The organism is Microbacterium marinilacus, from assembly GCF_019753765.1.
In the GTDB taxonomy this organism is placed as follows: Bacteria; Actinomycetota; Actinomycetes; order Actinomycetales; family Microbacteriaceae; genus Microbacterium; species Microbacterium marinilacus.
On sequence record NZ_JAIJZW010000009.1, the window covers coordinates 1 to 55,650 of the forward strand.

Genomic DNA, 55,650 nt, shown 5'->3' on the forward strand with positions numbered 1-55,650 from the left:
CACTCGCGCGTCGAGCCTGAGTGCCCTCTGGCACTCGGGCGGGAGGGTGCCGCGCCTCCCGGGTGGACGCAGGCGGGCGGGTTAGGCTCAGACTCCGACTTCCCGGCGCCTCGCTTCCCATCAGGGGCGGGATGCCGCGCCGCCACGAACAGCACTGCGAGGCCGAACGTGACCACTCCGTCTCCCGCCGACGCCCCCCTCCCCGATGAGGAGGCGCGCCGGGCCGCTCCCCTCCGGATCCTGATCGGCGCCGACACGTTCGCGCCGGACATCAACGGAGCCGCGCGCTTCGCCGAGCGGCTCGCCGCCGGTCTCGTGCAGCGCGGCCACGAGGTGCACGTCGCCGCGCCGAACACCCGCTACGTCGACGAGCCGAACCGCTCGGAGACGATCGAGGGCGAGCGGATGACCGTGCACCGGCTGCCGTCGGTGCCGCTGTGGTGGCACGAGTGGCTGCGCTTCGTGTGGCCGTGGCGGTCGAAGCACCACGCGCGCCGCGTGCTCGACCGGGTGAAGCCGGACGTCGTCCACATCCAGTCGCACATCGTGATCGGCCGCGGCCTGGCCCGGGAGGCGCGCAAGCGGGGCATCCGGATCATCGCGACGAACCACGTCATGCCGGAGAATATCCTCGACCACACGACGCTGCCCGACTGGGCGAACCGGATCCTCGTGAAGCTCGCGTGGGACGACGCCAAGCGCACCTTCGGCCTGGCGGCGGCGGTGACGACGCCGACCCGGCGGGCGGCGGACTTCCTCGAGCGGCAGATCGACATCTCCGGCGTCGTGCCCATCAGCTGCGGCATCGACCGCACGCAGTACACGGCCGATCTCGAGCCGCGCTCCGAGAACCGCATCGTCTTCGTCGGTCGTCTCACGGCCGAGAAGCAGGTCGACGTCATCCTGCGCGCGCTCGCCCAGCTCGACCCGGGTCTCGACGCGAAGCTGGACCTCGTCGGGCAGGGTGACCAGGAGCCCGCCCTGCGCACGCTGGTCGCGGAGCTGGGGATCGACGACCGCGTGACCTTCCACGGTCGCTCCTCGGACGAGCACCTGCGGGCGACGCTGACGGGCGGCGCGGTCTTCGCGATCGCGTCGATCGCCGAGCTGCAGTCGATCGCGACCATGGAGGCGATGGCCTCGGGGCTGCCGGTCGTCGCGGCGGACGCCGTGGCGCTGCCGCACCTCGTGCATGACGGCGAGAACGGCTACCTGTTCACGCCCGGCGACGTCGACGACCTGGCCGAGAAGCTGACCCGTGTGCTCACGGCGTCGCCGGAGGAGCGCCTGCGCCTGCAGCGGGCCTCGCTGGACGGCGTGATGGTGCATGACATCAATCGCACGCTCGACACGTTCGAGGGGCTCTATCGGGGCGCCGCGGAGCGCGCCGATCATGGGGACCGCCGAGGCGCGGAGCGCGCCGATGATGGGGACCGCCGCGGCGGCCTGCCGGCGTAGGCGCGACACCCGGATCCACAGGAGCCCGCCGTGCATGTCGTGATGTTCGCGGATCAGCACGCCGAGACCCTCGGCGGGGCGCAGGTCTCGACGCGCCTGCAGCGGCGGTACCTCGAGCGGGCGGGGCACACGGTGACGGTGGTGGCCCCGGAGCGTCATGGCTCGCTCGCACGCTCGGGTGCGGCCGACCCGTCGTACCTCGACATCCCGTCGATCCCCGTGACGCCCGACCGGGAGTACTCGTTCAGCTGGCCGGGGCGCCGCGCCGATCGTGCGATCGACGCGGGCTTCGCCGGCCGTCCGGCGCCGGACCTGGTGCACGTGCAGGCCGACTTCTGGGGGGCGTTCCTCGGCTACCGCTTCGCCGCGCGGCACGGCCTGCCGGTGGTCCACACGATGCACAACCGCGTGGACGTCGGCATCCGGGCGACCGTGCCGCTGCCGGGGGTCGTGCTGTGGCTGCTGAACGGCTGGCGGCGCCTGGCGCTGCGCGGCCTCCCGGGCGGCGCGCGCACGGGAGCGGACGGCTGGGCGTATCTGCGCGGGCTCGCTGCCGGCGCCCGTGCGGTGACGGCGCCTTCCGCGCACTTCGCCCGCCGGCTGGAGGCGCACGGCGTGCGCGCCGAGGTGGACGTGGTGTGGAACGGCATCGACGACGACGTGCTCGACCGCGTCATCGCCGCGGCGCCCGAGGAGCGCGCTGCGGGCAGGCCGCGGTTCGTGTGGCTGGGGCGGATGAGCCCGGAGAAGCGGCTGCTGCCGTTCCTCGAGGCGCTCGCCCTCTCCGGGGTCGACTGCGAGGTCGACCTGATCGGCGGCGGGGCGCAGTCCGGGGCGGCGCGCCGCCTGATCGCTCGCCACGGGATCGAGGACCGCGTGCGCTTCGCGGGTCGGCTGACGTACGACGAGACCCTGCGCCGCATCGCCGCGGCCGACGCCCTGGTGCAGACGTCCATCGGCTTCGAGACGCAGGGGATGACGCCGTTCGAGGCGGCGTCGCTCGGCACGCCGGCGGTGGTCAGCGACCCGGACATCGCCGCGGAGGTCGGTGGCGGGGTGTGGGCGGTGGAGCCTCGCGACGACGAGCCGGGTCGGGTGGTGGCGCTGGCGCGGACGCTGCGCCGCGCCGCGGCGGACATCGCCGGGGGAACGGCGCCCGTGCCCGATCCGCGTATGCCGGGGCGGTTCCGTCAGTCGTCGCGCACGGCCGCGATGATCGCGGTGTACGAGCGGACGCTGCGTTCAGCCACGGTGTGACACGCGCGTGGCGTCGGTGCGGGACGGGCCGTACCCGTCGGTCCACACGCCGCGTACCGTCGCCGCGATGCCCACGACGGACAGGGCCGCCACCAGAATCAGGATGATCATGGCAGTCATCCTTCGCTTGCGTGGATCCTGCCAACAGTGGCAGACTCGACGCAATCCGCAGGAAAACTGCCAACAGGAGGCGCGCATGAGGACCGTCGCATGCATCGTGCAGGAGGGCTTCGCGCCGTTCGAGTTCGGCGTCGCCTGCGAGGCCTTCGGTCTCGACAGGTCGGAGGACGGCATCGAGCCGTTCGACTTCCGCATCGTCACGGCCGAGCCGGGCCCGGTCGCCTCCAACCTCGGCTTCTCGGTGAACGTCGAGCACGACCTGAGCTTCGCCGAGACGGCGGACATCGTCGTGGTGTCCACGCAGCCGAAGTCGGCGTGGCGCCGGGTGGACACCCGCGTCGCCCGCGTCATCCGGGATGCCGCCGAGCGCGGCGCCTGGCTGCTGAGCGTCTGCAGCGGCGCGTTCGTGCTCGCCGCGTCCGGCGTGCTCGACGGGCGCCGTGCCACGACGCACTGGCTGTACGCCGACACGATGGCGCGCATGTATCCGCAGATCGACGTCGACCCCGACGTGCTCTACGTGCAGGACGGCCGCATCATCACGAGCGCCGGCACCGCCGCCGGCCTCGACGCCTGCCTGCACCTGCTGCGCCAAGAGCTCGGCGCCGAGGCCGCCAACCGCATCGCGCGTCGCATGGTCGTCGCGCCGCAGCGCGAGGGAGGGCAGGCGCAGTTCATCCTGAAGCCCCTGCCCGAGTCGGCCGGCCTGTCGCTGGCGCCGGTCGCCGACTGGGCGCTCGAGAACCTGCACCGGGACCTCACCGTCGAGCTGCTCGCCGGTCGCGCCCACATGTCCCCGCGCACCTTCGCGCGCCGCTTCAAGGCCGACTACGGCACGACGCCCGCCGCATGGCTCGGGCGGCAGCGGATCATCCAGGCGCAGCGCCTGCTCGAGCGCACCGAATGGGGCCTCGACCGCATCGCCGACGAGTGCGGGTTCGGCTCGGCGGCGGTGCTGAGGCAGAACTTCGCCCGGGTGCTCGGCACCACGCCGACCGCGTACCGCGCCCGCTTCGCGTGCCGCGACGAGCCCTCCCCCGCGACGACCGCCGCATAGGCCGGCGGGCGGGCACCGGCAACCCGCGGCCACAGCCCGCTCCCGGACGGATGGTCGGATGCGGCGGACGTTCGGTCGGGCACGCGGGCGCGGGGTCGCCCAGGATCGAATCATGACCTCCACCGCGTCGATCCCCGTCGCCCTCCCGAAGGACGCGCCCCTCAGGTACGGCGCCCTCGTCGTGATGATGCTGCAGGGCTTCGTCCTCGTCACGGCCGAGTTCCTGCCGAACGGCGTTCTCACCGAGATGGCCGCGGGCCTGGGCGTCACCCCTGGGCAGGCGGGCCAGACGGTGACGATCACCGCGGTCGCCGGCCTCCTCGTCGCGCCGACGATCGGCCTGCTCGTGCCCCGCCTCGACCGTCGCGCACTGCTCGTCTGGGCCGCCGCCGCGGCATCCGTGTCGAGCCTGGTGGTCGCCGTGTCGCCCCACCTCGTCACGATCCTCGTGGCCCGGTTCTTCCTCGGCGCCGCGATCAGCGCGTTCTGGTCGATGTCGATCACGGTCGCCGCGCGGCTCACGGGCCCGGACCGCATCGGACGCGGCCTCATGTTCACCTCCGCCGGGGTGTCGCTCGCCACGGTCGCGGGTGTGCCGCTGGGCGTCCTCCTGAGCGAACTGCTCGACTGGCGCATCGCGTTCGTCGTGGTGGGCGCGGTCACGGCTCTCATCGCGGTCGCGGTGCGGCTGGCGCTGCCACGGGTGCCGGCCGCCGCGGCCTCGAGCCTGCGGCTGCTCGTCGACTCGTTCCGCCGGCCGGGCGTCGCGGCCGGCATGGTCGGTCACGTATTCGTGGTGCTCGGCCACTTCCTCGCCTACACCTACATCCGCCTCGCGCTCGAGCGGATGCCGGATGTCCCGCCCGAGACGATCGTGCTGCTGCTCGCGGCCTTCGGCGTCGGAGGGCTCATCGGCAACCTCGCTATCGGCCTCCTCGTCGACCGCGCGTTCCGCGCCCTCGCCGTCGCAGCTCCCCTCGTGATCGCGGCATCGATCGGCGTGGTCGTGCTGCTGCCCGGCTCCATCGCCGCCGTGGCGCTCGCCGTGTTCGCGTGGGGCTTCTTCTTCGCGTCGTGGCTGATTATCGTCAACACGTGGGTCGGCCACCGCATGCCGGACCGTCTCGAGTCGGGCGGCGTGCTCACGGTCATGGGCTTCCAGCTCGCCATCACCCTCGCCGCGGGCGTCGGCGGGGTGCTCATCGACCTGACGGGAGTCGTGACGGCGGACGCCGCCGCGGTCGTGCTGCTGGTCGTGGGCGCCCTGCTGTTCGGGCGCTCGGTCCGCGATCACGCCGCACGTCGCGCGCGCGGCTGAGGGCATCGCCGCCCGGCGCGGTCAGATCATCGAGGGGGCCTCGACGCGGGCGCGCCAGAGCGACGGCGCCGTGCCGGTGTGGCGCCGGAAGGCTCGGCTGAAGCCCTCGTCGGAGCCGTAGCCGAGCGCTCGCGCCGTCTCCGACACCGAGGCGCCGGACTCGAGCATCGTCCTGGCATGCCGCATCCGGATCTCGGCGACGTACCCGGCGGGCGATCGCCCGTAGGCGCACCGGAAGCGGGCGGCGAACACCGTGCGCGACATCGCGCCGAGGCTCGCGAGCTGGTCGATGGTCCAATCGCGTCCGGGGTCGTCCGCGACGGCCGCGGCGACGCGGGCGAGGAACGGGTCGGCCGCGGGACCGGGCCATGACGGATCGTGGGCGTCGCGAGAGGCCCACGCGCGGATGGCCGACAGCACCACGGTCGTGACCATCATCCGGCAGATCCTGTCGTCGCCCGAGCGGTCGCCGACCGGTTCCGCGCCCAGGTGCGCGGCGAGGGCCGCGGCTGCGGGCTCGAGACCGACGAAGCCGTCGATGAAGACGAAGGGCGGGAGCGGCGTCACGTCGGCGACCGACAGCTCGGCGGGCACCACGGTGAGCTCGGCGCCGGACTGCGATGTCAGGGCGATCGGTCGGCAGCCCAGGCTGAGGAAGGCGTCGCCGGCGAGCAGGGTGCGCGGGCCGGTGGCCGCGGCGGCGTCGCCCGACGGGCCGTCGACCCGGCAGCTCGTGCCCGGGGACGGCGCGCCGGTGAGCTCGCCGGAGCGCACGTACACCAGCGTCGCGCCGTCGACTCCGAGGCGCAGCGACGACGTCGGCGCGAGCTGCGAGCGATGGACCGTGCCGGGCCGGATGTCGAGGGACGACAGGGCGTGCTCGAGCATGGTCGACCGGGTCATGTCGCCCTCAACGCGCGTCGGCGCGCGCTCATTCCTGCGCGTCGGCTCAGCCGAGCAGGGAGGGCAGCAGGATCGGCAGCACGCCGCTCCAGCGACGAGCGCGGCGTGACTCAGTGGTCGAGCAGCAGAACGTCGTCGGGGAATGCCGAGGCGAGCGGCCCGTCGAACGTCGCCAGGCGCGCGCTGTGCTCTCGTGCGAGGGCCACGAGGTAGACGTCGGTGACCTGGCGATGGCCGCGGACCGACGACAGCGGTGCGTGGCGATAGGAGATCGAGTCGGACCAGAACTCCACCAATGGGTGCGCGTGGACCCCGTTCAGCAACGCCGTGATCGAATCGGGATGCTCACCGAGCCTCACGAGCGTGCGCACCAGTGCCCCTTCCACGGCCGGGCAGACGGCGACCGACGAGACTTCGGCGATCCACGCGTTCGACCCCTCGTGGAACACATGGTCGGTGAGCGTCGAGGCGATCAGGACGTTCGCATCGAGGAGGAACGGTGCCGTCACTCGTCGTCGTCCAGAAGCGCTGCGACATCGTCCGCCGTGACGGTGCGCCCGATGCTCACGCGAGGGAATCCGCTCACCGGATGGTGATCGATCGACGCCGGCACATCCATGGATGCGAGGCCCCGCGCCGCCAGGTCGGCGAGCACCGTCGACAGCGATTCATGCCGGCTCGCCGCGATCTCGCGGGCGCGACGATGCAGCGCCGGCGGCAGATCGACGGTTGTGCGCATACCTGCATCATATCTGCATCACACATGATGCGGGGCGATCGTCGGTACCCCGAGGACGGCCGCCGCGTTCCGTCGCCGCGTTGCCCTCGGCTCAGCCGAGCAGGGAGGGCAGCAGGATCGGCAGCACGCCGCTCCAGAGCGCGAACGAGATCAGCGCCATCACGGCGAAGCCCAGCGCGATCGCCGGAAGCGCCTTGCGCGGGTGGCGCAGGCCGATGATCGCGAGGATCGCCGCCGAGAGGTTGACGATCAGCTGCGCGACCCCGGTCACGCCCAGCGCAGCGGGCAGGAGCGCGGTGGTGCGGACCAGGGCGGGGACCACCGTCTGGACGAGGGAGAGCGCCACGCCGAGCCCGACCAGGACGATCGCGACGATGCCGACGGTGTTGCGCGGCGCGAGCGGCGCGCCGTAGGGGTGCTGCGGGGCGCCGTAGGGCGGTTGCGGTGCGCCGTAGGGGGAAGCGGGAGCGGTCATCCGTGTCCTCCTAGAGGCCCGTCAGGGCGGCCTGGACGATCCAGCGCACCAGCCCCACGATCTGCGTGCCGCCGACGCCGACGGCGACGCCGGCCAGGACGACGCCGTTGCGCGAGGCGATGCCGGCGATTCCGAAGCCGATGGCGCCGAGACCGAGCGCGGCGCCGATCAGCGAGAACACCGCGCTGACGGAGGAGAGCCCGGCGATGTCGCCGCCGGCGAGCAGGCCGGCGTAGACGCCGAAGTCGGCCAGCAGCAGCAGGACGATCGCCGCCGCGAAGCCGATGGCGATCGTCGCGGGGATGCGACTGCCGTGCGGAGCAGCGGCCGCGGGGATGCCGCCGGGGTACGGCGGAGGCGCATAGGCCGATGCCGCCGCGTAGGGCGGCAGGCGGGGAGGCTCGCCGGTAGGACTGCTCACGCGGCCAGGCTAGCGGGCCGGATCGCGCGGCGCTCGCCCCTACCCGTCGCGGAACGATCCTGCTAAAGTTGAGCGTAAGCGACTCAAGTTTGTCGCGAGGTCTTTCAGGAGGCGGCAGATGGCTCAGGGACAGCAGGCGGAGCAGGATCAGCGCAGCGCGCTGGAGCAGTTCGGGATCGATCTCACCGAGCGGGCCCGTCAGGGCAAGCTCGACCCGGTGATCGGACGCGACGGCGAGATCCGTCGCGTCAGCCAGGTGCTCACACGACGCACGAAGAACAACCCCGTGCTGATCGGCGAGCCCGGCGTCGGCAAGACCGCCGTCGTGGAGGGCCTCGCCCAGCGGATCGTGGCGGGAGACGTCGCCGAGAGCCTGAAGGACAAGAGGCTGATCAGCCTCGACATGTCCGCCCTCGTCGCCGGCGCCATGTATCGCGGGCAGTTCGAGGAACGCCTCAAGAACGTGCTGCAGGAGATCACCGAGTCCGACGGCCAGGTCATCACGTTCATCGACGAGCTGCACGTGCTGATGGGCGCCGGAGGAGGCGAGGGGTCGGTCGCCGCCTCGAACATGCTGAAGCCCATGCTCGCGCGCGGCGAGCTGCGCCTCATCGGCGCCACCACGCTCAACGAGTACCGCGAGTTCATCGAGAAGGATGCCGCGCTCGAGCGCCGCTTCCAGCAGGTGTACGTCGGCGAGCCGAGCGTCGAGGACACGGTGGCGATCCTGCGCGGCCTCAAGGGCCGGTACGAGGCGCACCACGGCGTCACCATCACCGACAGCGCGCTGGTCGCCGCCGCGGCGCTGTCGAACCGGTACATCCCGAGCCGGCAGCTGCCGGACAAGGCGATCGACCTGATCGACGAGGCGATGAGCCGGCTCAAGATGGAGATCGACTCGTCGCCCGTGGAGATCGACCAGCTCAAGCGTCAGGTGGACCGCATGCGCCTCGAGGAGCTCGCTCTCAAGAAGGAGAAGGACGCCGGCTCGAAGGAGCGGCTCGCGAAGCTGCGCGAGCAGATGGCGGGCGCCGAGGCCGAGCTGACGGTGCTCGAACAGCGCTGGGCCAGGGAGCGCGGCGGCCTGAACCGCGTCGGAGATCTGAAAAAGCGCCTCGACGAGGCCGTCACCGAGCGCGACCGCGCCCTGCGCGAGGCCGACTACGCCCGGGCGTCGAAGCTGCAGTACGAGACCATCAAGCAGCTCGAGGCCGACGTCGCCGAGGCGGAACGGCAGGCCGACGCGGCGAGCGACGAGCCGCGCATGGTGAACGAGCAGGTGACCGACGACGACATCGCCCAGGTGATCGCTGCCTGGACCGGCATCCCCGTCGGGCGTCTGCTGCAGGGCGAGACGGAGCGGCTGCTGCACCTCGAGCGGGAGCTCGGACGCCGCCTCATCGGACAGAAGGAGGCCGTGAAGGCCGTCTCGGACGCCGTGCGGCGCTCGCGGGCGGGCATCAGCGACCCGAACCGCCCGACCGGCTCGTTCCTGTTCCTCGGCCCCACGGGCGTCGGCAAGACCGAGCTGGCGAAGGCTCTCGCCGAGTTCCTGTTCGACGACGAGCACGCGATGGTGCGCATCGACATGTCGGAGTACGGCGAGAAGCACTCGGTCTCGCGCCTCGTCGGCGCCCCTCCCGGGTACGTCGGCTACGAGCAGGGCGGTCAGCTCACCGAGGCCGTGCGGCGCCGTCCCTACGGCGTGGTGCTGCTCGACGAGGTCGAGAAGGCGCACCCGGAGGTGTTCGACGTGCTGCTCCAGGTGATGGACGACGGCCGCCTGACCGACGGCCAGGGGCGCACCGTCGACTTCAAGAACGTGATCCTGATCCTGACGTCGAACCTCGGCTCGCCGGTCCTCATCGACCCGACCATCTCGGCGGAGGTCAAGCGCGAGCAGGTGCTGCAGCTGGTGCGACAGGCGTTCAAGCCCGAGTTCGTGAACCGCCTCGACGACATCGTGATGTTCCAGGCGCTGACCCACGACGACCTGGCTCAGATCGTCGAGCTGCAGGTCGACCTGCTGCAGCGTCGCCTGGCCGACCGGCGACTCACGCTCGCCGTCACGCCGGACGCCCGCTCCTGGCTCGCCGAGCGCGGCTACGACCCGCTGTTCGGCGCGCGTCCGCTGCGCCGGCTGATCCAGACCGAGATCCAGGACCGTCTCGCGATGGCCATCCTCTCGGGCGGCGTGCGCGACGGCGACACCGTCCGCGTGGACGTGGCGCCGGAGGGCGGCCGGCTGGCCCTCACGAGCGAGGGCCAGCCGGAGGCTTCCGGGGATGGGGACGAGGACGTCATCGACGCGGAGATCGTCGAGGACTGAGCCCCGGGCGAGCTCACCGAGCGGTCAGTCGCGCAGGTGCTCGCGCAGCGTGGCGCCCGCGTAGCGCGTGCGGTACAGGCCCCGACGCTGCAGCTCGGGAACGAGCCCGTTGACCACGTCCTCGAAGGACGAGTGGTACAGCGCCGGCATCACGATGAAGCCGTCCGCGGCGCCCGACCGGAACAGGTGCTCGAGCTCGTCGGCGACGGTCTGCGGCGCGCCGACGGGCTGCGGATGCAGCTGGTTCAGCGCCTGCTCGATCGCGAGATCGGCGACGGTGAAGCCGCGGCGCGCGCTCAGCGAGGCGAGCATGTCCTCGAAGCCGACGCTGCCGGTCGCGCCGCGATGCGCCGCCAGCGCCTCTGTCGCCGGGGCCGCCGGATCCAGGTCGTGCGCGTGCAGCAGGCGCTCCAGCTTCACGAGCGCGTCGGGCAGCTCGATCTGCGCGCGCAGCGCCGAGAGCTTGGCCGTCGCCTCGCCGTCCGTCCAGCCGAGGACGGGCTGGACGCCCTGCAGCACGAGCAGGTCGTCGGGATCGCGGCCGTGGTCGAGGCGAGCGCGACCCCGCAGCTCCTCGCGCAGCGCGCGCATCCCGTCCTCGGTGTCGCCGATCGCGAAGACCACCTCGGCCCAGCGGGCGGCGAAGGCGCGTCCGCGCGGCGACGACCCCGCCTGCATCAGCACCGGATGCCGCTGCGGGCTCGGCGGGATCGTCAGCGGGCCGCGGGCGAGCGGCGGCAGCCCGTCGCGTCTGGGCACGCGGCGCACCCCCGCCGGGTCGGCGAACCGCCGCGCGTCGCGGTCGAGCAGCAGCGCATCCGGATCCCAGCTGCGCCAGAGGTCCGTCACGGTCTGCACCACGCGGTCTGCGGCCTCGTAGCGCTCGCCGGGCGGGGCGATCGCGTCGCGGCCGTGATTGCGCGCCTCGGCGTCGGTGGTCGACGTGACGATGTTCCATGCCGCGCGGCCGCCGGAGAGCTGGTCGACGGTGAGCAGCTGGCGGGCGATCGTGTAGGCCGGGGCGAAGCCCGTGGAGACCGTCGCGCCGAGCCCGATCCGCGAGGTCGCCCCGGCGATCAGGGAGACGATCGCGATCGGGTCCTGGTAGATGCTGCCCTTGCCGCCGGTCTCGAGCGTCGTGGCGTACTCGCCGTCGGCGTCCTCCGGCACCGCGAGGGCGTCGGCGAGGAAGATCATGTCGAACAGCCCTCGTTCGAGCGTGCGGCCGAGGTCGGCGTAGAAGCCGCCGCGCAGCCAGTCGGACCGGCCGAGCGGATTGCGCCAGTTCTCGGCGTACTGGCTGGTCGGCGGGTTCACCATGCCGACCAGATGGATACGGCGGCCGGTCATGCGGGCGCTCCGCTCACGCCGTCGCTCAGCGGCCGGCGCCGGCCGCTGGCGGGCCGCTCAGCGTCGGCCTGATCGATGTCGGGCTGTTCAGCGAGATCGTCAGGTGCGTGGTGACGTGCTGCACGGTGCGACCGACGGCGATCCAGGCGTTCGCCGCGGTCTCGAGCACGGCCGACAGGTCGCCGTCGAGGCGCGTGGCGTAGTGGTCGGACCCGTCGTAGACGCCCGTCTCGCGGGCGTGGTCGATCGCCCGCCCGATGGCCGCCATGTGGTCCGCCTCGCCGCCGCTCTCCCCGCCGTGATCCGTGCCGTGGTCAGCGTCGAGCAGCGGATACAGCGACCAGTGCGCCCGGGCCCGCACACCCGACGGCGCAAGGGACACGTCGTCGGCGCCGAGGGCCGTCGTTCCGGCGGGCAGCTCGCACTGCAGCTCGCCCGGGCACCCGCGCGAGAGCAGCACGCTCGCGCTGACGTGCGCCCCGGAGGCCGCCGCCGCGGCGATGACCTCGCGCACGTACCCCACGATGCGGCGCTCGGGCCCGCCGACGAACGTCGAGATGTCGCCCGTGTCGATGTCGAGGCCGGTCGCGTCGGCCGACTCGAGCGCGTCGAGGATGATCCGGACGTAGTCGGAGTCGTACACGGAGAGCGTCAGGCGCGCCCCGACGCCGTACTGCTGGGGCGTCAGGGGGGCGGCGTCGGCAGGGGTCGCGGTCGTCACGGCGTCCACCTTAGGCCTGATGCGGGTGCACCCTGGGCGCGATACGGCCGCGGCCCCGGCCCCGGCCCGCGCTACGATGGCTGCGAAACACGGGAGTCCGGTAGGCCGGGCTGAGAGGAAGGTCCTCAACCTTCGACCGTCGAACCTGATCTGGGTCATGCCAGCGCAGGGAGGCAGCTCTTCACACCCGTGCCCCGACACCGATCGAAAGGGCACGCTCGATGCGCATCGACCGTTCCGTCCGCGCGCGCTCCGCCGCGGCATCCGTCCTGCTGTCCGTCCTCGTCCTCGGCGGCTGCGCCGGTGACCCCGGCCCCGCCTCGTCGGCCCCCGACGGGCCGTCGACCGTCACCTTCGCGCTCGACTGGGCGCCGAACACCAACCACGTCGGCGTGTACGTCGCGGACGCGCTCGGGTACTTCGAGGAGGAGGGGATCGACCTCGAGATCCTGCCCTACGGGTCGACGTCCGTCGCCGAGCTCGTCTCCGCCGGATCTGCCGACTTCGGCATGGTCGGTCAGGCGAGCGTGCTGCTCGGGCGCACCGCGGGCCGCGACATCGTGTCGGTCTACAGCGTGACCACCAGGGACACCGGCCGGCTCGTGTACCTCGCAGACCGCGACGACATCTCCCGCCCCGCCGACCTTGACGGCCTCGTCTTCGGCGGCTTCGGATCGCCCCTGTACGCCGCCTACGTCGACACCGTGATCCGCGGCGACGGCGGCGAGGGCGACTTCGACGAGGTCGTGCTCGACACGGGCGCCTACGAGGCGCTGAGCCAGGGCCGGATCGACTTCACGCTGTCGGTCGCCACGTGGGAGAACCTCCAGGCGGAGATCGACGGGCACCCCTACGCCGAGTTCCGCTATCAGGACTACGGGCTGCCGGAGCAGCAGTCGACCGGGATCGTCTCGAGCGACGCGTACCTGGCGACGCACGAGGACGAGGCGGAGGGGTTCGTCGCCGCCGTGCAGCGCGGCTACGCCTACGCCGCCGAGCACCCCGACGAGGCCGCCGACATCCTCGTCGCCGCCGAGCCCGACACCCTCGGCACCGCGGAGGAGCTCGTGCGACGCAGCACCGACCTGCTCGCCTCGGGCGGCTACCTCGTGCCGGAGGAGGGCGCTCCGGGCGCGGCCGACCCGCAGGTCTGGGCGGAGTTCGGGCGGTTCCTCGTCGAGCAGGGCTTCCTCACCGACGCCGCCGGCGAGGCCGTGACGGACGAGCCCGAGTGGTCGGCGTACTACACGAACGAGTACCTGCCCTGACGATGTCCGCACCGAGCATGCAGGAGCAGGGCAGGAACGAGGGAGGGGCCGCGACCGCCGCACGGGCCTCGGCGGCGCTCGCCGCCGTGCTCCCGCCCGTCGTCGCCGCGGCGATCGTCCTGCTCGTCTGGCAGGCGGTCGGCGCGGCCGGCCTGCTGCCACCGGCGGTCCTGCCGTCGCCGGCCCGCATCGCCGAGCAGGGAGTGGTCGAGCGCGAGGCCCTGCTCGGTCACGCCCTCCCCACGCTGCGCGCCACACTGCTCGGATTCGGGCTGTCCGTGGCGGTCGCGTTCGCGGTCGCCACCCTGCTCGACTTCTCGCGACTGCTGCGACGAGCCGTCCTGCCGCTGCTCGTCGTCAGCCAGACGCTGCCGATGATCGCCCTGGCGCCTGTCGTCGTGCTCTGGTTCGGCTTCGACCTGCTGCCGAAGGTGCTGCTCGTGGCGTTCGTGACCTTCTTCCCGCTCGTGATCGGGCTGCTGCGAGGCTTCGAGTCCGCCGACCCCGACGCGGAGCACCTGCTGCGCTCGATGGGCGCGCGGCGCACGACGGTGTTCCGGCTCCTCCGGCTGCCGGGAGCCATGCCCTCGTTCTTCTCGGCGCTGCGGGTCTCGATCACCTACGCGGTGGTGGGCGCGATCTTCGCCGAGTACGCGGGAGCCGTCTCGGGGCTCGGCGTGTACATGCAGTCGGCCAAGCACGTCTTCCGCACCGACCTCGTGCTGGCGGCCGTCGTCGTCAGCTCCCTCCTCACGCTGACGCTGTACGCCCTCGTCGTGACGGTCGAGCGCGTCGTCCTGCCCTGGCGCCGCATCGAGCTGGGCGGCACGCGATGAGCGACCACTCCCCCGCGCTCGAGCTCGACGGCGTGGGCAAGGCGTTCGGCGGGACGCCCGTGCTCGACGGCGTCTCGCTGAGGCTCGGGGCCGGGGAGGTCGTGTCGATCGTGGGCCCGAGCGGCAGCGGCAAGTCGACGCTGCTGTCGCTGCTGACGGGCGCGCTCGCGGCGGACGAGGGACGGATCCGCGCCGGCGGTGCGCCCGTCTCGCGCGACAACCGTCCCTTCGCCTTCATGCCGCAGCGCGACGTGCTGCTGCCCTGGCGGCGCGTGATCGACAACGCCGCCGTCGGGCTCGAGGTCGCGGGAGTCCGCCGGGCGGAGGCGCGGCGCCGCGTCTCCCGGCTGCTGCCGGCGTTCGGTCTCGAGGGCACGGAGCGCCTGTACCCGCGCCAGCTGTCCGGCGGCATGCGACAGCGGGTGTCGTTCGTGCGCGCCGTGGTGCAGGAGCGCCCGCTGCTGCTGCTGGACGAGCCCTTCGGCGCCCTCGACGCCATGACGCGCGAGGAGCTGCAGCGCTGGCTGCTGGACGTCTGGGCCGTGCACCGCTGGAGCGTGCTGCTCATCACCCACGACATCCGCGAGGCCATCCGGCTGTCCGACCGGGTGCTGGTGTTCTCGCCGCGACCCGGGAGGGTGGTCGGAGAGGTCGCCGTCCCGCGGGTCATCCCCCGCGGCGACGGCTTCGTCCTGCGGCCCGAGGTGCCCGTCATCGAGGACCGCGTGCGGCGTCTCCTGGCGCGCGGGCCGGTGTGACCGCGACCGCGAGCGGGGCAGACATCCCCCGCGAGGCGGATGTCCCGGGCCCGCGGGGACCGTAGCGTGACGGGTATGCACGATGATCCTGGAACCGGCGACGCCGGCGCGGCCGTGGAGCCGCCCGTCCTCGCGCTGCGAAGCCTGCGCAAGCAGTTCGGCCCGAAGGTCGCCGTCGACGACCTGTCGCTCGACGTGCCCGCGGGCGCGATGCTGGGCCTGCTCGGACCGAACGGCGCCGGCAAGACCACGACCCTGTCCATGGCCACCGGCGTCCTGCGGCCGGACGCCGGCACCGCGTTCGTGCTCGGCGCCGACGTGTGGCGCGACCCCGCCGCCGCCAAGGCGCGCATGGGCGTGCTGCCCGACGGCGTGCGCATGTTCGACCGGCTCACCGGAGCCGAGCTGCTGCGCTACACGGGGCTGCTGCACGGCATGGACGACGCCGACGTCACCACCCGCTCGGGCGAGCTGCTCGACGCGCTCGGCCTCGCGGAGGACGGCCGCACGCTCGTCGTCGACTACTCCGCCGGCATGCGCAAGAAGATCGGCCTCGCCTGCGCGCTCATCCACGCGCCCCGGCTCCTCGTGCTCGATGAGCCGTTGGAGGCCGTCGACCCCGTCTCCGGCGAGACCATCCGTCAGATCCTGCGCGCGTTCGTCGCGGGCGGCGGCACGGTGATCCTCTCGAGCCACGTCATGGAGCTCGTCGAGTCGCTGTGCGACCGCGTCGCGATCGTCGCCGAGGGGCGCCTCCTCGCCCACGGCTCGCTCGACGAGGTGCGCGCGGGAGCCTCGCTGCAGCAGCGCTTCCTGGACCTGGTGGGACGACACGAGCTCGGCTCGGAGACGCTGGCATGGTTGCGCTCCTCGTAGGGCTGCGGTGGCGCCAGCTCGGCCACCAGCTGTCGCGCAACGTCTGGATGATCGTCTCGCTCGTGGTGCTCGGCCTCATGGCGATCGGACTGCTGTCGCTGCTCGCGTTCGGGCTGTCGGCGCTGCGCGTGTTCGTGCCCGACGCCGTGAGCGTCGCGCTGATCCTCGCCGGATCCGTCATCACGCTCGGCTGGTGGCTGGGGTCGATCCTGGTCAGCGCCGACGAGCTGCTCGCGCCGGAACGGTTCTCGCTGCTGCCCGTGCGTGCAGATCGGCTGCTGCCGGGGCTCGTCGTGGCCGGTGCGCTCGGGATCGGCGGGATCGGCACGTCGCTCGCCCTGCTGCTGATGCTGCTCGGATGGTCGGTGCAGCCGATCGCGCTCGTCGCCGCCGTCCTGCTCGCTCCCGTGGCGCTGGCCATCTGCGTGCTGGGCGCCCGCGTCGTCAGCGGTCTGCTGGCGAAGTGGCTCGCCGGGCGCCGCACCCGCGACCTGGTCGTGGTGGTCGGCACCCTGCTGCTGGCGTCCTCCGGCATCCTCGTGAACGTCGTCCTCATGGCCGTCGTGCAGGCCGAGGACGCCGGAGGGGCGATGGACGCCGTCGCCGACGTGCTGGCATGGACGCCCGTGGGCGCGGCCTTCGGAGTGCCGGCCGCGCTGGTCGACGGCGAGTGGGCCGTGGCGGGGCTGCGACTCGTGATCGCGCTCGCGACCGTCGCCGTGCTGTGGCTCGTCGCGCGGGCGATGCTCGCCGCCCGGCTGGTCGCGCCGATCATCAGCCGCGGAGGCGGACAGGTGCGCGGGGGCAAGATGCTCGATCGGCTGCTGCCGGCGACCCCGGCGGGTGCGATCGCCGCGCGGTCGCTGCGCTACCGGCGGCGCGACCCGCGGCACATCCTGAACACGGTGCTGCTGGTGCTGCTGCCGTTCCTCATCATGGCCCCGCAGGCGATGTCGCTGATGGGCGGCGGGATGGCGCTCGGCGGCGGCGTGATCCTGGTGCCGGCCATCTGCGCCCTGATGGTCTGCACCATCGTGCAGATGGACGTCGCCTACGACCACGACGCGGTCGCGCTGCACCTGCTCGCGGGCGTGCGCGGCGTCGACGACCGCGCCGGACGCGTGCTGGCCGTCGTCGTCATCGCCGTGCCCGTCGTGGTGGTGCTGAGCGTGCTGGCCTGCCTCGTCGTGGGCGACTGGGCGCTGCTCCCCGCCTCGCTCGGCGCGTCGCTCGGACTGGTGCTCGCAGCCGCCGGGGCGGGTGCGCTCGTCGGCTCGTGGCTGCCGGGTCGCGCGCCCGCGCCGGAGGCGAACCCCCTCGGCCGCGGCTCGTCGGGCGGGGTTCAGTCGTTCGCCGCGCTCGCGATCATGGTGCCGGCGATCCTCGTCGTCGGGGCGCCGGCCTTCGGCTTCGCGATCGCCGCGCTGTGGAACCCGGCCCTCGGCTGGATCAGCCTCGCGAGCGGGCTGATCCTCGGTGCCGCGGCGGCGTGGGGCGGCATCGTCCTCGGCGGCCGGATCCTCGACCGACGCTGGCCCGAGGTGCTGATCGCCGTGAGCAGCGAGGCATAGGCGGCCCGCCCGATCCGGATCCGATCCGGACGGCGAGAGGGGCCGGTGGGATCACCCCACCGGCCCCTCTCGCGTGTCGTCGGTCGCTCAGGCGTTCGCCGCGAGGGACTCCGCGATCGGGCGGCGCGTGCGGGGCGCGGTCTCGCGCTCGCGCAGCGGCTCGGGCAGGGCCTCGAGGTCGCCGAACTCGCCGAGGGCGGTGACGGTGAACGGGCGCTCGTTCGCGGCGAGACCGAAGTGCTGGGCGACCGCGGCCGGGTCGAAGCCGGCCATCTGGTGCACGACGAGACCGTCGTGGTGCGCCTGCACGGACAGGTGCGCCATCGCCTGGCCGAGGTCGTACAGGGCGGTCGGGATCTCGTTGCCGGCGTCGTCGTGGGTGACGGCGATCGCGACGATCAGCACGCCCGCCGCGGGGGCCCAGGCCTGGTTGAAGCCCAGCAGCGCCTCGCTGACGGCGGCGTGCTCCGCCGTGCCCCGGCGGGCGACGATGAACTTCCACGGCTGCAGGTTCATGGCCGAGGGCGCCCAGCGGGCGGCCTCGAGCGCGCTCGCGAGCTTGGCCTCGTCGATGGGGGTCTCCGCGTCGTACGCGCGGGGGCTCCAGCGCCCGGCGAGCACGTCCAGCACGGGGTGGTCGGTGGTCGCGATGCGGTCGAGGGTGGCAGCGCCCATGTTCTCTCCTCAGGATCTCGGAATCGTTCACGGGGCGCCGTTGCCCTCCGCGGGAGTGAACCCCCCGCCCGCCGGATTCTATTCCCGTGCATCGAGAGGACTCCCGGACCGCGTCCGTCCGCGAACGCCGAAGGCGCGCCCCGCGGACGGGGCGCGCCTTCGATCGGACCGGTCAGGACCGCAGGGCGTCGGACAGCTTGACCCTGGCTCCCATCCGCAGCAGCGAGTTCTCGTAGATCCGCGCCCCGATGCCGATCACCAGCAGGCACGACGCGAGCAGGATCGCCAGCGACAGCAGCGGCTCCCACCACTGCGCCTCGCCGAAGAACAGCCGCACGGGCATGCCCACGGGCGCCGAGAACGGCACGTACGACATGATCGTCATCACCAGCGGGTTGTCGTTGAACAGGATGACGAGGATGTACGGCGCCATCACGAGGTAGGTCACCGGGCCCGTCGTCGATCCGATGTCCTCCTGACGCGAGACCATCGCGCCGGTGGCGGCGAACATCGCCGCGGTCAGGATGAAGCCGAACAGGAAGAACACGGCGAACCACACGACCGGTGCGCCGAGCCCCTGCAGCAGCTCGGTCTGGCCCGTCACCACCAGGGCGAGCACCACGGCCGCCGCCAGCAGCAGGATCTGCCCCATCGCGAGGATCGTGTTGCCGATGACCTTGCCCGCGAGCAGCACGCGGGTGGGGATCGCGGAGATCAGGATCTCGACGACGCGCGTCTGCTTCTCCTCGACGACGCTCGCGGCGATCGTCGCGCCGAACGTCAACGCGGCCATGAAGAAGACGACCCCGAACCCGAGCGCGACGAAGTAGCGCAGCAGCGGGTTGAGCGCATCGGGATCGAGCAGCACGACGTCCGCCTTGACCGCGAGCGCCTGCTCGAGCCCGGACGGGGTGTCGCTGTCGGCGATGATCGTGAGGCCCACGGGCGACTCCGCGTCGACGACGACGGCGGCCTCGACCTCGCCGTCGCGCACCAGCGCCTCGGCCGCCGCGCGATCGGTGGTCTCGACGACCTCGAGGCCCGGGGTGTCCGCCAGCAGGGCGCCGGCGTCCGCGGGAGCCGCGATCTTGATCGAGCTGTCCTGACCGGCGGTGAAGCCGCCCCAGAGCACGCTGCCGAGGGCGATCAGCACGAGGATCACCGATGAGATCACGAACGACTTGCTGCGCAGCTTCGAGCCGATCTCCCGCTCGGCCACCAGCCAGGTCGCCTGCGCGGAGGACAGCTCGGTCGGGGTGCGGCGGGCCGGCACGGCGGCGCGGGGGGTGACGGTGGCGCTCATCGGATGACCTCCTTGAAGATCTGGGCGAGAGAGGGATGCTGCGGGGCGAAGCTGGTGACGTCGCCGCCCTCGACCGCGCGCCGCAGCGCGGCCTGCGCCGACTCGTCGCTGTCGGCGTCGAAGACGGCGTAGCCGCCGTCGAACTCGACCACGTCGACGCCGGGCTGCTCGCGCAGCCAGCCCGCGTCGCCGGACGAGATCAGCTCGAAGCGGCGCGACGAGTGGGCGGCGCGCAGCTGCTCGCGCGACCCCTGCGCGCGGATCTCGCCGCCCGCGATGATCACGAGGTCGTCGCACAAGCGCTCGACGACGTCGAGCTGGTGCGACGAGAACAGCACGGCCGTGCCCTGCGCGGCCCGCTCCTGCAGGACGCCGGCGACGACGTCGACGGCCAGGGGGTCGAGGCCCGAGAACGGCTCGTCGAGGATCAGCACCTGCGGCTCGTGCACCAGCGCCGCGGCGATCTGGGCGCGCTGCTGGTTTCCGAGCGACAGCGCCTCGACGTTGTCGCCGAGCCTCTCCCCCAGCCCGAGCTGCTCGAGCAGCGCCGTCGCGCTGTCGGTCGCGTCCTGCTTCGAGAAGCCGTGCAGGCGAGCGAGGTACACGATCTGCTCGAGCACCTTCATCTTGGGGTACAGCCCGCGCTCCTCCGGCATGTAGCCGAAGTCGCGGCGGGCGGCCGGCGTCAGCGCCTGGCCTCCCAGGGAGACCTCCCCCGCCTCGTGCGCCAGCAGGCCGAGCACGATCCGCATGGTGGTGGTCTTGCCCGCACCGTTGCCGCCCACGAAGCCCGTGAGCCGGCCCGGTGCGACGTCGAACGACACGTCGTCGAGCACTCGACGGTCGCCGTAGCTCTTGACGATCCCGCGCAGCTTCAGCATCCGCGATCCCTTTCTGTCCGGTGATCCCACGCTACGAAGCCGGTGGTGCCGGGCGGATCCCCCGCGTGGCGGATCTTGCGCTCCACCGCGCGCCGGAGCGGCGAGCCGCGGCGTCGCGTCGGCGTGGATCGGTGCGAGAGCGCCCTTATCGGCGCTCAGAAGGGCGCATTCGCACCGGTTCGAGGCGTCTTCGAGCCCGATGCGCCTGCGAGGGAGGCGTCAGGCGAGGCCGTGGCGGTGGGCGTAGACGACCGCGGCGACGCGGTCGCGGGCCCCGAGCTTGGCCAGCACGTTCGACACGTGGGTCTTGACCGTGGCCTCGCCGATGAACAGGCGCGTCGCGATCTCGCTGTTGCTGAGCGCCTGCGCCAGCAGCCGCAGGACCTCGCGCTCGCGCTCGGTCAGCCCGGGATCGACGTCCGGCCCCGTCGGCCGCGCGAACCGCTCGATGACGCGTCGCGTCACCTCCGGGGCGAGCAGCGCGTCGCCGGCGGCGACGACGCGCACGGCCGACACCAGCTCCTCGGGGCCGGCGTTCTTGAGCAGGAACCCGCTCGCGCCCGCGTCGAGCGCCTCGAAGAGGTAGTCGTCGCGGTCGAAGGTCGTCACGATCACCACGCGCGGCGGGTGGTCCCCGGCTGCCGCGAGGATGCGCCGCGTCGCCTCGATGCCGTCGAGGTCGGGCATCTGCACGTCCATGCAGATCACGTCGGGCCGGAGCGAGGCCGCCGCGTCGACGGCCTCGGCGCCGGTGGCGGCCTCGCCGACCACCGTCAGGCCCGACGCCTCGAGGATGGTGCGGAACCCCATCCGCATCGTCGCGTGGTCGTCGACGATCAGCACCCGCGCGGTCACGACACGGCCTCCCCCACCAGGGCCTCGGACCTCAGCGGGATGCGCACGCGGACGAGATAGCCGCCGCGCTCGCGCGGGCCGAACTCGAGCGATCCCCCGGACGCGGTGGCGCGCTCACGCATGCCGAGCTGACCGACCCCCGGTCGTGCCGAGGCGCGGACGCGGCCTGAGTTGGCGATCTCGAGCTCGACGGCGTCGGGCGTGTACCGCAGCCGCACGTCGGCCGAGACGTCCGGCCCGCCGTGGCGACGGGCGTTCGTCAGGGCCTCCTGCGCGATCCGGTACAGGTTGACGTTGGCGACCTCGGGCACGTCGATCGGCTCGCCGATGACGGTGAACGTGGTCGGCGTGCCGATGGCGGTGGTCTGCCTCGCCAGCGTCTCCAGGGCGTCCAGCCGCAGCGTCGAGGGGGCGTCAGCGTCCTGTCCCGGGTCGCGCAGGGTCGACAGCAGCTGGTGCAGCTCGCTGATCGCCGCCCGGGCCGACCGCTCGACCGACTCGAGTATGCCCTTCGCGGAATCCGGGTCGCGCTCGAGCACCGTGCGCGCCGCGCCGGCCTGCACGCCCATCGCCGACACGTGGTGGGCGACCACGTCGTGCAGCTCGCGCGCGATGCGGATGCGGTCCAGCTCGACCGCCTGAGCGGCGGACGTCTCCCGCTCCTCCTCGAGCTCGCGGGTGCGGCGGCGCAGGTCGTCGCGGGCCAGCGCGGCGGCATATGCCCGATCCCCCATGTAGTAGGCGCCGCCGAAGTACGCCGCGTTGATGACCCACTGGATCAGCATGAACGCGAGATACGGCGAGAAGGCGCCGGCGTACTGCTCGGCGTCGCCGGTGGGCTCGACCGCGCCGAGGTACGTCGAGACGATCAGCCACACGAGCATGCCGACGATGATCAGCGACCGGCTCCACACCGCGCGACGCCGGTCGGCGCACCACGCGCCCACCGTGTAGAACGCGATGAACATCGTCACCTGGCTGACGTACAGCTCCATCGACTCGACGGTGGCGCCGACGAAGTACGACGTGCAGACGATCAGCGCGACGGTGATCGGAAGCCGCCGGCGCAGCGCCAGCGGCAGCGTCGTGAGGGCGCTGAAGACCACGGCCCAGACGTCGGCGCCGTCCTGGAACGTGAACACCTGCGCGACCGCCGACAACGCGACGCTCAGCAGGGACGCGATGAACAGGGCCCCGGCGAGGCCGGCGTCGAGCCGCAGCTCGCGCGGCCCGATCGGCGGGCGGGACCAGGCGGCGTCGGGGCGGGACGTCGGGACGGGCATGCCACCACGGTACGGGGCCGGGGCGCGCCCGTCCTCCCCCGCGCGAGGGACATCGCCGCCCGTGAGCATCACGCTCCGTTACGCCGGGCGGGCGCAGCCTCGCACCGGCTCGCGACAATGGAGCGCATGACCCGCCCGCTGATCGGCATCTCCGCGCCGTTGCGCCGCCTCGACACCGAGCACGGCGCCGACCTGCCGTACGCCGCGCTGGGCACCGACTACATCGAGGCCGTCGAGGCCGCCGGCTGCATCCCCGTCGTGCTCCCGCCCCTCGGCGACCCGAGGCAGCTGGCCGCGCGGCTCGACGGACTCGTGCTCTCGGGCGGCGGCGACGTCGACCCGTCCCGCTACGGAGGCCGTCCCGAGCCCGGCGTGGAGTACAGCGCGCAGCGCGACGCGTTCGAGCTGGGCCTGGCGCTCACCGCCCGGGAGCGGCGCCTGCCGACGCTCGGGATCTGCCGTGGCCACCAGGTCGTGAACGTCGCCCTCGGGGGCACCCTGACCGTCGATCTCGGCACCACCGCGGTGCACGCGCCGCTGCTGGACGCCGAGCGGCAGTTCCGTCTGCGGCACGATGTCGAGCTCGACCCGCTCAGCCGCCTCGCCGGTGTGTACGGCGTCACCCGCCGTGCGGTGGGCACCCTGCACCACCAGGCGCTCGACCGCGTGGCGGACGGACTCCGGGTCGTCGCGCGCGCCGCCGACGGCGTCGTCGAGGCCGTCGAGGCGGTCGACGGATGGGACTACCTCGGCGTGCAGTGGCACCCCGAGAAGCTCTCGGCGCCGGACGAGTGGGCGTTCGAGCTGGCGCTGTTCGAGCGGCTCACGGAGGCCGCGGGGGGCGCCGCCGGCGAGGCCCGCACGGCCGACGTCGTGCTGACCGCCTGAGCCGCCGCACTCCGCGGCGCCGCCGATCTGGGCGATCGGACGAATCCGCCGCGTAGGAGGAATCCACCGCATAGGAGCCGACCGCTCGCATTGCTCCTACAGCATGGATTCTTCCTACGATGCAGCGGGTGTGATGGCTCTTCGCGGCCGGAGCGGAGGGCGACGTCTAGCGAGCTCGGGACCGAACGGATCAGCCGAAGATCATCGGGACGTCGTCCTCGTCCTCGTCGTCGCGGAAGTCGAGGTCGACGACCACCGGGACGTGGTCGCTCGGGGCGTCGCCCTTGCGCTCGTCGCGGTGGATCGACGCTCCCGTGACGGCGTCGGCCAGGGCGCGGGACCCCAGGATGAAGTCGATGCGCAGACCCTGATCGCGCGGGAACTTCAGCGCCTTGTAGTCCCAGTACGTGAAGCCAGCAGGCACGAGCGGCCGGACGACGTCGCTGAGGCCCGCGGCCTCGAGCGCGGCGAAGGCGTCGCGCTCCGCGGGCGACACGTGCGTCGTTGCTCCCTCGACGATCTGCGGATCGCCGACGTCGGCGTCCGTGGGGGCGATGTTGAAGTCGCCGACCAGCGCGAGGGGCAGATCCGGATCTGCCGCCAACGCGGCGCGGGTGTGGGCCTCGAGGGCCTTCAGCCAGTGCAGCTTGTAGACGTAGTGCGGGTCGTCGAGCGATCGTCCGTTGGGCACATACAGGCTCCACACCCGCACCCCGCCCACCGTCGCGCCGATCGCGCGGGCCTCGAGAGGCGCGTCCGGGCCGTCATGTCCCTTGAGGAATCCAGGCATTCCGTCGAAGGAATACTCCACGTCCTCGAGTGGCTCGCGGCTCGCGATCGCCACGCCGTTCCACTGGTTCAGACCGTGCGCCTCCACGTGATAGCCCGCGGCCTCGAACTCGGCGTAGGGGAACTGCTCAGGCTTGCACTTGATCTCCTGCATCGCCAGCACATCGATGTGCTCGCGCTCGGCGAAGGCGACGATCCGCCCGACACGGGCGCGGATCGAGTTCACGTTCCAGGTGGCGAGACGCATGGAACCAGCCTAGGACGGCCCGCATGCATGTGCGCCGATCCCCCGCCTCCTAGAATCGGACGCATGGCCGCATCCACGCCCGAACTCGAAGCCGACCGTCAGGCGCTCATCCGCCTCGTCCAGGACGAGGCCGTGTTCCACGGCGACTTCACCCTGTCGAGCGGCAAGAAGGCCACGTACTACGTGGACATGCGCAAGCTCACCCTGGACCATCGCGCCGCCCCCGCGATCGGCCGCATCATGCTCGACCTGATCGCCGACATCCCCGACATCGTGGCGGTGGGCGGGCTGACGCTGGGAGCCGATCCCATCGCCAACGCCGTCATGCACGAGTCGGCACGCACGGCGCACCCGCTCGACGCCTTCGTCGTGCGCAAGGAGCCGAAGGACCACGGCCGCGGCCGCCAGATCGAGGGCGCCGACGTGAGGGGCCGGCGGGTCGTCGTGGTGGAGGACACGTCCACCACCGGACAGTCGGCGCTCAAGGCCGTCGAGGCGCTGCGCCGCGAGGGCGCGGAGGTCGTCGCGGTCGCGGTGATCGTCGACCGCTCCACCGGCGCACAGGTGGCGATCGAGGCCGAGGGGCTCGAGTGGCGCTCCGCGATCGGTCTGGCCGACCTCGGCCTCGACCCCCAGTAGTGGCCACCAGAATCCGGCAGTCCGGAGAGCCGGACGAGCCGGGGGAGAAGGACGCCGTGCCCACCCGCATCGCGCTGGCCCTCGACCTCGGGGGCACCAAGCTGGACGCCGCGCTCGTCGACGCGGACGGGTCTGTGCTGACGGCCAGCCGCAACCGGCGCGCGACGGGACGCGCGGCCACACCCGCCGACCTGGACGCCGCGATCGAGCACACCGTCGCCCACGCGCTCTCGCACCTGCCGCGCGACGCCGAGTTCGCCGGCGTCGGCATCGGCAGCGCGGGACCCATCGATCTGGCCGCCGGCGCGATCCACCCCGTCAACATGCCGGGCCTGCACGGCTACGGCCTGGCCGACGCCGCCCACCGGTCGGCCGCCCGCGCGCTCCGCCACGATGACTTCCCGACGCGGCTCCGCCACGACGACTTCCCGACGCGGCTCCGCCACGATGGCGGCTGTCTGGCGCTCGCGGAGTCGTGGATCGGCGCCGCGGCAGGATCCCGCGCCTCCCTGTCGATCGTGGTGTCCACCGGAGTGGGCGGCGGGATCGTCGTCGACGGCGAGCCGATCGGCGGCGCCTCCGGCAACGCGGGCCACCTCGGCCAGACGGTGATCGGCGATCTCACCCTCGAGGAGATCGCGTCGGGCCCCGCCAGCGTCGCCTGGGCGCGCTCGCAGGGCTGGAACGGCGAGACGGGGGAGGACATCGCCCGCGACGCCGCGTCGGGCGACGTGGTCGCACGCGCCGCGATCGAGCGGTCGGCGGCCACCGTGGGGCTCGGCCTCGCGAACGCGTCGACCCTGCTCGACCTCGACGTGATCGCGATCAGCGGCGGCTTCTCGCGGGTCGCCCCCGACTACGTCGACCTGGTCTCGGCCGCCCTCGTCCGCACCGCGGTGCTGCCCTACGCCCGCGCGACCCGCGTGGTCCGCAGCGCGCTCGGCGACGAGGGCCCGCTGGTGGGCGCCGCGGCGCTCGTGCTGCGCTGACCCTCCGTCGGCCGAGCCCGCGCCGGAGACGTCAGAGGAGCGCCGACGTGCGACGCCCCAGCCCCATGGCGGCGGCGGCCCGCAGCTGATCGACGGTGTCGACGTCGCGCCGGAGCGTCGAGGCGGGCGGCACGTCCAGCACCGCGAGGCCTGCCTCCTCGTGACGCGCCCGCGAGGCGGCGCCGAAGGCCGGCTGGAGCCGCTGACCCGCCCGCGCGGTGACGAGCGTCGTGCCCGTGCCCTCGGCATCGGGCACGACGCCGAGGGGCACCTCGGCGGCCAGCTGCAGGGCCGAGTCCAGGTCGCGGGGGCTCAGCGCCGGGAGGTCGCCGAGCAGCGCGGCGCGGGGGAGCGACGATGGTGCCGCGGCCAGGCCGGCCGAGACCGCCGGGTTCAGCCCGGAGCCCGGGTCGGGGACGATCAGGGCTCGTCCCTGCAGCGCCGCGACGATGTCCGCATCGGAGGTGACGACGATCACCGTCGACACATGCGTGGCGCGGAATACAGCGTCGAGCGTGTCGAGGGCGATCGCGCGCGCGAGCTCGCCGCGTCGCCGACCCGCCGCGGCGGGCAGCTCGAGGCGGGACTTGCCCGAAGCGCCCTTCACCGGGACGACGACGGCCCACCCGGTGACGCCGGCCGGCGGCCGGGGGAGAGGCCCCGCGCCGTCCAGCGCCGCGTCCTCAGGCAACGTCTCGTCCGACGAGGCCTCGTCAGGCAAGGCCTCGTCAGGCAAAGCGCTCGTGCAGGCGCGGCAGCACGCGCTCGCCGTACAGGCGCAGGAACGCCTCCTGGTCATGACCGGGGTCGTGGAAGACGAGGTGTCGGAATCCGAGCTCCACGTACGTCGCGATCGCCTCGATGTGCTCGTCGACGTCGTCCGAGACGATGAAGCGCGAGGCGGCACGGTCGAGGGGCAGCTCCTCCGCGCGCCGCTGCATCTCGATCGGATCGTGGATGCCCGTCTTCTCCTCCGGCTTCAGGGCGAGCGGCGCCCAGAACCGCGTGTTCTCGCGGGCGGCGTCGAGGTCGGGGCGGAACGACACCTTCACCTCGATCATCGTGTCCACCGCGTCGCGCGAGCGATGCCCCTTCTCGATGCCCTCGTCGAAGGCCGGCAGCAGCTTGTCCGTGTACAGCGACGGATCCTTGCCGCTCGTGGTGATCCAGCCGTCCGCCATCCGTCCGGCCAGGCGCGTCGCGGCGGGGCCCGAGGCGCCGATGTAGATCGGCACGAGCGTCTCGGGGCGGTCGTAGATCGTCGCGTTGTGCGTCTGGTAGTAGGTGCCCTCGAACGTCACGCGCTCCTCGGTCCAGAGCGTGCGGATGAGCGTGATCGCCTCCTTCATGCGCTGGAACCGCTCGGGCGACTCGGGCCAGTCGAGCCCCAGGGTCACCTCGTTGAGCGCCTCGCCCGTGCCGACGCCGAGGATCATGCGGCCCGGGTGCATCGCCCCGAGCGTGCCGAACGCCTGCGCGACGACCCCGGGGTGGTAGCGGAACGTGGGGGTCAGCACCGAGGTGCCGAGCAGCACGCGGCTCGTGCGCTCGCCGACCGCTCCCAGCCAGGGGAGGGCGGCCGGGGCGTGCCCGCCGTCGTGCATCCACGGCTGCATGTGGTCGGAGAGGAAGACCGAGTCGAAGCCCACCTCCTCGGCGAGCACCGCATAGTCGAGCAGCTCGCGCGGCCCGAACTGCTCGGACGAGGCCTTATAGCCGAAGCGCATCGGGATGGTCATGTCGTGGCTCCTTCTCTCTTCTCCATGTCTCAGTGTGGCCGGGAATCCCCGCCCATGCCCGGCCGAAGCGGGACATCGGTCAGGGGATGAGGGAGGGGGCGAGGATCGCGTCGCGTGCGCGGGCGAGCTGCTCCCCGAAGTCGGCGACCGTGCCGGGCCAGAGCAGGGTGAGGCGCCCGGATCGCGGATCCGTATACCAGTTGCGGCATCCGCCCTCGATCCACGGGGTGCCGGCCGCGCGCGCGGCGATCTCGGCGGTGTACTCCGCCTCCGCCTCCGCCGTCACGCGGACCGTCCGTCCGCCCGCCACGAGCGCCGCGGAGAAGGCCGCCTGCTGCTCCATGATGAGCACGGCCGAGTTGTGGCCCAACGAGGCGTTCGGGCCGTTGAGCACATGCAGATTGGGGAATCCGTGGACGAGCGTCGACGCCACCGAGGTCATGCCCGTGCTCCAGTGCTCGTCGAGCGTGAGGCCGTGCTCGCCCGTCACGAGGCGCGCGTAGGGCTGCCGCGCCGCCTCGAACCCGGTGGCGAGCACGATCACGTCGGCCTGGTGTCGGGCGCCGCTCGCGGCGATCAGCCAGTTGTCGTCGACGGCGGCGAGAGCCGACGCCTCGAGCCGCACCGATCCGTCCGCGATGGTCGGGTAGAAGTCGTCGCTGAGCAAGACCCGCTTGCAGCCGAACGCGTAGTCGGGCGTGAGGGCCGAACGCAGCCCGGGGTCCGGCACCTGCCGGGCGAGGTGGCCGAGCGCGGCCTCACGGGCGCTCTCGGACGCTGCGGGATCGCCCGATCGCGAGGCGAAGCGCGCCTCGCCCTCCGCGTACAGCTCGTCGCGCAACGCCGCGAGCGAGGCCGGATCGGCCGCCCATGCGTCGCGCTCGGCGCGGGCGTACGCCCGGTCCCGGCGGGGCACGATCCATGCCGGCGTCCGCTGGAACAGCGTGACGTCCGCGCCCTGGCGCGCGAGCTGCGGGACGAGCTGTACGGCGCTCGCGCCCGTGCCGACGACCGCGATGCGCGCGCCCTGTATCCGGATCCGCTCGTCCCAGCGCGCCGAGTGGAAGACCGGACCGGGGAAGCCGTCGAGGCCCGGGACGTCCGGGATCACCGGCTCGGTGAGCCGACCGCACGCGAGGATCAGGTGGTCGGCGTGGAGCACCCGATCGCCGGCCTCCGCGGCCGACGGCGATGAGACGGTCGAGACGACCCAGCCGTCGTCGACCCAGCGGGCGTCCGTGAGGGCCGTGCCGAGGCGCAGGCGGCTGTCGAGCCCCTCGGCGTGCACGACGTGCTCCAGGTACGAGCGGATCTCGGCCCCCGGGGCGAACGTGCGCGACCAGCCCGGCCAGGGATGGGCCGAGAGCCCGTAGAGGTGGGCGGGAACGTCGCACGCGACGCCGGGGTAGACGTTCTCCCGCCACGTGCCGCCCACGCCGGAGGCGCGCTCGAGGATGACGAAGTCGGACACGCCCTCCGCCCGCAGGGCCATGGCGGCGGCGATCCCGGCGAAGCCCGCCCCGACGATGACCGTGCCGACGCGATCGGCCGGCCGGCCGGCGTCCCCGGTGCGCGGCGTCGTCATCCGCGTGCCTTCCGGCTCGCCTGGCGGGCCGCGCGAGCCGACGGGGTCTCGCGCACGATGCTGACGTCGCCGTAGGTGGTCGAGCGCTGCCGGAAGGGGCGGAAGAGCCCGCGGGCGATGTCGCGCGCGGCCTCGAGCGGCAGCTGGAGCCCCTGTTCGACACCAGCGCCCGGCAGCACGCGCCCGTCCATCAGGGTGCCGCCCAGATCGTCGCCGCCCGCCTGCAGCAGCTCGATCGACGCGGGCACGCCGTGGCGGGTCCAGGGGATCTGGATGTGCGGGATGGTGCCGCTCAGGAAGAGCCGGGACACCGCGACCATCGCGCGGTGCTCGTCGAGCGGCGCACGGGAGGCGACGAGCGGCGTGCCGCCGCCGAGCGGCTCGGGAAGGGGGATCGGCACGAACTCGGTGAAGCCGCCGCCGCTTCCGGAATCGGCGGCGGCGCGCTGGATCGCGGCGAGCTCGCGCAGGTGGGCGACGCGCTCCGCCGCGGTCTCGGCGTGTCCGTAGAACATCACGGAGGTGGAGCGGAAGCCGGCGCGATGCGCCGCGGAGACGCCCTCGCGCCAGCGCTCGATCGGCAGGTCGCCCGGCGCGATCAGCTCACGGACGCGCTCGCTGAGCACCTTGACCCCGGTGCCGGGGACCGTGTCCACGCCGGCCTCGCGCATCGCCCGCAGCGCGCCGTCCAGCCCGAGGCCCGAGCGGTCGGCGAGGTCGGCGACGTCCTGGGGACGGAAGGCGTGCAGGTGTATTCCCGGCGCGGCATGGGAGATCGTGCGCGCGATGTCCAGGTAGGACTCCGCATCCTGGCCCGGCGCGACCAGGCCCTGGACGCAGATCTCGGTGAGCCTCAGATCGTCCGCGTCGCGCGCGATCTCCGCCAGCCCGTCGAGGTCGTACGTGTCGGGCTCGCCGGTCGGCCGGCGCCGGAAGGCGGTGGAGGCGACGTTGCGGTTCGCGACGATGCTCAGGGCCTCGCCCACGGTGTAGCGACGCACGTCGTCGGCGGTGGCGGCGAGGCGGTCGAGGTCGCGGCCCTCCGCGCGCAGCAGGGCCTCCCATCCCGCGTCGTCGATCGAGCCGGGGGCCGCCGCGGCCTCGTCGAGGAGGCGGGCGATGCCCCCTCGGCTCGGCCGGGCGCGTGTCGTCTCCCCGCCCGTGTCCGCCGCCCGCCGCCGCTCGTCGTGACCGGAGCCGGCCGGATCGGTCGCTGACGCCCCCTCCGGCCGCAGCACCACGCCGGCCGCGCCCGTACGAGCAAGGCCGCTCACCGGGTCGGCGAGGGCGTACGTCACGTCGCGGATCTCCGGGTCGAGCCACGCGTCGTCGACGTAGGGAGGATGCGCGGTGAGGCGCTCGCGGAGCGCGAACCCGGCATCGGCGGTCGCCGCGGCGAGGTCGTCGAGGTGCGGCCAGGGCCGCTCGGGGTTCACGTGGTCGGCGGTCAGCGGGGACACGCCGCCCCAGTCGTCGGCACCCGCGCGCACGAGCAACGCGAACTCCTGCGGGTCGGAGAGGTTGGGCGGCACCTGGATCCGCATCCCGGGACCCATGACGAGGCGCGCGACCGCGACGGCGGCCACGTACTCCAGGAGGTCGGCGTCCGGCTGGTCCTGCATGGCGGTGCGCGGCTTCGCCCGGAAGTTCTGCACGATCACCTCCTGCAGGTGGCCGTGCCGTGCGTGCGCGTCCCGCAGCGCGATGAGCGACTCGGCCCGGTCGCGGAGCGTCTCGCCGATGCCCACCAGGATGCCGGTGGTGAAAGGGATGCGCGCCGTGCCCGCGTCGTCGAGCAGGCGCAGCCGCACGTCCGGGTCCTTGTCGGGCGACCCGTAGTGCACCTGTCCGGGCTCTTCGTACAGCCGCCGCGAGGTGGTCTCGAGCATGACCCCCATCGAGGGCGCGACGGGGCGCAGCATCTCGAGCTCCTCGGGCGTCATGATCCCGGGGTTGAGGTGGGGGAGCAGCCCGGTCTCGGCCGTGATGGCCCGGGCCATGTCGGCGACGTACTCGAGGGTCGACGCGTAGCCGTGGCGGTCGAGCCACGCCCGCGCCTCCGGCCAGCGGTCCTCGGGGCGGTCGCCGAGGGTGAGCAGCGCCTCCTTGCAGCCGAGCGCCTGACCCTGGCGGGCGACGGCGAGCACCTGGGCGCGCGACATGTACTCGGGCTTGTGCTGCTTGAGCAGCTGGCCCGGGGTGTCCACGAAGATGCAGTAGTGGCAGCGGTCGCGGCAGAGCGTCGTGAGCGGGATGAACACCTTGCGCGAGTACGTCATCACGCGGGGCCGGCCGATCCCCTCCAGGCCGGCGTCGCGCACGCGGGCGGCGGCGTCGAGCAGGCGGTCCAGCTGCGCTCCGGTCGCGGACAGCAGGGCCTCGGCCTCGTCGGCGGCGATGGTCTCGCCCGCCTCGGCACGGGCCAGCGCGGCCTCGAGCGTGGAGACATCGGGATCCAGCAGCGTCACCGTCTCAGTCTCCCACCGTGCGGGCGCGCCCGGGCCGGGCGATCGTCGCCGTCCTGTGACCGTTCCGCCCGACGGCGTCCGCGAGCGCCTGGCAGGATGGATCGCATGGTGACCCTGCTGCTCGATCAGACGCAGCTGGAGATCGTGCTCACGCGCACGGAGCGCGTGCTCGCCGCCCAGCGCGACAACATCCGAGTCGACCGTGCGTCGATCGCGCGTCTGCAGCTCACGGACGAACCCGTGACGTGGCTGCGCGGGGTGCGAGCCCCGGGAACGCACCTGCCGCGCCTGGTGTCGCTGGGCCGGTGGCGCTCGGCGCAGGGCGACGACTTCGTGGCGATCCGTCACGGCCGCCCGGGTGTGGTGATCGACCTCACGGGCGACGAGCGCTTCGCGCGCCTGGTGCTGTCGACGCGTCATGGGCTCGCACTCGCGAACGCGCTGCAACTGGATGCCGAAGGCGCCGAGGCCTGACGCGAAGGCCTCCGCGGAGAGCGGAGGCCTTCGATCTGTGCGATCTGGTCGTCGGCCGGCGGGCCGTCGACGCGCTCAGGCGCGGGGGTCGCCGTCGCGTCGTTCCAGCTCGGCGGCCTCGTCGAACGTCGCGAACAGGCGTCCGAAGCCGTCCTGCGGCGCCGGCGCATCGGTCTGCGGCGCCGGCGTCTCCCGCTTGGCGAAGCGGGCGAAGCCCGGCCAGCCGCGCGAGGACGCCGGCTGCTCGTCGTCGGTGGTGGCGCCGAACGACGCGCCGCGCGGGCGCGGCGGAGCCTGCGGGATGAAGTTGGTCACCGGCTCGAAGGCGAGCGGGTCGACCGACGACGCCGGTCGCGGGGGAGCGACCCCGGCTCCCTGGTCGTCCTGATCGGCGTCCCCGTCCCGTCCGTCGCCGTGGTCGGCCTCGCCGACCTCGACCACCTCGTCCGGGGCCTCGAGCGGATCCGGGGTGTCGGCGTCGTCGGACCGGGAGGGATCGACGTCGCCCGCGTGCCGGCCGTCGTGGTCGTCCTCGTGCCGCTCGTCAGAGGCGGGCCGGCCGTCGCCCTCGGGCTCGTCGTGCGCGTCCTCGACCGTCGCGTCCTGGCCGTCCACGTCCTCCTGCGCGTCGACGTCGTCCTGGCCGTCGACGTCGTCCGCCGCGTCGACGTCGTCCTGCGCGTCGGCGTGGGCCGTGACCTCTCCGTCAGCGTCGGCCTCCGAGCCGGGCAGGTCGACGACCGAGTCGGCGGTCTCGAGCGAGTCGGGGTCGTCCGCATCCTCCTCGGCGGGTGACGGGACCGCCTCCGGAGCCGGCACCCATCCCGGCGTGGGCTGCTCGCCCACCGGGGACGCCGCGATCAGCGCGGTCTCCCCGGCGATCACCTCGCGCTCCACCTCGGACAGGGGGCGGCTGAGGAATGCCAGCGGGTCGCGCCCGCCGTCAGCGGCGGGACGGTCCTCGGCCGGCGTCTCCTCGGCCGGCGTCTCCTCGGCCGAGGGGGCCACCTCTTCGGCCGAGCGCATGCCGGTGCGCGGCTCCGCGTCGACCCCGTCGGTGCCGTTGACGTCGTCCAGGGCGTCCTGCGCGGTCTGCGCCGGGCTCGGCTCCTCCGTCCCGTCGGACGCCGGTTGCCCGGTCGCGCCGCCGCCCGCCGCACCCGTCGTCGGCGCGGCGGACTCGTCGGACTCGGCGTCGCCCTCCGCTCCCGCCCCGTCCTCCGTCTGCACGTCAGCGGTCCCCTCCTGCGCGTCGGCCTTCGCCTCTTCGGGCGCGTCCGCCTCCGCGGGGGCCTCCTCGGGCGCGTCCGCCTCCGCCTCCGCGGGGGCCGGGACCGGCGCCGTCCACGCGCCGCCGACGATCTTCAGGAAGACGTCCTCGAGGCTCTGCTGGCGCAGCTGCAGCGACGACAGCGGCACGCCTGCCGCAGCCGCCAGCTCGCCGATCTCGGCCGTGGTGCTGCCCGGCACGTTGAAGCCGGAGCGCAGCAGCTCGAACTCCACGCCGCGCTCCCGCAGGGCGTCGCGCAGCGCGGCCCGGTTCGGGGAGTCGACCGCGACCACCGCGTCGACGTCGGCCAGGTGCTCGATGCCGCCGCTGAACAGCAGCCGCCCGTTCGAGATGATGAGGATGTCGTCGGCGACCTGCTGCACCTCGCTCAGCACGTGGGACGACATCAGCACGGTGCGGCCCTCGTCCGCCAGCCGTCGCATCAGCAGGCGCATCCAGCGGATGCCCTCCGGGTCGAGGCCGTTGGCGGGCTCGTCGAAGACGAGGACTCCCGGGTCGCCCAGCAGCGCCTCCGCGACGCCGAGCCGCTGGCGCATGCCCAGCGAGAAGCCGCCGATGCGCATGTCTCCGACCGCGCCGAGGCCGACGACCTCGAGCACCTCGGCGACGCGGGTCGCGGGCACGCCGATCGACCGGGCGACCGACATCAGGTGTCGCTCGGCCGTGCGCCGGGGCCGGTACGACGGGTTCTCGAGCAGGGATCCCACCTCGCGCCGCGGCTTGTCCAGCCGCGCGTAGGGGACGCCGCCGATCAGCGCGCTGCCCTCGGTGGGCCGCAGCTCGCCGAGCAGGATGCGCAGCGTGGTCGACTTGCCCGCCCCGTTCGGGCCGACGAAGCCGGTGACGGCGCCGGGCTCGACCCGGGCGGTCAGGTCGGACACCGCGGCGACGTCTCCGAAGGTCTTCGTGACTCCGCGGAACTCGAGCACCTTGCCGTCGGCCATCCGCTCCCTCTCATGGGGTGTACAGGTCCCACGACGCGGGCGCCTGCGCGCCGCGCCATGACACCTATCTTGGCCGATGTCGCGCCGAACCCGGGGATTCGCGGTGCCGGGCGGCCGAACCCGGGGGCGGGTGCGCGTGCCGCCGACTCCCAGTGGGTAGCGTGTCCCCGTGACCTTCCCGACGCCGGATCCCCGCGTCCTCGCCCGCCGCGAGGGCGGGCTGGGCACCATCACGCTGAACCGCCCCGAGGCGATCAACGCGCTCGACGTCGGCATGATCGAGGCGATCGCCGGCCTGCTCGCCGCCTGGCGCGACGACCCCGACGTGCAGGTGGTGCTGTTCGACGGCGCGGGGGAGAGGGGCTTCAGCTCGGGCGGCGACGTGCGGGGCCTGCACGCCTCTCTTGCCCGCGGCGACGCCAGCGGCCCCGATCGCTTCTTCCGCGCCGAGTACACGATGAACGCCGCGATCGGCGAGTACGCGAAGCCGGTCGTCGCCTTCGCCGACGGCGTCACGATGGGCGGCGGCATCGGCATCGCCGGGCATGCGCACGTCCGCGTGGTGACCGAGCGCTCCCAGCTCGCGATGCCCGAGACCCGGCTCGGCTTCACGCCGGACGCGGGGGGCTCGTGGCTGCTCGGCCGTGCGCCGGGGCGTGTCGGCGAGTTCCTGGCGCTGACCAGCTGGGTGATGGGCCCCGCTGACGCGATCCACGCCGGCTTCGCCGACCACCTCGTGCCCGCCGTGCGCCTGCCGTCGCTGCGCGAGGCGCTCACCACGCGCGCCGACCCGTCGACGCCGACCGAGCTCGTGCTGCTGTTCGACGAGACGCCCGAGGCGGGCCCGATCGAGCGAGCCCGGCCCTGGATCGACGACGCGTTCGCCGCCGACACCGTCCCCGAGATCCTGGAGCGGCTGCAGGCGCTCGCCGACGCCGGCACGGGCGACGGCGACGAGGTCAGCCCGCGAGCCGTCCTCGGAGCGCTCGCCGACCGCGCCCCGGTCGGGCTCACCGTCTCGCTGGCCGCGGTGCGCTCGTCTCGGGCGCTGCCCGGCCTCCGCGCGGCGCTCGAGCAGGAGTACGGCCTGGTGACGTGGTTCATGGCGACGCAGCCGGACCTGCCGGAGGGCATCCGGGCGCAGCTGGTGGACAGGGACCGCGCGCCGCGATGGAGCCCTCCCTCCCTCGCCGGCGTGCCCGCCGACCTGGTGGGCGAGGCGTTCGCGCACGAGCCCGAGCGGCGCCTGTTCGCCGTCGACTGAACCGCAGGCGACTCCGCCGCCGCCCTTCCGCCCGCGGGGACGCATCCGCCGGGGCGGCGCGATTCGGTGGCACACTGGCGGCATGGTGGACGCGGCGGCATTCGGGACGTACGGGGTCTGGCGCGGCGCGGCCGCCCTCGACGCGGGGTTCGCGAGCAGCGTCGAGCGGCTCGGCTACGGAGCCCTCTGGATCGGCGGCTCGCCGAGCGGCGACCTGCGGATCGTCGACGAGGTGCTGGACGCGACCGAACGGATCGTCGTGGCGACGGGCATCGTCAACATCTGGAAGGACGACGCCGCCGAGGTCGCGCGCTCGTTCCGGCGCATCGAGCAGACGCATCCCGGCCGCTTCGTCGTCGGCATCGGATCGGGCCACCGCGAGGCGACCGCCGAGCGGGTGCGACCGCTGGCGTCGCTCGCCGCCTACCTCGACGTGCTCGACGCGGAGGGCGTGGCGCGCGATCAGCGCCTGCTCGCGGCGCTCGGAGACCGCACGCTCGCGCTCGCCGCGGAGCGCTCGCTCGGCGCGCATCCCTATCTGACCGTCCCGGACCACACCCGTCACGCGCGGGGCGTCCTGGACGATGCCCGCGCCGGCGCGCTGCTCGCGCCCGAGCAGAAGGTCGTGATCCACGCCGACCAGGAGGAGGCGCGGGGCATCGCGCGGCGGTACCTGAAGCGGTACTTCGGCCTGGAGAACTACGTCGGCGCGCTGCTGCGTCACGGCGTCGACGAGGGGGACCTCGCGGGCGGCGGCTCGGACGCGCTCATCGACCTGGTCGCCTCCAACCCCACGGTCGCGGCGGCGGTGGCCGGCCTGCGCGCGCACCTCGACGCGGGTGCCGATCATGTGGCCGTGCAGGCGCTGGGCGACGACCCGATCGGCGGCCTCGATGCGCTCGCCGACGCCCTCGCCCTCCGCGGCTGAGCCCGCGCCGGCGGCCGTGTCCCCCATTTGGGGGACAAATCCAAAGGTTCCCTTAGGGCTCGCTTGAGTACGCCCTGAGGGTCGAACCGTACATTCTTCTTAGCGGCGGTCGCGCCGGAGGCTCACCCGAAGAGCCGAGTGCGGCAGAGGCTCACCCGAAGAGCCGAACGCGCAGAGGTCTCGCACACCCCCACGGCGAGACATCCGACTCTGTGGCGCGACCCCCGCCCTCATTCGGCGTGCCCGCACGCCTACCCACCTCTATATCCCTGGAGTAGCAGTGAACAAGTTTGTCAAGGGCTCGATCGCAGCCGCCGCCGGTCTGGTCCTCCTGCTCGGCGGTGCCGGATCGCTCGCATACTGGAACGCCGACGCCGGCATCGACGGCGGCTCGATCGAAGCGGGGACGCTGACGCTCGAGGAGACCGCGGCCGGCGCGTGGAGCCCGGCGCTCAGCCTCTGGGTGCCCGGCGACTCGTCCGCGTACTCGACCACGCTCAAGCTGGTCGCCACGGGCGACAACATCGAGGGCACCGTGGCGCTGGACACCGCGTCGTACACCATCACCCCGGACACCGTCGCCGACGCCTTCGACATCACCGTCGCGCCCGGCACGCTGCCCTCCGGGATCACGTTCGACCAGGCCACCCAGACGTTCGGCTTCGACGGCGCGGGCACCTACACGATCCCCGTCACGGTCACGGTGGACTTCCCGTACGGCACGACGGCGGACAACTCGTCGCAGGGCGCGACCGTCGACTTCGCCGACCTCTCGTTCGTCGCCACCCAGACGTACGACAACTGACCCATCCCCATCCTGGTGCCCCGCCCACGGGCGGGGCACCGCGACGGCGGCCACTCGCTTCGAACACAGGAATCCCCATGCCTGAGCAGTGCAGCCCCTCGCCCCAGACCCGCCGTGCCCGGCGCGCGGGGGTGCGCCGGGCACGTCGGTTGCGCGCGGTCGTGATGTCCACGCTCGCCGCGACCGCCCTCCTCTTCCTCGCCCTCTCCGGCACCAGCGGCAGCTATGCCCTCTGGGAGGACGACACCGTCGTCGACGCCGGCACCGTGCGCGCCGGAACAGCGGCCCTCACCGCGTCGTGGTCCGCGGACCACGACGACGTCGCGTGGTCGAACCTGCTGCCGGGCGAGTCGGCCCGGGCGTCGATCACCGTCGAGAACACCGGCGACGTGCCCCTCGCGCTGAACGCCGCGGCCACGACCGCCGCGGGCTTCGAGCTGCGCGCCACGGCGGGCGCCTGCCCCGCGACGGCGCTCCCGGGCGAGGCGCTCTCCGAGTCGTCGGCCGCCCTCGCATCGACCGACGTCCCCGACGCCGTCGTGGTCCAGCCCGGTCAGTCGACCGAGGCCTGCGTCGAGGTGCGCGCCACGAGCGCCCTCACCCCGGCCGCGCAGGCCGCGTTCACCCTCACCGTCTCCGGAACGCAGGTGCGCTGATGCGTCGCTCCGTCCGCGTCCGCCTCATCGCGGTCCTCGCCTTCGTCCTCACGTTCGCCGTCGGCGGCGGCGCCTGGGCTCAGTGGAGCGCGGAGGCCCAGCTCGCCGGCCCCGCCCAGGCGGCACGCACCGGCGTGACCCAGACGGTGCACGCCGGGTCCTCGACCCAGACGCCGCTGACCACCACGTACACGTCGCTCAGCCGGACGGCGGCCGGTGCGGTGTCGGTGACGAACACCGGGTCGCGCGAGGCGGGCTACAGCCTCGACGTGCTCGCGTCCTCCGCCACCGCAGACGGGCTGCCCGGCGCCGTGTCGGTCGCGATCGCCGTCATCTCCGACCCCGCCGACTGCACGACGGACGCCGACCTCGCCTCGCCCGTGACCGGCACGCTGTCCACGAGCACGCCGCTGCAGGCCACGGGCACCGTCGAGGCGGGCGCCACGGTCGTCCTGTGCGTCAGGACGTCGATGACGGCCGCCGACGCCGCGACCTACTCCGACGAGAGCGTGCAGATCGCCGTCGACTCCACGCTCTCGTACGCCGACGGCGCCGCCTGGCAGGCCGCTGCCGAGGCCGCGGGGTTCACCCAGAAGGTCGGCACGAGCGCGCTGTTCGACGCCGACAGCTCGCTGCGCTACTACGCGCACAACAAGGACCTGTGCATCCAGCGCTACCAGCTGGGCGACGGCAGCGACGGCCTCGGACGTGCGGCGGACTGCAGCGACTGGGAGGGCGAGTGGCGCATCTCGCAGAACTCCGACGGCACGTTCTACATCGCCTGGGCATACAACGACCCGAACACGCCGGCCGCACCGCGATGGACGGCACGGACGGACGGTCAGGTGCTGCGCCTCTCGACCGCGGCCGACGTCGACACCCAGCGGTGGAGCATCATCGCCGTCTCCGACACCGAGTACCGGATCGAGAGCATCGCCTACCCCGGGCAGTGCATCGCGATCGGCGACGGGCTGTGGACGTCGGGCGCCGACCCGCGCAAGGTCGTCCTCGCCGACTGCGACGACGTCGAGAGCCAGCGGTTCACGTTCGAGGTCGTGGGCGACCCCGTCGACGAGGCCGAGGCGATGACGTGCGGCGGCAGCCCGCCGTGGAGCGTCGCCCTGTCGTTCTCGCAGAACGCCGGCTACCAGGGGGAGACGACGTACCGGGCCTTCCTCGCCCCGGAGTCCTCGCCCGAGACGCGCACGGCCTTCCCCGTCGGCGCGCTCGGCGGCTGGTACACCACGCTGCAGATCGACAACTCGAGCTCTGCCCTCAAGGACTACGTGGCCTCCGCGAACGGCGGTCTCGGCAACACGTGGGTGTACGTCGAGCAGCAGATCGCGAACAGTGGGAAGTGGAGCCCGGTGGCCGTCGGCAAGATCGCCCTGACGACCTCGAGCAACCCGACCCTGGGGGTGGTGTGCGGATGGCAGTGACGACGCTCGCCGCGCTGCTGATCGCGGCGTCGCTGGCGGCCGTCGCCGCCGCGCCGGCCGCGGTCGCGACAGCGACGGCGACCGTGCCCGCCACGGTGACGGACGAGGGACTGCAGTTCTCGGCCGACGGCACCGTCTGGTCGGCGACGGCGCCCGCGGCGCTGTTCGACGAGGGGCTCGCGCTCGTGCCGGGCGAGTCCCGAACCGCCGCCCTGCACGTGCGCAACGCGCACGACGCCGCGGCGACGCTTACGGTCTCCGTCGTCGACGTCGTGGCCGACACCGCCGACGGCTTCAGCCTCACGGCGGGTCAGGCGACCGGTGCCGGGCTGTCGCGCACGCCCCTCGGCGAGCTCCAGGGCTGCACCGCTCTGATCGGCCCACGGGTGCTGCAGCCCGGCGAGACCGCGACGGTGGAGGTCACCGTCGATCTCGACGCCGCTCTGAGCGGCGATCAGGGCCAGGGGTCGCGGGCCTCCTTCGCGCTGCGCGTGGCCCTCGCCGATGCGGCCGCCGGAACCGGCGCCGCGGGCGGGTGCAGCGGGGGAGGCGTCGACATCCCCGGGCAGCCCGAGGTGCCCGGGGCCGCCGCGACGCCCGTCCCCACCGAGCCTGCCGACGCGGCGGGCGGCCTCGCCACCACCGGCGGCGCCGTCTCGCTGGCGGCCGTGGTCATCGGACTCGCGATCGGAGGTGCGGGATGGTGGCTGACGCTGCTGACGCGACGCCGACGCGCCGAGTGAGCCGCGCCCGCGAGGCGGGCCGGGCGATCGTGCACGGGCTGAGCCTCGGCCTGCTCGGCCTCGTCCTGCTGCTGGGGCTCGCGGTGATCGGCGTCCCGGCGCTCGTGGGCGGGACCTCCCTCACGATCCTCACCGGGTCGATGAGCCCCACGCTGCCGCCCGGCACGCTCATCGTGGTGAAGCCGACACCGGTCGACGAGATCGCCGTCGGCGACATCATGACCTACCAGCTGGAGTCCGGCGAGGCGGCGGTCGTGACCCACCGGGTCGTCGCCCGCCTCACCGACTCGGCGAGCGGCGAGCCGCGATTCGTCACACAGGGCGATGCGAACGGCTCGCCGGACGCCGAGCCCGTGCTGCCGGTGCAGGTGCGCGGCACGGTCTGGTACGCGGTGCCCTGGCTCGGCTGGGCGAACCAGGCCGTGAACGGTGCGGCCCGGCAGTGGCTGGTGCCGGCGGCGGCGACAGCGCTGTTCGCCTATGCGACGATCCTGGTGCTGTCCGGCGTGCGCGACCGGCGCCGGAGGCGCACCCGATGACGGACGTCGTCCCCGCAGGCGTGGAACAGCGCGAGGCGGAGCCGGTCACACAGGAGGGGTCCACCGCCTTCCGACGTGTATTCTGCGATATCGTATCCGCCGGCCCCTACCCCCCGGTGGAGGGGGGTGTGGTGGAGCAGACCCGCGTCGCCGTCGTCATCGAGGACGATCCCGACATCCGCGCGCTCCTCGCCGCCGTGCTGACCCAGGCGGGCTTCGACGTGCACGCCGCCGCGACCGGCGCGGACGGCGTCGCCCTCGTGACGGAGCACGACCCGGTGGTCACCACGCTCGACCTCAGCATGCCGGGCATCGACGGCTTCGAGACCGCCCGGCGCGTGCGCGACGTCAGCTCTACCTACCTGGTGATCGTCAGCGCCCTGTCGGACGAGATCGACGTGCTGCAGGGCCTGCAGGCGGGAGCCGACGACTACATCGTCAAGCCGTTCCGGCCGCGCGAGCTGCGCGCCAGGATCGAGGCGATGCTGCGACGGCCGCGCGCCCTGGCGCCCCCGTCGGCGCCGGAGGCCGAGGAGGGCGGCGAGGAGAGCTGGCTCGAGCACCGGGGCCTGCGCATGGACCCGGACCGGCGGACGGTGTCCGCCGACGGCGCCGAGCCCGACCTCACGCGCACCGAGTTCGACCTGCTGCGCGAGCTGCTGGAGGCCGGCACGCGCGTGGTGTCGAAGCAGCAGCTGTCCCTGGCCCTGCGGGGCGAACGGCACAGCGACTTCGTGAGCGAGCACGACCTGCGCGCCATCGAGGTGCACATGGCCAACCTGCGACGCAAGCTCGGGGAGTCGGCCAGCAGCCCGCGCTGGATCGAGACCGTGCGCGGGGTGGGCTACCGCCTCACGGCCGGGTGACGTCGGGCGGGGCGGCCGTCACCGGCATCCCCGACGAGCCCGCCGAGTCCATCGCGGCCTGGCGCGCGGCATCCACCAGAGTCGTCGCCGCGTAGCCGTGCTCGCGCGCGAGCGCGAAGCCGACGCCGATCGCCGGCAGCACGGAGCCGTCGAGCGCGATCAGGTCGTCGATGAGCCGCTGTCGCACCGTGTTCGCGACCGAGGCCACCTCGTCCGCCGTCGGCGCCGGCAGCGCGATGCCGACGGTCGCGTCGTCTATCGCCCCCACCGCGGCGTGGAACGGGGCGGCGCGGTGGAGCGAGTCGCGCCAGCGCGCCTCGATGCGCTCCGCGGCGCCCTGCCCGAACGCGGCGCCGATCTCGGACACCCCCTCCACGCGCACGGCGATGAGCGTCAGCGGAGCCGTGCCCCGTTCGCCGCGCGTGGCGACGTCGTCGAGCAGCGGCAGGAAGACCTCGGACGGCAGCAGGCGCTCGCCCGGGCCCGGCCGGGCGCCCGGGATCTGCGGAGAGGTCACCGACGCCACCCGCAGCACGGACGTGGACACGACGGCGACGATCGTGAGCGTGATCGTCACGATCGACGTGGTGCCCGTGCTGAACCACTCGGCGAACAGATGGCTCTGCGGACCGCCGGTGAGGAACACCACGGTGCGGGCTGCGTAGTACGCGGCGGCGGCGCCGAGCGCGAAGGTGAGGCCCCACGCGGCGAAGACGGCGCGCAGGGCGTCGCGCCGCGTCTCGACCGCGCCCAGCGCCGCGAAGGCCCCGATGCCGACGAACATCGCCGCGGCGCCCGCCCAGTCGCCGACGTCGCGCTGCACGATCGCCGCGCCGAACGTGACGAGGGCCGCGAGGGCGACGGCCGCGCGGGGCACGGCGCCCAGGCGCCCGTTGTACACGCGGCACCCCAGCCACATCAGGCCCATCTGCGTGACGAACGCGGCGTTGCCGGTCGCGACCGCGATCCACAGGTCGCGGTCGACCGCCCAGGCCACGTAGCAGAAGGTCACCAGGATGCCGGCGAGGAACGACGCCGCCCAGTACCTTCCGGAGGCGCTGCCGCGTCTCACCACCGTGTCGAGCAGGAACACGATGCCGGCGGTGATCACGACGACGGCCGTCGCGAACGAGAGGGTGAACAGGTCGAACGCGCTCATCGGCTCTCCTGAGGGGCGGGGTGGGGGAGGGGTCGTCGGGCGGGCAGGGTGACGACGAATGTGGAGCCGACGCCCGGGATGCTCTGCAGGGTGAGATCGCCGCCGTGGTCGCGGGTGATGTCGCGGCTGATCGCGAGGCCCAGGCCGCTGCCGTGCACGCTGGATCGGCGCACCGCGTCGGCGCGGAAGAAGCGCTCGAACACTCGGGGCTGCTCGGCCTCGGCGATGCCCGGGCCGTCGTCCCTGACGGCGAGGATCGCGCGGTCGCCGTCCTCCGTGCACCCGATCCAGACCCGGCCCTCGTCCCGTCCGTACTTGATCGCGTTCGACAGCAGGTTGTCGACGACCTGGCGCACGCGGCCCGCGTCGGCGAAGGCGGCGGTGCTCTCGATGCCCTCGGTGTCGATCACGACCCCGCGCTCGGCGGCGCGGGGGAGGGCCGCCTCCACCGCCTGGCGCGCGATGGCGCTCAGGTCGATCATCGACGCGCGCAGCGTCTCCGCCGGGTCGGCGTCCGGGGCGCGGGAGGCCGAGAGGATGTCGGTGACGAGGGCGAACAGGCGCTGCGCGTTGCGCTCGGCGACCTCGAGAGCCCCCCGCGCGGAGGCCGGGAGGCCGGGGTCGTCGAGCGCGAGGTCGAGGTACCCCATGATCGACGTCAGCGGCGTGCGCAGCTCGTGGGACACCGAGGCGATGAGGTCGTCTCGTGCCCGCAGCGCGTTCCGCTCCGCCGTGACGTCGCGCGAGACGACGACGACACCGGCCGCGCCGTCGTCGGCGATCCGCCGGGCCGTGACGTGCAGCGCGCGGCGCTCGGTGCCGATCCCGCCGTGCCACAGCTCCACGCCCTCGAACGTCTCGCCGCGGGCGGCGCGCGCCAGGGGCCGGTCGGCGGCCGGCACGGGCGTGACGCCGTCCTCCTGGAACAGCGGGGCGTCCGGGTCGCCGTGCAGGCGCGCGTGCGCCTCGTTCGTCACCGTCACCCGGCCGTCGGCGCCGATGCGCGTCACGCCGAAGTCGACCGCCTGCAGCACCTCGCTGACGAGCGACTCCTGGTCGCGGGCGCGCTCGAAGGCGCGCTGCAGCGTGCGCGACTGGCGCGCGAGCAGCGATCGCTGGGCCGTCGCGCGGCGCGACATCACCTGCCCGAACACCGCGAGCGACGCCAGCGTCAGCGGCATCAGCACGAGGCGCACCTCGAACGCGGACGGCGTCTCGATCAGGGGCGCGAGATAGAGCACGGTCGTGAGGGCGACGGTGATGGAGGAGATCATGGCCCCGAACGTGAGGGAGACCCAGAGCACGGGGAACACCCACAGCAGGGCGAGGCCGCTGGAGGGGTAGGCGAGCGAGAGCGAGCCGATGGAGACGATGTCGAGGGCCGGCACCGCGATCGTCGCGAGCGACGGCAGGCGGTCCCAGCGCACGATGATCGCGCAGACGGTCGCGATGAACACGCCGGACACCCCGAGGATCAGCGAGGCGAGGTCCTGGTACTGGCCCGACATCAGCACGAACGCGGCCGCGAGCAGGATCACGAGCCCCAGCAGCAGCTGGTTCAGGATGATCGTGCGCTCGCGCGACGGGTCGCTGCGCGTGTGGGGCATGTCCAGACGCTACCGCGTGCCGCCCTCCGCCGAACCGGCGCCGCGCAGCCCGGGGCGCGCATGCCCGCGGCGATACCGGCCCGGGCGTGTCCGCGCATCCGACCACGGTCGGATTCCCGCGCTGAGCGGCGGTTTCCGCCGTCAGCGGACAGCGGCCTCCGGCAGTGGAGGATGTCGGCGGCTGGTGGCAGAGTCGACCCGGTCCTCGCGCGCGTCCGCGCGAGGACGTGCGACCGGTGGAGGCCCTGTGCTCGGCAAGCTCCTGTTCCGTTATCTCTGGCGATACAAGTGGCTGCTCGCCGGCGTCCTGGTGTTCCAGTTCGCCGCCGCGCTGGCCGCGCTGTACCTGCCCTCCCTCAACGCCGACATCATCGACAAGGGCGTGGCGAACGGCGACACCGCGTTCATCGTGCGCACGGGCCTCGTGATGCTGGCGGTGTCGCTCGGCCAGATCGTGGCGTCGATCATCGCGACGGCCTGCGCCGCCCGGTCGGCCATGGCCACGGGCCGCGACATCCGCCGCGACGTCTTCGAGAAGGTCAGCTCGTTCTCCGAGCGGGAGGTGTCGCAGTTCGGCGCCGGCTCGCTCATCACCCGCAACACCAACGACGTCCAGCAGCTGCAGATGCTGGCGATGATGGGCGCCACGATGCTCGTGCAGGCGCCCATGCTCGCGATCGGCGGCGTCATCATGGCGGTGCGCCAGGACGTGGGCCTCAGCTGGATCATCGGCGTCTCGGTGCCCGTGCTGCTCGTGCTCGCGGGCCTCATCATCTCGCGCATGGTGCCGCTGTTCCGCACCTACCAGTCGAAGCTCGACGCCGTGAACCGGGTGATGCGCGAGCAGCTGACGGGCGTGCGCGTCGTGCGCGCGTTCGTGCGCGAGCGCATCGAGGAGGAGCGGTTCCGCGGCGCGAACGACGACATCATGCTCGTCGGGCGCAGGGTCGGGTCGCTGTTCGTGCTGATGTTCCCGCTGATCATGCTGGTGCTGAACGTCACGATCGTCGCCGTCGTGTGGTTCGGCGGCGTCGAGGTGAACGAGGGGCGCGTCGAGATCGGCACGCTGTTCGCCTTCATGCAGTACGTCGGGCAGATCCTCGGCGGCGTCATGATGGCCGCCTTCATGACGATCATGATCCCGCGCGCCGCGGTCTCCGCCGACCGCATCGGCGAGGTGCTGGGCGTCACCAGCTCGCTGCAGCGCCCCGACGCGGCCGTCGCCGAGCTGCCGACGCCGGGCGAGGTCGTGCTCGACGACGTGTCGTTCACGTACCCGGGCGCCGACGAGCCGGTCATCCAGGGCATCGGCTTCCACGCCGCGCCCGGTGAGACCGTCGCGATCGTCGGCTCGACGGGAGCGGGCAAGACCACCCTCATCAACCTGATCCCCCGCCTGTTCGACGTGACGGACGGGTCCGTGCGGGTCGGCGGCGTCGACGTGCGCGAGGCCGACCTCGAGGCGCTGTGGGCCGGCATCGGCCTCGTGCCGCAGCGGCCGTTCCTGTTCAACGGCACGATCGCGTCCAACCTGCGGTTCGGCCGCGAGGACGCCACCGACGACGAGCTGTGGGAGGCCCTGGCGATCGCGCAGGCCGCGGACTTCGTGCGCGAGAAGCCGCACGGGCTCGACGAGCCGATCGCGCAGGGCGGCACCAACGTCTCGGGCGGTCAGCGTCAGCGGCTCGCGATCGCGCGGGCGATCGTCAGCCGGCCCGACGTCCTGATCTTCGACGACTCGTTCTCGGCCCTCGACCTCACCACCGACGCCCGGCTGCGGCAGGCGCTGTGGCGAGAGCTGCCGGGCGTGACGAAGATCGTCGTCGCCCAGCGGGTGTCCACGATCACCGACGCCGACAGGATCGTCGTGCTCGAGGGCGGCCGGATGGCGGGGCTCGGCACGCACGACGAGCTGCTCGCGAGCAGCGCGACGTACCGCGAGATCGTCGACTCGCAGCTGGGGGCGAAGGCATGATGCGTCGAGCGCGCGCGACCAGGGTGAGCGAGGGAACGAAGTGACCGAGACGAAACCCGCGACGGACGGGACGAAACCCGCGACGGACGGGACGGCCGTCAACGAGGAGCAGGCCCGCATCGAGGCCGAGCTCGCCGAGAAGGCGCGGCAGGAGGGCGGCGGGTGGGACTCGCCGCCGCCGGGCAAGCCGAAGGCGTTCGGCCGCAGCTTCGCCCGCTTCATCGGGCTGCTCGGCCCCTACAAGTGGGTGTTCGCCCTGGTGATGGTGCTCGGCGCCGCGGGGGTCGTGCTGTCGATCATCGCGCCGAGGGTGCTGGGCGAGGCCACGAACATCGTGTTCGAGGGCGTCATGTCGCTCACGGTCGGCGGGCAGTTCCCGGCGGGCACGACGCAGGAGGAGGTCGTCGCCGCGCTCCAGGCCGCCGGACAGACCGACCTCGCGAACACCATCGCCGCGATGCAGCACTTCGCGGTGGGCGGCGGCATCGACTTCCAGGCGCTGCGCACGGTCGTGGTCTGGGTGCTCGCGCTGTACGTCTTCTCGGCGCTGCTGCAGTGGGTGCAGGGCTACGTGATCAACGTGATCATGGTGAAGACCATGTGGCGCCTGCGCGAGCAGGTCGAGGCGAAGATCAACCGCCTGCCGCTGGCCTACTTCGACCGGGTGCAGCGAGGCGAGCTGATCTCGCGCGTCACGAACGACATCGACAACATGACGCAGACGCTGCAGCAGTCGCTGTCGGGGGCGGTCACGTCGATCCTGACCGTGGTCGGCGTGCTGATCATGATGTTCTCGATCTCGTGGCAGCTGGCGCTCGTGGCGCTCGTGGCCCTGCCGCTCATGGCCGTGATCTTCGGCGTCATCGGGCCGCGGTCGCAGCGCGCCTTCCAGTCGCAGTGGGCCAAGGTCGGTCGCCTGAACTCGCGCGTCGAGGAGGCGTTCTCGGGGCACGCGCTGGTGAAGGTGTACGGCCGGGAGAAGAGCAACGGCGAGGCGTTCGAGAAGGAGAACGACGAGCTGTTCGACGCGGCGTTCAAGGCCCAGTTCTTCTCGGGCCTGATGATGCCGGGCGTGCAGTTCATCGGATCGCTCATCTACGCGGGCATCGCCGTGCTCGGCGGCATCATGGTCGCCAGCGGCCAGCTGCGCATCGGCGACGTGCAGGCGTTCGTGCAGTACTCGCAGCAGTTCACGCAGCCGCTCATGGAGCTCGGCGGCATGACCAGCGCGGTGCTGTCGGGCACGGCCTCGGCCGAGCGCGTCTTCGAGCTGCTCGACGAGCCCGAGCAGGAGGCCGACGCCGAGGACGCCCCGAAGGCGACCGCGGGCCGCGGCGTGATCGAGTTCCGGAACGTGTCGTTCTCGTACACCCCGGAGCAGCCGCTCATCCAAGACCTGTCGTTCCGGGTCGAGCCGGGCCAGACGGTCGCGATCGTCGGCCCGACCGGCGCCGGCAAGACCACCCTCGTGAACCTCATCATGCGGTTCTACGAGCTCGACGGCGGCGCGATCCTGCTCGACGGGCAGGACACCTCGAGGATGACCCGGTACGACGTGCGCGAGCGCGCGGGCATGGTGCTGCAGGACCCGTGGCTGTTCTCCGGCACGATCCGCGAGAACATCCGGTACGGGCGGCAGTCGGCCACCGACGACGAGGTGGTCGAGGCGGCGAAGGCGACGTACGTCGACCGCTTCGTGCACACCCTGCCGGACGGTTACGACACCGTGCTCGAGGAGGACGCCGCCAACGTGTCGGCGGGGGAGCGGCAGCTCATCACCATCGCCCGCGCGTTCGTGTCCCAGCCGAGCGTGCTGATCCTGGACGAGGCGACGAGCTCGGTCGACACCCGCACCGAGCAGCTGCTGCAGAACGCGATGGCGGCGCTGCGCGAGGGGCGCACGTCGTTCGTGATCGCGCACCGGCTGTCGACGATCCGCGACGCCGACCTCATCCTCGTGATGGAGCACGGCGACATCGTCGAACAGGGCACGCACGACGAGCTGATCGGCCGGGAGGGCGCTTACTGGCGGCTCTACCAGTCGCAGTTCGAGCACGCAGCCGTCGACCTCGACGCGGCCCCCGCGCCGGAGGCGCCGGCGGACACGGCCGCGGTCGACGTCCTCCCCGCGGCCGACGCCGAGCCCGACCCGGTCTGAGGTCAGGCGTCTCCCCGCCACGGGCTCGGAGATATCCACGCCGTAGGGCGGATCCGAGGGTCTGCCTCCTGCGGCGTGGATTTCTCCTACGGCGCGGATGCGCGCGGATGCGGCGGCGGCTCGTCCCCAGGCGCCGGGCTCACGGTCGTGGTCCACAATCGACCGGTCGGCGTCCGGCACGGGGCGCCGAAGGCCGGACGCTGAGCGTATGGATGCGGTGGAGGCGCTGCGCGACGCCGGCGGTGTCGCACGAACGGGATGGCTGGCGAGGCGCGGAGTGACCCGGCACGCGGTCCGCAGCGCGCTGGCGTCCGGCGAGGTCGAACGGATCAGGCCGGGCTGGCTGGCCCTCGCGGGAGCCGACGCGGAGCTGCGCGCCGCCGCCGAGATCGGCGTGGTGCTGAGCTGCGTGACGATCGCGCGACGCCGCGGCCTGTGGACGCCGACGGCGCGCGAGGCCCACGTCGCCGCGCAGCCGCACGCGCGGCTGATGCGCGAGACCACGGCGCACGTGCACTGGAGCGTCCCGGTCGTCCCACGCGATCCCGAGGCGTTGGAGGACTCACTGGTGAACGCGCTGGTGATCCTCAGCGGGTGTCGGCCGTACGAGGAGTCGCTCGCCGTCTGGGAGTCGGCGCTCCGCCTCGACGCGATCGACCTCGACGTCGTGCGACGGCTGGAGCTGCCGCCCGGCGCACGCCGGATGGTCGCCGACGTCCTCCCGTTCGCGGACGCAGGCACCGAGACCGTGGTCTTCACCCGGCTCAAGTGGCTGCGGCTGCCCCTGCGGCGGCAGGTCTGGATCGCGGGTCATCCGGTGGACCTGCTGATCGGCGACCGGCTGGTGATCCAGATCGACGGCGGTCACCACGTCGACGCGCAGCGCCTGATCGACAACGAGCACGACGCGCGCCTGCGCCTCCTGGGGTACCACGTCATCCGCGTCGGCTACCACCAGATCTTCGGCGACTGGCCCGTCGTGCAGGAGCTCATCCTCACCGCGATCGCGCAACGCCTGCACCTCGCCGACCGCTGAGCCGCGCCACCGAATCGGAGGAATCCACCGCGTAGGGCGAACCCGCGAGCTTTCCTCCTACGGCGTGGATTGCTCCGATTCCGCGGATGTGGATTGCTCCGATTCCGCGGATGTGGATTGCTCCGATTCCGCGGATGCCTACTGCAGGCCGAGCAGGTCGAGGGGGTGGGAGAGGCGCCAGAACAGGCTCGGACCCGTGAGGTCGTCGGCGAGCGCCAGGGGCACGGTCGCGGAGTCGAAGGGGCCGGTCGCGGTGAGCTCGCCGACGGCGCTGCCCTCCGACTCGCCGAGCTGCGGGTCGTAGTCGGTCTCGAGCTCGGCTGTGCCGTTGTCCCACAGCACGACGGAGGCGTCCTCCGCCGTCACGATGTCGACGGGCTCGCCCCACTCGGTCGTGACGGTCGCGACCGTGGTGCCGACGGGCACCGCCGGGTCGGACTGCAGCGACTGCTCCACCTCGTCGAGCAGCGAGCGGCTCACGCTCTCCCGGGCGTCCTCGTCGGGCTGGCCGAGCACGGCCGCGTACACGCGCACGGTCGTCTGCCCGATCGTGATGTCCTTCGCCGTCAGCAGGTTCCACGACTCGATCCACCACTCCGACAGCGTGCCGGTCTTGATGCCCACGACGCCCTGGTCGCCCAGCAGCGGGTTGGTGTTCTCGACGACGCCGGCGCCCGGCAGGTCGATCTCGGGCATCGCGACGATCTCCGCGATGACCGGGTCCGCCAGGGCCACGCCGGCGAGCTTGACCAGCGCCGCCGGCGTCGCGACGTTGCCGGGGTCGATGCCGCTGGCGTCGACCATCGTGATGCCGGACAGGCCGTGCTCCTCGAGCCACGCGGGCACCTGCAGCACGAACGCGTCCTTCGACCCCCACAGCTCGGTCGTGAGGCGGTCGATGTAGTTGTTCGCGGATCCGACGAGGATGCCCTCGAGCAGCTCCCGCTGCGTCAGCGTGCCGTCGACCGGCACGTCGAGCGCCGACTCGTTCTGCACCCGGTACTGCCAGTAGAGCTGGCTGTCGGCATAGGTGAACGCGTACGAGGGGCCGTCCTCGTCGACGTCGAGGGGCGCACGGTCGAGGATCATCAGCGCCGTGACGAGCTTCGCGATGCTCGCCATCGGCACGCTCTCGCCCGCCTGCGCGGCCACCGTGCCGAGTCCCTCCGCGCCGACCGCCGCCGTCCCCTCCGCGGGCCAGGTCAGCCCGAGCGGATGCCCGGCCTGCGACTGCACCTGCGTCGCCGAGACGTCGGGCGCGACGTTCGCGAGGGGCCAGAGCGCGCAGCCCGCCACGTACGCGATCGCGACCGCGCCCGCCGTGATGAGGGGCGCGGCGACGGAGCCCCGGCGTTCCCGGGGCGGGGGAAGGAGGTAGGTCGTCGCCGGCACGTGGGAGGTCGTCGAGAGCGATGCCGGCGCCGCCGCGACCGAGAGCCCGGCAGGGTCGACCCAGGCGAGCGCGGCGGGGGTCGGGCGGTCCGGCTGGTCGTCCGCCCGACGCTCCGCCCGGCTCGCCTGCGCGGCGGCGCCGGGGGCGGAACGGCGCACACGCCGTGCCGAGATGCTGCGGGCGGCCGGGAGCGCGGGCTCCGACGGGTCGACCTCGGCGGCCGACAGCGCGCGCCGCCGGATCGTCGGGGCGATCATCTCGGCCTCGCCGCTCTGGATGAAGGCGGCCACGTCGAACGGCTGCGTCGCGGCCAGCTCGTCGTCGGCGCGCCTGTTGGTCTCGGCGGCGCCGACGGGGGGATGCGGCGACGAGGCCGCGTCGCTCCCGTCGAGCGCCGCGCCCTGGGGGAGGTCCTCGGTCGCCACCCGCCTAAGGTACCCGCTGGCCCCCGGAGAAAGCCGCAGATCCGCCGCTGAGCGACCGCGTCGCGTGCCGTGGGCGCGCATCCGCGGGCCCGCCGAGCTCCCGGCCTGTCGAACGGCGCCGCCGATCGCCCTACAATCGGGTCACACACCACGGGAGTCCGGCGAGCCGGGCTGAGAGGAAGCGAAAAGCGCTTCGACCGTCGAACCTGATCCGGATCATGCCGGCGCAGGGAGGAGAGAGATGAACACGTCCGCGTCCCCGTCCGAGGCATCCGCCACCGCGACCCCGACCGCCCGCCGCCACCGCTGGCGGGTCGTCGACATCGTCGTCGCCAGCGTCGTCGGCGTCGCCGCCGGAGTGGTGTTCTGGCTGTGGGGTCTCGCCTGGCCCGGCCTCGACACCGTGCTGGCCTTCACCCCCGGCCTGTCGGGCCTGCTCGCCGGAGGCTGGCTGTTCGCCGGAGTGCTCGGCGGACTCATCATCCGCAAGCCGGGCGCTGCGCTGTTCACCGAGGTCGTGGCCGCCGTGGTCTCCATGGCGATCGGCACCCAATGGGGCCCCGAGACGTTCATCTGGGGCCTCGTGCAGGGCGTGGCCGCCGAGCTCGGCTTCGCCATCCTGCTGTACGCGAACTGGCGGCTGCTCGGCGCGCTCGTCTCGGGCGCCCTCGCGGGCGTCGCCGTGGCGGTCCTCGACACCAGCTTCTCGTCGGTCGCGGCCCTCTCGGTCGAGGCGCGCACCGTGTACTTCGTCGCGGCGGTCGTGTCGGGCATCGTCATCGCCGGGCTGGTCTCCTGGGTCGTCGTGCGCGCGCTGGCGGCCACCGGTGCGCTCGACCGGTTCGCCGCCGGGCGCGAGGCCCGCGCGCGGGGCCTCGGCTCCGACGCCGCGTGACCGATACCGGCGTCGCCCCCGCCCCCGCCCGCGTCGAGGCGCGCGGGTGGGGATGGCGGCACGCCGGGCGCTCCCGCTGGGCGCTGCGCGGGGTCGACCTCGCGATCGGCCCCGGGGAGCGGGTGCTGCTGCTCGGGGCGAGCGGATCCGGCAAGTCGACCCTGCTGCGCGGCATCGCCGGGGTGCTCGGCGACGAGGAGGACGGGGAGGCCGCGGGCTCGCTGCGCGTGGACGGGCTCGACCCGCACGCCGCCCGCGGCCGGGCCGGGATGGTGCTGCAGGACCCGGATGCGCAGGTGGTGCTCGCGCGGGTCGGCGACGACGTGGCGTTCGGCTGCGAGAACCTCGGGGTGCCGCGTGAGGAGATCTGGCGCCGGGTGCCGGAGGCGCTGGCGGCGGTCGGGCTGGACCTGGCCCTCGACCGCTCGACGTCGGCGCTGTCCGGCGGGCAGAAGCAGCGTCTCGCCCTCGCGGGCGCTCTGGCGATGCGGCCCGGGCTGCTGCTGCTCGACGAGCCGACCGCGAACCTCGACCCGGACGGCGTCGTCGAGGTGCGCGACGCCGTCGTGCGCGCGGCGCGGGAGAGCGGGGCGACGCTCGTGGTCGTCGAGCACCGCGTCGACGTGTGGGCGCCCCACGTCGATCGGGTGGTCGTGCTGGGATCCGGTGGCGAGGTCGTCGCGGACGGGCGCCCGGACGACGTCTTCCGCGGCCACGCGGTCGCCCTCACCGAGGCGGGGGTGTGGGTCCCCGGGGTGGCGCCCACGGTTCCCCGCACGCCCGTCGCGGCCCCGGCCGAGGACCTGCTCGTCGCCGACCGGCTCGCGGTCGGCCGCCGTCCGTTCGGCGCCCGCGAGCCGGTGGTCGTGGCGGACGGCCTGAGCGCCGTGGTGCGCAGCGGCCGGGCGCTCGCGATCACCGGGCCGAACGGGGTCGGGAAGTCGACGCTCGCTCTGACGCTGGCGGGGCTGCTGGAGCCCGCCGCCGGCGTGCTCTCGGCGACCGCGGCGCTCGCGGGCGAAGAGCCGGACCGGAGGCGTCGACGCCGCGCCCCCGCGGCGGGCGGCGCGCCGCGCACGTGGTCGTCGCGCGACCTGCTCACGCGGATCGGGATGGTGTTCCAGTCTCCGGAGCATCAGCTGCTCGCGTCGACGGTGCGGGCCGAGCTCGCGGTCGGCCCCCGCGCCCTCGGCCTCGACGCCGCGGCGGTCGCGGCCCGCGTCGAGCCGCTGCTGGAGCGCCTCGGCCTCGCGCGCCTCGCCGCGGTGAATCCTTTCACGCTGTCCGGGGGCGAGAAGCGGCGGCTCACGGTCGCCGCGATGCTCGCGTCTCGCCCGCGCATGCTGGTGCTCGACGAGCCGACCTACGGCCAGGATGCGCGCACGTGGCGGGAGCTGGCGTCGCTTCTCGACCAGGTGCGGGCGGACGGCGCCGCCGTCGTGTGCGTGACGCACGATCGTCCGCTGGTCGCGGCGCTCGCCGACGATGTGCTCGACCTCGGAGCGCCGGACGCGGGCGTCCGCGACGCGCGGGCGGAGGCGCTGCGATGAGCCTGGTGACGATCGACACCCGCCGCAGTCCGCTCGCTCGCGTGAACGCGCTTTCGAAGCTCGCGGCGACCCTGGTCATCGGTGTCGCGCTGCTGCTGTCGATCGATCCGGTCTCGGCCGGGGTCTCCCTCGGGCTCACCCTGCTCGTGCTGCCCCTGGCGCGGCTGCCGTGGCGTGAGCTGTGGCTGCGGGTCTGGCCGATCGCGCTCGCCGCGGCGATCGCGTCCGCCGGCACCGTGCTGTACGGCCGTCCTGCCGGCGAGATGCACGTCGAGTGGGGCATCCTGCGCATCAGCGACGGGTCCCTCTCGCTGGCCCTGGCGATCCTGCTGCGCGTGCTCGCGATCGCCGTGCCCAGCATCGTGCTGTTCGCCACGACCGACCCGACCGACCTCGCCGACGCGCTGGCGCAGCTCGCGCGGCTGCCGGCACGTTTCGTGCTCGGCGCCCTCGCCGGCCTGCGTCTCGTCGGCCTGCTGATCGACGACTGGCGCGAGCTCGGCCACGCCCGCCGGGCGCGCGGCGTCGCCGACACCGGGCGGTTGCGTCGCGTCGCCGGGCAGACGTTCGCGCTGTTCGTGCTGGCGATCCGTCGCGGCACGAAGCTGGCGACGGCCATGGAGGCCCGCGGCTTCGGATCGTCGCAGCCGCGCACCTGGGCACGCGTGTCGCGCCTGCACGCCCGCGACGCGGGGATGGTGCTGCTCGCCGTGGCGATCGCCGCGGTGGCGGTGACGGCCGCCGTCGTCACGGGGTCGTGGTCGTACGTCCTCGACCTCTGACGGCCGCCGGGCGGCTCAGAGCTCGCGCACGAGGCGCAGCCGGAACAGGCGCACCTGGCGCCCCGACTCGCGCTCGTAGGCGCGATAGCCGGGCCACTGCCGTTGGATCGTCTCCCAGGCGTCCTCGCGAGCGGCCGGGTCGGTGTCGATCCGCGTCGCGACGACGGCGTAGCGTCGGCCGCGCACGGTGATCTCGGCGTCCGGGTGCTCCAGCAGGTTGTGCGTCCAGGCGGGATGCCTGCCGCGGGCGAAGTTCGACCCGGCGACGATCGCGCTGCCGTGCCCGTCGGGCGTGTACATCAGCTCGCTCGCGCGCGGCTCGCCCGTGCGGGCGCCGACCGCGTGCAGGGTGAGCGACGGCACGAGCAGCCCGCTGACCTGCACGCGGCCGCCCGTGAGGCGCCGCAGCGCACGTTCGGCCACGGGCATCACCCGAGGGCCGAAGCGGCGGAACGTGCGCGTGCGCGACAGCGGGGCGATCGCGGATCGGACGAGACGGACGACGCGGGACATGGCCCGATCCTTTCGCCCGGGCGGCCGTCGCGCCAGGGGGTGAGCCCGCCCCGTCCGCGCCCGGCGCGGCCGCGTTCGGCGTCGGACGTCGCCGCTCGGCCTAGGCGACATCCCAGAGCGCACGGTAGTACTCCGTGCGCACCGGGTCGGGCCCGACGCCGTACGCCTCGAGGAAGAGGCCGTCCCAGCCGGGGCCGTAGTTCCAGCCGAGGCTCATGGTCGCCACCGCGATGTCGGCCCAGCGGTCCGCGGTGCCGAGCGCGCCCAGGTCGACGTGCGCCGTCCACCGGCCGTCGTCGCCGATCAGCGTGTTGGGGGCGCAGGCGTCGCCGTGACAGACCACCAGGCGATCGACGGGCGGAGGATCGCGCAGCGCCGCCGGCACGTCCGACCCTCGTTCCTGCGCGCGG

At 73.3% G+C, this 55,650-nt stretch carries 52 protein-coding genes and 1 riboswitch (1 of these 53 only partly in view); of the genes, 28 read left to right on the forward strand and 24 right to left on the reverse strand.

Features of this window, described 5'->3' with window-relative positions; translation table 11 throughout:
* The first annotated feature begins 168 nt into the window (after nt 1-168).
* Together K5S26_RS14085 and K5S26_RS14090 are read left to right on the forward strand one after the other, a co-directional pair.
* The gene (locus K5S26_RS14085; protein WP_221859296.1) at nt 169-1,458 is read left to right on the forward strand and encodes a glycosyltransferase; all 1,290 of its coding nucleotides are present in this window, start codon (nt 169-171) and stop codon (nt 1,456-1,458) included.
* A gap of 30 nt (nt 1,459-1,488) precedes the next feature.
* Complete coding sequence (locus tag K5S26_RS14090) at nt 1,489-2,715, forward strand: glycosyltransferase (RefSeq protein WP_221859299.1); 1,227 nt, start codon at nt 1,489-1,491, stop codon at nt 2,713-2,715.
* Here K5S26_RS14090 and K5S26_RS19050 read toward each other — a convergent pair.
* Nucleotides 2,701-2,826, reverse strand: a complete 126-nt coding sequence (locus K5S26_RS19050; RefSeq protein ID WP_281427311.1) for a hypothetical protein — start codon at nt 2,824-2,826, stop codon at nt 2,701-2,703. The two genes, K5S26_RS14090 and K5S26_RS19050, sit on opposite strands and share 15 nt — an antisense overlap.
* Nucleotides 2,827-2,911: 85 nt before the next feature.
* On the opposite strand from K5S26_RS19050, the gene K5S26_RS14095 reads away from it, so the two are divergent.
* Nucleotides 2,912-3,892 carry a helix-turn-helix domain-containing protein gene (locus K5S26_RS14095; RefSeq protein WP_221859301.1) on the forward strand — a complete coding sequence of 327 codons (981 nt, stop codon included), beginning with the start codon at nt 2,912-2,914 and terminating at the stop codon, nt 3,890-3,892.
* A 112-nt stretch (nt 3,893-4,004) separates the two neighbouring features.
* Complete coding sequence (locus K5S26_RS14100) at nt 4,005-5,210, forward strand: MFS transporter (protein ID WP_221859303.1); 1,206 nt, start codon at nt 4,005-4,007, stop codon at nt 5,208-5,210.
* A gap of 21 nt (nt 5,211-5,231) precedes the next feature.
* Here the strand turns inward: K5S26_RS14100 and K5S26_RS14105 are convergent, their stop codons facing one another.
* From K5S26_RS14105 to K5S26_RS14125, 5 genes are all read right to left on the reverse strand, one after another.
* Complete coding sequence (locus K5S26_RS14105) at nt 5,232-6,113, reverse strand: helix-turn-helix transcriptional regulator (RefSeq protein ID WP_221859305.1); 882 nt, start codon at nt 6,111-6,113, stop codon at nt 5,232-5,234.
* A gap of 110 nt (nt 6,114-6,223) precedes the next feature.
* Nucleotides 6,224-6,622, reverse strand: a complete 399-nt coding sequence (locus K5S26_RS14110) for a PIN domain-containing protein (protein WP_221859306.1) — start codon at nt 6,620-6,622, stop codon at nt 6,224-6,226.
* On the reverse strand, nt 6,619-6,852 hold the full coding sequence (locus K5S26_RS14115) for a hypothetical protein (protein WP_221859308.1): 234 nt from the start codon (nt 6,850-6,852) through the stop codon (nt 6,619-6,621). The genes K5S26_RS14110 and K5S26_RS14115 overlap by 4 nt, the downstream gene beginning before the upstream one ends.
* Nucleotides 6,853-6,943: 91 nt before the next feature.
* Entirely contained in the window at nt 6,944-7,327 is a 384-nt protein-coding gene (locus K5S26_RS14120) for a hypothetical protein (RefSeq protein ID WP_221859310.1), read from the reverse strand.
* Nucleotides 7,328-7,337: 10 nt separating this feature from the next.
* Nucleotides 7,338-7,748, reverse strand: a complete 411-nt coding sequence (locus K5S26_RS14125) for a hypothetical protein (RefSeq protein ID WP_221859312.1) — start codon at nt 7,746-7,748, stop codon at nt 7,338-7,340.
* A gap of 118 nt (nt 7,749-7,866) precedes the next feature.
* Between K5S26_RS14125 and K5S26_RS14130 the strand changes: the two genes are divergently transcribed.
* Nucleotides 7,867-10,077, forward strand: a complete 2,211-nt coding sequence (locus tag K5S26_RS14130) for an ATP-dependent Clp protease ATP-binding subunit (RefSeq protein WP_221859314.1) — start codon at nt 7,867-7,869, stop codon at nt 10,075-10,077.
* Nucleotides 10,078-10,101: 24 nt separating this feature from the next.
* Here the strand turns inward: K5S26_RS14130 and K5S26_RS14135 are convergent, their stop codons facing one another.
* Nucleotides 10,102-11,427 (reverse strand): NtaA/DmoA family FMN-dependent monooxygenase, encoded by a 1,326-nt coding sequence (locus tag K5S26_RS14135; RefSeq protein ID WP_246604051.1) that lies wholly within the window; start codon nt 11,425-11,427, stop codon nt 10,102-10,104.
* A 25-nt stretch (nt 11,428-11,452) separates the two neighbouring features.
* Complete coding sequence (locus K5S26_RS14140) at nt 11,453-12,148, reverse strand: YkoF family thiamine/hydroxymethylpyrimidine-binding protein (RefSeq protein WP_308122987.1); 696 nt, start codon at nt 12,146-12,148, stop codon at nt 11,453-11,455.
* Nucleotides 12,149-12,369: 221 nt separating this feature from the next.
* Between K5S26_RS14140 and K5S26_RS14145 the strand changes: the two genes are divergently transcribed.
* The 5 genes from K5S26_RS14145 to K5S26_RS14165 all read left to right on the forward strand — a co-directional run bounded on the left by K5S26_RS14145 (nt 12,370) and on the right by K5S26_RS14165 (nt 17,457).
* Nucleotides 12,370-13,416 carry an ABC transporter substrate-binding protein gene (locus K5S26_RS14145; protein WP_221859316.1) on the forward strand — a complete coding sequence of 349 codons (1,047 nt, stop codon included), beginning with the start codon at nt 12,370-12,372 and terminating at the stop codon, nt 13,414-13,416.
* 2 nt (nt 13,417-13,418) lie between these two features.
* Nucleotides 13,419-14,252 carry an ABC transporter permease gene (locus K5S26_RS14150; RefSeq protein ID WP_246604052.1) on the forward strand — a complete coding sequence of 278 codons (834 nt, stop codon included), beginning with the start codon at nt 13,419-13,421 and terminating at the stop codon, nt 14,250-14,252.
* On the forward strand, nt 14,249-15,010 hold the full coding sequence (locus K5S26_RS14155) for an ABC transporter ATP-binding protein (RefSeq protein ID WP_221859318.1): 762 nt from the start codon (nt 14,249-14,251) through the stop codon (nt 15,008-15,010). Before K5S26_RS14150 ends, K5S26_RS14155 begins: the two co-directional genes overlap by 4 nt.
* Nucleotides 15,011-15,085: 75 nt before the next feature.
* Nucleotides 15,086-15,886: an ABC transporter ATP-binding protein gene (locus K5S26_RS14160; RefSeq protein ID WP_221859320.1), complete on the forward strand. Its 801-nt coding sequence runs from the start codon at nt 15,086-15,088 to the stop codon at nt 15,884-15,886.
* Nucleotides 15,868-17,457: a hypothetical protein gene (locus tag K5S26_RS14165; RefSeq protein ID WP_221859322.1), complete on the forward strand. Its 1,590-nt coding sequence runs from the start codon at nt 15,868-15,870 to the stop codon at nt 17,455-17,457. Before K5S26_RS14160 ends, K5S26_RS14165 begins: the two co-directional genes overlap by 19 nt.
* An 87-nt stretch (nt 17,458-17,544) precedes the next feature.
* On the opposite strand, the gene K5S26_RS14170 is transcribed toward K5S26_RS14165, so the two are convergent.
* The 5 genes from K5S26_RS14170 to K5S26_RS14190 form a co-directional block, all read right to left on the reverse strand.
* Entirely contained in the window at nt 17,545-18,132 is a 588-nt protein-coding gene (locus K5S26_RS14170) for a nitroreductase family protein (protein ID WP_221859324.1), read from the reverse strand.
* A gap of 172 nt (nt 18,133-18,304) precedes the next feature.
* Complete coding sequence (locus K5S26_RS14175) at nt 18,305-19,435, reverse strand: ABC transporter permease (RefSeq protein ID WP_221859327.1); 1,131 nt, start codon at nt 19,433-19,435, stop codon at nt 18,305-18,307.
* Nucleotides 19,432-20,316, reverse strand: a complete 885-nt coding sequence (locus K5S26_RS14180) for an ABC transporter ATP-binding protein (RefSeq protein ID WP_221859329.1) — start codon at nt 20,314-20,316, stop codon at nt 19,432-19,434. The genes K5S26_RS14175 and K5S26_RS14180 overlap by 4 nt, the downstream gene beginning before the upstream one ends.
* Before the next feature lie 219 nt (nt 20,317-20,535).
* Entirely contained in the window at nt 20,536-21,171 is a 636-nt protein-coding gene (locus tag K5S26_RS14185; RefSeq protein WP_221859331.1) for a response regulator, read from the reverse strand.
* Nucleotides 21,168-22,454, reverse strand: coding sequence for a sensor histidine kinase (locus K5S26_RS14190; RefSeq protein WP_221859333.1), 1,287 nt, complete (start codon nt 22,452-22,454; stop codon nt 21,168-21,170). Before K5S26_RS14190 ends, K5S26_RS14185 begins: the two co-directional genes overlap by 4 nt.
* Nucleotides 22,455-22,580: 126 nt before the next feature.
* Between K5S26_RS14190 and K5S26_RS14195 the strand changes: the two genes are divergently transcribed.
* The gene (locus K5S26_RS14195; RefSeq protein WP_221859335.1) at nt 22,581-23,342 is read left to right on the forward strand and encodes a gamma-glutamyl-gamma-aminobutyrate hydrolase family protein; all 762 of its coding nucleotides are present in this window, start codon (nt 22,581-22,583) and stop codon (nt 23,340-23,342) included.
* Nucleotides 23,343-23,532: 190 nt separating this feature from the next.
* On the opposite strand, the gene K5S26_RS14200 is transcribed toward K5S26_RS14195, so the two are convergent.
* Nucleotides 23,533-24,378, reverse strand: coding sequence for an exodeoxyribonuclease III (locus K5S26_RS14200; protein WP_221859336.1), 846 nt, complete (start codon nt 24,376-24,378; stop codon nt 23,533-23,535).
* Between the two features lie 63 nt (nt 24,379-24,441).
* Between K5S26_RS14200 and pyrE the strand changes: the two genes are divergently transcribed.
* Both pyrE and K5S26_RS14210 read left to right on the forward strand, forming a co-directional pair.
* Complete coding sequence (gene pyrE / locus K5S26_RS14205) at nt 24,442-25,017, forward strand: orotate phosphoribosyltransferase (protein ID WP_221859338.1); 576 nt, start codon at nt 24,442-24,444, stop codon at nt 25,015-25,017.
* Nucleotides 25,018-25,073: 56 nt separating this feature from the next.
* Entirely contained in the window at nt 25,074-26,006 is a 933-nt protein-coding gene (locus K5S26_RS14210; RefSeq protein WP_221859340.1) for an ROK family protein, read from the forward strand.
* Nucleotides 26,007-26,037: 31 nt separating this feature from the next.
* Here the strand turns inward: K5S26_RS14210 and cofC are convergent, their stop codons facing one another.
* From cofC to cofG, 4 genes are all read right to left on the reverse strand, one after another.
* The gene (gene cofC, locus K5S26_RS14215) at nt 26,038-26,727 is read right to left on the reverse strand and encodes a 2-phospho-L-lactate guanylyltransferase (protein ID WP_246604053.1); all 690 of its coding nucleotides are present in this window, start codon (nt 26,725-26,727) and stop codon (nt 26,038-26,040) included.
* 7 nt (nt 26,728-26,734) lie between these two features.
* Complete coding sequence (gene fgd, locus K5S26_RS14220) at nt 26,735-27,745, reverse strand: glucose-6-phosphate dehydrogenase (coenzyme-F420) (RefSeq protein WP_221859344.1); 1,011 nt, start codon at nt 27,743-27,745, stop codon at nt 26,735-26,737.
* Between the two features lie 79 nt (nt 27,746-27,824).
* Nucleotides 27,825-29,330, reverse strand: coding sequence for a flavin-containing monooxygenase (locus K5S26_RS14225; protein ID WP_221859345.1), 1,506 nt, complete (start codon nt 29,328-29,330; stop codon nt 27,825-27,827).
* Nucleotides 29,327-31,798 carry a 7,8-didemethyl-8-hydroxy-5-deazariboflavin synthase CofG gene (gene cofG / locus K5S26_RS14230; protein WP_221859348.1) on the reverse strand — a complete coding sequence of 824 codons (2,472 nt, stop codon included), beginning with the start codon at nt 31,796-31,798 and terminating at the stop codon, nt 29,327-29,329. Before cofG ends, K5S26_RS14225 begins: the two co-directional genes overlap by 4 nt.
* Before the next feature lie 105 nt (nt 31,799-31,903).
* Here cofG and K5S26_RS14235 point away from each other — a divergent pair, with 105 nt between their 5' ends.
* Nucleotides 31,904-32,272, forward strand: coding sequence for a hypothetical protein (locus K5S26_RS14235; protein ID WP_221859350.1), 369 nt, complete (start codon nt 31,904-31,906; stop codon nt 32,270-32,272).
* Nucleotides 32,273-32,347: 75 nt separating this feature from the next.
* Here the strand turns inward: K5S26_RS14235 and K5S26_RS14240 are convergent, their stop codons facing one another.
* Nucleotides 32,348-34,507, reverse strand: a complete 2,160-nt coding sequence (locus K5S26_RS14240; RefSeq protein WP_221859352.1) for an ATP-binding cassette domain-containing protein — start codon at nt 34,505-34,507, stop codon at nt 32,348-32,350.
* Nucleotides 34,508-34,676: 169 nt separating this feature from the next.
* Here K5S26_RS14240 and K5S26_RS14245 point away from each other — a divergent pair, with 169 nt between their 5' ends.
* The 8 genes from K5S26_RS14245 to K5S26_RS14280 all read left to right on the forward strand — a co-directional run bounded on the left by K5S26_RS14245 (nt 34,677) and on the right by K5S26_RS14280 (nt 41,747).
* Nucleotides 34,677-35,771: an enoyl-CoA hydratase/isomerase family protein gene (locus K5S26_RS14245; RefSeq protein ID WP_221859354.1), complete on the forward strand. Its 1,095-nt coding sequence runs from the start codon at nt 34,677-34,679 to the stop codon at nt 35,769-35,771.
* A gap of 82 nt (nt 35,772-35,853) precedes the next feature.
* Nucleotides 35,854-36,699 carry a TIGR03620 family F420-dependent LLM class oxidoreductase gene (locus tag K5S26_RS14250; RefSeq protein ID WP_221859356.1) on the forward strand — a complete coding sequence of 282 codons (846 nt, stop codon included), beginning with the start codon at nt 35,854-35,856 and terminating at the stop codon, nt 36,697-36,699.
* 280 nt (nt 36,700-36,979) lie between these two features.
* Entirely contained in the window at nt 36,980-37,504 is a 525-nt protein-coding gene (locus tag K5S26_RS14255) for an alternate-type signal peptide domain-containing protein (RefSeq protein WP_221859357.1), read from the forward strand.
* 77 nt (nt 37,505-37,581) lie between these two features.
* Nucleotides 37,582-38,160: a hypothetical protein gene (locus K5S26_RS14260; protein WP_221859359.1), complete on the forward strand. Its 579-nt coding sequence runs from the start codon at nt 37,582-37,584 to the stop codon at nt 38,158-38,160.
* Nucleotides 38,160-39,599: an RICIN domain-containing protein gene (locus K5S26_RS14265; protein ID WP_221859361.1), complete on the forward strand. Its 1,440-nt coding sequence runs from the start codon at nt 38,160-38,162 to the stop codon at nt 39,597-39,599. The genes K5S26_RS14260 and K5S26_RS14265 overlap by 1 nt, the downstream gene beginning before the upstream one ends.
* Complete coding sequence (locus K5S26_RS14270) at nt 39,590-40,342, forward strand: hypothetical protein (RefSeq protein ID WP_221859363.1); 753 nt, start codon at nt 39,590-39,592, stop codon at nt 40,340-40,342. Before K5S26_RS14265 ends, K5S26_RS14270 begins: the two co-directional genes overlap by 10 nt.
* A complete protein-coding gene (locus K5S26_RS14275) occupies nt 40,339-40,881 on the forward strand; it encodes a signal peptidase I (RefSeq protein ID WP_221859365.1) in 543 nt (180 codons plus the stop codon). Before K5S26_RS14270 ends, K5S26_RS14275 begins: the two co-directional genes overlap by 4 nt.
* Before the next feature lie 131 nt (nt 40,882-41,012).
* The gene (locus K5S26_RS14280) at nt 41,013-41,747 is read left to right on the forward strand and encodes a response regulator transcription factor (RefSeq protein WP_308122989.1); all 735 of its coding nucleotides are present in this window, start codon (nt 41,013-41,015) and stop codon (nt 41,745-41,747) included.
* Here the strand turns inward: K5S26_RS14280 and K5S26_RS14285 are convergent.
* On the reverse strand, nt 41,734-42,906 hold the full coding sequence (locus tag K5S26_RS14285; RefSeq protein WP_221859369.1) for a hypothetical protein: 1,173 nt from the start codon (nt 42,904-42,906) through the stop codon (nt 41,734-41,736). The two genes, K5S26_RS14280 and K5S26_RS14285, sit on opposite strands and share 14 nt — an antisense overlap.
* A complete protein-coding gene (locus tag K5S26_RS14290) occupies nt 42,903-44,513 on the reverse strand; it encodes a sensor histidine kinase (protein ID WP_221859371.1) in 1,611 nt (536 codons plus the stop codon). Before K5S26_RS14290 ends, K5S26_RS14285 begins: the two co-directional genes overlap by 4 nt.
* 247 nt (nt 44,514-44,760) lie before the next feature.
* On the opposite strand from K5S26_RS14290, the gene K5S26_RS14295 reads away from it, so the two are divergent.
* The 3 genes from K5S26_RS14295 to K5S26_RS14305 all read left to right on the forward strand — a co-directional run bounded on the left by K5S26_RS14295 (nt 44,761) and on the right by K5S26_RS14305 (nt 49,682).
* Entirely contained in the window at nt 44,761-46,488 is a 1,728-nt protein-coding gene (locus K5S26_RS14295) for an ABC transporter ATP-binding protein (protein WP_221859373.1), read from the forward strand.
* A 40-nt stretch (nt 46,489-46,528) separates the two neighbouring features.
* Nucleotides 46,529-48,646 carry an ABC transporter ATP-binding protein gene (locus K5S26_RS14300; protein WP_221859375.1) on the forward strand — a complete coding sequence of 706 codons (2,118 nt, stop codon included), beginning with the start codon at nt 46,529-46,531 and terminating at the stop codon, nt 48,644-48,646.
* Between the two features lie 208 nt (nt 48,647-48,854).
* On the forward strand, nt 48,855-49,682 hold the full coding sequence (locus K5S26_RS14305) for a type IV toxin-antitoxin system AbiEi family antitoxin domain-containing protein (protein ID WP_221859377.1): 828 nt from the start codon (nt 48,855-48,857) through the stop codon (nt 49,680-49,682).
* A gap of 138 nt (nt 49,683-49,820) precedes the next feature.
* Here the strand turns inward: K5S26_RS14305 and K5S26_RS19055 are convergent, their stop codons facing one another.
* Nucleotides 49,821-51,500: a D-alanyl-D-alanine carboxypeptidase gene (locus tag K5S26_RS19055; RefSeq protein WP_221859379.1), complete on the reverse strand. Its 1,680-nt coding sequence runs from the start codon at nt 51,498-51,500 to the stop codon at nt 49,821-49,823.
* Nucleotides 51,501-51,640: 140 nt separating this feature from the next.
* A riboswitch (TPP riboswitch) is annotated at nt 51,641-51,750 on the forward strand.
* Here K5S26_RS19055 and K5S26_RS14315 point away from each other — a divergent pair.
* The 3 genes from K5S26_RS14315 to K5S26_RS14325 all read left to right on the forward strand — a co-directional run bounded on the left by K5S26_RS14315 (nt 51,742) and on the right by K5S26_RS14325 (nt 54,727).
* A complete protein-coding gene (locus K5S26_RS14315) occupies nt 51,742-52,395 on the forward strand; it encodes an ECF transporter S component (protein WP_221859381.1) in 654 nt (217 codons plus the stop codon). (Overlaps the previous riboswitch by 9 nt.)
* On the forward strand, nt 52,392-53,945 hold the full coding sequence (locus K5S26_RS14320; RefSeq protein WP_308122990.1) for an ABC transporter ATP-binding protein: 1,554 nt from the start codon (nt 52,392-52,394) through the stop codon (nt 53,943-53,945). Before K5S26_RS14315 ends, K5S26_RS14320 begins: the two co-directional genes overlap by 4 nt.
* Nucleotides 53,942-54,727 (forward strand): energy-coupling factor transporter transmembrane component T family protein, encoded by a 786-nt coding sequence (locus K5S26_RS14325; protein WP_221859383.1) that lies wholly within the window; start codon nt 53,942-53,944, stop codon nt 54,725-54,727. Before K5S26_RS14320 ends, K5S26_RS14325 begins: the two co-directional genes overlap by 4 nt.
* Before the next feature lie 15 nt (nt 54,728-54,742).
* On the opposite strand, the gene K5S26_RS14330 is transcribed toward K5S26_RS14325, so the two are convergent.
* Together K5S26_RS14330 and K5S26_RS14335 are read right to left on the reverse strand one after the other, a co-directional pair.
* The gene (locus tag K5S26_RS14330) at nt 54,743-55,240 is read right to left on the reverse strand and encodes a nitroreductase family deazaflavin-dependent oxidoreductase (RefSeq protein ID WP_221859384.1); all 498 of its coding nucleotides are present in this window, start codon (nt 55,238-55,240) and stop codon (nt 54,743-54,745) included.
* 100 nt (nt 55,241-55,340) lie between these two features.
* Nucleotides 55,341-55,650, reverse strand: the final stretch of a protein-coding gene (locus K5S26_RS14335; protein WP_221859386.1) for an aminoglycoside 3'-phosphotransferase. It continues 413 nt past the right edge of the window; the window shows 310 of its 723 coding nt (coding positions 414-723); the start codon falls outside the window, past its right edge; the stop codon is at nt 55,341-55,343.

Excerpts from the sequence above, each read along its gene's own strand:
- K5S26_RS19050 (WP_281427311.1), bottom strand. The coding sequence starts at position 2,826 with ATGATCATCCTGATTCTGGTGGCGGCCCTGTCCGTCGTGGGCATCGCG.
- K5S26_RS14095 (WP_221859301.1), top strand. The coding sequence starts at position 2,912 with ATGAGGACCGTCGCATGCATCGTGCAGGAGGGCTTCGCGCCGTTCGAG.
- K5S26_RS14100 (WP_221859303.1), top strand. The coding sequence starts at position 4,005 with ATGACCTCCACCGCGTCGATCCCCGTCGCCCTCCCGAAGGACGCGCCC.
- K5S26_RS14105 (WP_221859305.1), bottom strand. The coding sequence starts at position 6,113 with ATGACCCGGTCGACCATGCTCGAGCACGCCCTGTCGTCCCTCGACATC.
- K5S26_RS14115 (WP_221859308.1), bottom strand. The coding sequence starts at position 6,852 with ATGCGCACAACCGTCGATCTGCCGCCGGCGCTGCATCGTCGCGCCCGC.
- K5S26_RS14120 (WP_221859310.1), bottom strand. The coding sequence starts at position 7,327 with ATGACCGCTCCCGCTTCCCCCTACGGCGCACCGCAACCGCCCTACGGC.
- K5S26_RS14130 (WP_221859314.1), top strand. The coding sequence starts at position 7,867 with ATGGCTCAGGGACAGCAGGCGGAGCAGGATCAGCGCAGCGCGCTGGAG.
- K5S26_RS14135 (WP_246604051.1), bottom strand. The coding sequence starts at position 11,427 with ATGACCGGCCGCCGTATCCATCTGGTCGGCATGGTGAACCCGCCGACC.
- K5S26_RS14145 (WP_221859316.1), top strand. The coding sequence starts at position 12,370 with ATGCGCATCGACCGTTCCGTCCGCGCGCGCTCCGCCGCGGCATCCGTC.
- K5S26_RS14150 (WP_246604052.1), top strand. The coding sequence starts at position 13,419 with ATGTCCGCACCGAGCATGCAGGAGCAGGGCAGGAACGAGGGAGGGGCC.
- K5S26_RS14155 (WP_221859318.1), top strand. The coding sequence starts at position 14,249 with ATGAGCGACCACTCCCCCGCGCTCGAGCTCGACGGCGTGGGCAAGGCG.
- K5S26_RS14160 (WP_221859320.1), top strand. The coding sequence starts at position 15,086 with ATGCACGATGATCCTGGAACCGGCGACGCCGGCGCGGCCGTGGAGCCG.
- K5S26_RS14165 (WP_221859322.1), top strand. The coding sequence starts at position 15,868 with ATGGTTGCGCTCCTCGTAGGGCTGCGGTGGCGCCAGCTCGGCCACCAG.
- K5S26_RS14170 (WP_221859324.1), bottom strand. The coding sequence starts at position 18,132 with ATGGGCGCTGCCACCCTCGACCGCATCGCGACCACCGACCACCCCGTG.
- K5S26_RS14175 (WP_221859327.1), bottom strand. The coding sequence starts at position 19,435 with ATGAGCGCCACCGTCACCCCCCGCGCCGCCGTGCCGGCCCGCCGCACC.
- K5S26_RS14180 (WP_221859329.1), bottom strand. The coding sequence starts at position 20,316 with ATGCTGAAGCTGCGCGGGATCGTCAAGAGCTACGGCGACCGTCGAGTG.
- K5S26_RS14190 (WP_221859333.1), bottom strand. The coding sequence starts at position 22,454 with ATGCCCGTCCCGACGTCCCGCCCCGACGCCGCCTGGTCCCGCCCGCCG.
- K5S26_RS14195 (WP_221859335.1), top strand. The coding sequence starts at position 22,581 with ATGACCCGCCCGCTGATCGGCATCTCCGCGCCGTTGCGCCGCCTCGAC.
- K5S26_RS14200 (WP_221859336.1), bottom strand. The coding sequence starts at position 24,378 with ATGCGTCTCGCCACCTGGAACGTGAACTCGATCCGCGCCCGTGTCGGG.
- pyrE (WP_221859338.1), top strand. The coding sequence starts at position 24,442 with ATGGCCGCATCCACGCCCGAACTCGAAGCCGACCGTCAGGCGCTCATC.
- fgd (WP_221859344.1), bottom strand. The coding sequence starts at position 27,745 with ATGACCATCCCGATGCGCTTCGGCTATAAGGCCTCGTCCGAGCAGTTC.
- K5S26_RS14225 (WP_221859345.1), bottom strand. The coding sequence starts at position 29,330 with ATGACGACGCCGCGCACCGGGGACGCCGGCCGGCCGGCCGATCGCGTC.
- K5S26_RS14235 (WP_221859350.1), top strand. The coding sequence starts at position 31,904 with ATGGTGACCCTGCTGCTCGATCAGACGCAGCTGGAGATCGTGCTCACG.
- K5S26_RS14240 (WP_221859352.1), bottom strand. The coding sequence starts at position 34,507 with ATGGCCGACGGCAAGGTGCTCGAGTTCCGCGGAGTCACGAAGACCTTC.
- K5S26_RS14250 (WP_221859356.1), top strand. The coding sequence starts at position 35,854 with ATGGTGGACGCGGCGGCATTCGGGACGTACGGGGTCTGGCGCGGCGCG.
- K5S26_RS14260 (WP_221859359.1), top strand. The coding sequence starts at position 37,582 with ATGCCTGAGCAGTGCAGCCCCTCGCCCCAGACCCGCCGTGCCCGGCGC.
- K5S26_RS14265 (WP_221859361.1), top strand. The coding sequence starts at position 38,160 with ATGCGTCGCTCCGTCCGCGTCCGCCTCATCGCGGTCCTCGCCTTCGTC.
- K5S26_RS14270 (WP_221859363.1), top strand. The coding sequence starts at position 39,590 with ATGGCAGTGACGACGCTCGCCGCGCTGCTGATCGCGGCGTCGCTGGCG.
- K5S26_RS14285 (WP_221859369.1), bottom strand. The coding sequence starts at position 42,906 with ATGAGCGCGTTCGACCTGTTCACCCTCTCGTTCGCGACGGCCGTCGTC.
- K5S26_RS14290 (WP_221859371.1), bottom strand. The coding sequence starts at position 44,513 with ATGCCCCACACGCGCAGCGACCCGTCGCGCGAGCGCACGATCATCCTG.
- K5S26_RS14305 (WP_221859377.1), top strand. The coding sequence starts at position 48,855 with ATGGATGCGGTGGAGGCGCTGCGCGACGCCGGCGGTGTCGCACGAACG.
- K5S26_RS14315 (WP_221859381.1), top strand. The coding sequence starts at position 51,742 with ATGAACACGTCCGCGTCCCCGTCCGAGGCATCCGCCACCGCGACCCCG.
- K5S26_RS14325 (WP_221859383.1), top strand. The coding sequence starts at position 53,942 with ATGAGCCTGGTGACGATCGACACCCGCCGCAGTCCGCTCGCTCGCGTG.
- K5S26_RS14330 (WP_221859384.1), bottom strand. The coding sequence starts at position 55,240 with ATGTCCCGCGTCGTCCGTCTCGTCCGATCCGCGATCGCCCCGCTGTCG.